46 protein-coding genes and 1 pseudogene (2 of these 47 running past the window's edge) are annotated in these 57,671 nt (G+C 45.3%); 39 read left to right on the top strand and 8 right to left on the bottom strand.

Annotated features, from left to right (window positions below; all coding sequences use genetic code 11):
• The 10 genes from R3289_RS03220 to R3289_RS03265 form a co-directional block, all read left to right on the top strand.
• Positions 1-388: the 3' portion of a PTS system mannose/fructose/N-acetylgalactosamine-transporter subunit IIB gene (locus tag R3289_RS03220; protein ID WP_318924052.1), read on the top strand. It extends 113 nt beyond the left edge of the window; only the last 388 of its 501 coding nucleotides appear in the window; its start codon lies off the left edge, out of view; it ends in the stop codon at positions 386-388.
• Between the two features lie 46 nt (positions 389-434).
• Entirely contained in the window at positions 435-1,202 is a 768-nt protein-coding gene (agaW, locus tag R3289_RS03225; protein ID WP_318924053.1) for a PTS N-acetylgalactosamine transporter subunit IIC, read from the top strand.
• Positions 1,192-2,085, top strand: coding sequence for a PTS system mannose/fructose/sorbose family transporter subunit IID (locus tag R3289_RS03230; RefSeq protein WP_318924054.1), 894 nt, complete (start codon positions 1,192-1,194; stop codon positions 2,083-2,085). The genes agaW and R3289_RS03230 overlap by 11 nt, the downstream gene beginning before the upstream one ends.
• A 60-nt stretch (positions 2,086-2,145) precedes the next feature.
• On the top strand, positions 2,146-2,592 hold the full coding sequence (gene agaF, locus R3289_RS03235) for a PTS galactosamine/N-acetylgalactosamine transporter subunit IIA (RefSeq protein ID WP_318924055.1): 447 nt from the start codon (positions 2,146-2,148) through the stop codon (positions 2,590-2,592).
• Positions 2,593-2,594: 2 nt separating this feature from the next.
• Positions 2,595-3,746: an N-acetylglucosamine-6-phosphate deacetylase gene (gene nagA, locus R3289_RS03240; RefSeq protein ID WP_318924056.1), complete on the top strand. Its 1,152-nt coding sequence runs from the start codon at positions 2,595-2,597 to the stop codon at positions 3,744-3,746.
• A 59-nt stretch (positions 3,747-3,805) separates the two neighbouring features.
• Positions 3,806-4,636: a 5-dehydro-4-deoxy-D-glucuronate isomerase gene (kduI, locus tag R3289_RS03245; RefSeq protein WP_318924057.1), complete on the top strand. Its 831-nt coding sequence runs from the start codon at positions 3,806-3,808 to the stop codon at positions 4,634-4,636.
• A gap of 103 nt (positions 4,637-4,739) precedes the next feature.
• Positions 4,740-5,504, top strand: coding sequence for a 2-dehydro-3-deoxy-D-gluconate 5-dehydrogenase KduD (kduD, locus tag R3289_RS03250; protein ID WP_318924058.1), 765 nt, complete (start codon positions 4,740-4,742; stop codon positions 5,502-5,504).
• 11 nt (positions 5,505-5,515) lie between these two features.
• On the top strand, positions 5,516-6,595 hold the full coding sequence (locus R3289_RS03255; protein ID WP_318924059.1) for a glycoside hydrolase family 105 protein: 1,080 nt from the start codon (positions 5,516-5,518) through the stop codon (positions 6,593-6,595).
• A 111-nt stretch (positions 6,596-6,706) separates the two neighbouring features.
• Positions 6,707-7,432: a CBM9 family sugar-binding protein gene (locus tag R3289_RS03260; protein ID WP_318924060.1), complete on the top strand. Its 726-nt coding sequence runs from the start codon at positions 6,707-6,709 to the stop codon at positions 7,430-7,432.
• A 99-nt stretch (positions 7,433-7,531) separates the two neighbouring features.
• Positions 7,532-8,050, top strand: a complete 519-nt coding sequence (locus R3289_RS03265; protein WP_318924061.1) for a YgjV family protein — start codon at positions 7,532-7,534, stop codon at positions 8,048-8,050.
• Between the two features lie 68 nt (positions 8,051-8,118).
• Here R3289_RS03265 and R3289_RS03270 read toward each other — a convergent pair whose 3' ends face one another.
• Positions 8,119-9,723 (bottom strand): sulfatase, encoded by a 1,605-nt coding sequence (locus tag R3289_RS03270; RefSeq protein ID WP_318924062.1) that lies wholly within the window; start codon positions 9,721-9,723, stop codon positions 8,119-8,121.
• A 399-nt stretch (positions 9,724-10,122) separates the two neighbouring features.
• The gene (locus R3289_RS03275; protein WP_318924063.1) at positions 10,123-10,281 is read right to left on the bottom strand and encodes a hypothetical protein; all 159 of its coding nucleotides are present in this window, start codon (positions 10,279-10,281) and stop codon (positions 10,123-10,125) included.
• Between the two features lie 832 nt (positions 10,282-11,113).
• On the opposite strand from R3289_RS03275, the gene R3289_RS03280 reads away from it, so the two are divergent.
• Positions 11,114-12,535, top strand: coding sequence for an OprD family outer membrane porin (locus R3289_RS03280; RefSeq protein ID WP_318924064.1), 1,422 nt, complete (start codon positions 11,114-11,116; stop codon positions 12,533-12,535).
• A 730-nt stretch (positions 12,536-13,265) separates the two neighbouring features.
• Here R3289_RS03280 and R3289_RS03285 read toward each other — a convergent pair.
• Positions 13,266-14,816 carry a sulfatase-like hydrolase/transferase gene (locus R3289_RS03285; protein WP_318924065.1) on the bottom strand — a complete coding sequence of 517 codons (1,551 nt, stop codon included), beginning with the start codon at positions 14,814-14,816 and terminating at the stop codon, positions 13,266-13,268.
• 933 nt (positions 14,817-15,749) lie between these two features.
• Between R3289_RS03285 and R3289_RS03290 the strand changes: the two genes are divergently transcribed.
• The 4 genes from R3289_RS03290 (at position 15,750) to R3289_RS03305 (ending at position 18,972) form a co-directional block, all read left to right on the top strand.
• On the top strand, positions 15,750-16,205 hold the full coding sequence (locus tag R3289_RS03290; protein ID WP_318924066.1) for a hypothetical protein: 456 nt from the start codon (positions 15,750-15,752) through the stop codon (positions 16,203-16,205).
• Positions 16,162-16,611 (top strand): hypothetical protein, encoded by a 450-nt coding sequence (locus R3289_RS03295; protein ID WP_318924067.1) that lies wholly within the window; start codon positions 16,162-16,164, stop codon positions 16,609-16,611. Before R3289_RS03290 ends, R3289_RS03295 begins: the two co-directional genes overlap by 44 nt.
• A 5-nt stretch (positions 16,612-16,616) precedes the next feature.
• Entirely contained in the window at positions 16,617-17,084 is a 468-nt protein-coding gene (locus R3289_RS03300) for a methyl-accepting chemotaxis protein (protein ID WP_318924068.1), read from the top strand.
• Between the two features lie 457 nt (positions 17,085-17,541).
• Entirely contained in the window at positions 17,542-18,972 is a 1,431-nt protein-coding gene (locus tag R3289_RS03305) for a hypothetical protein (protein ID WP_318924069.1), read from the top strand.
• Positions 18,973-19,198: 226 nt separating this feature from the next.
• On the opposite strand, the gene R3289_RS03310 is transcribed toward R3289_RS03305, so the two are convergent.
• Positions 19,199-22,324, bottom strand: coding sequence for a chondroitinase family polysaccharide lyase (locus R3289_RS03310; RefSeq protein ID WP_318924070.1), 3,126 nt, complete (start codon positions 22,322-22,324; stop codon positions 19,199-19,201).
• Between the two features lie 262 nt (positions 22,325-22,586).
• On the opposite strand from R3289_RS03310, the gene R3289_RS03315 reads away from it, so the two are divergent.
• The 8 genes from R3289_RS03315 (at position 22,587) to trpS (ending at position 32,311) form a co-directional block, all read left to right on the top strand.
• Positions 22,587-23,825: an anaerobic sulfatase maturase gene (locus tag R3289_RS03315; RefSeq protein ID WP_318924071.1), complete on the top strand. Its 1,239-nt coding sequence runs from the start codon at positions 22,587-22,589 to the stop codon at positions 23,823-23,825.
• A 27-nt stretch (positions 23,826-23,852) separates the two neighbouring features.
• Positions 23,853-25,460 carry a sulfatase gene (locus R3289_RS03320; RefSeq protein WP_318924072.1) on the top strand — a complete coding sequence of 536 codons (1,608 nt, stop codon included), beginning with the start codon at positions 23,853-23,855 and terminating at the stop codon, positions 25,458-25,460.
• A 60-nt stretch (positions 25,461-25,520) separates the two neighbouring features.
• Positions 25,521-27,014 carry a DUF2264 domain-containing protein gene (locus R3289_RS03325; protein ID WP_318924073.1) on the top strand — a complete coding sequence of 498 codons (1,494 nt, stop codon included), beginning with the start codon at positions 25,521-25,523 and terminating at the stop codon, positions 27,012-27,014.
• A 108-nt stretch (positions 27,015-27,122) separates the two neighbouring features.
• Positions 27,123-27,977, top strand: coding sequence for a tagatose bisphosphate family class II aldolase (locus R3289_RS03330; protein ID WP_318924074.1), 855 nt, complete (start codon positions 27,123-27,125; stop codon positions 27,975-27,977).
• A 139-nt stretch (positions 27,978-28,116) separates the two neighbouring features.
• Positions 28,117-29,082, top strand: a complete 966-nt coding sequence (locus tag R3289_RS03335) for a sugar kinase (protein ID WP_318924075.1) — start codon at positions 28,117-28,119, stop codon at positions 29,080-29,082.
• Between the two features lies 1 nt (position 29,083).
• On the top strand, positions 29,084-29,716 hold the full coding sequence (locus tag R3289_RS03340) for a bifunctional 4-hydroxy-2-oxoglutarate aldolase/2-dehydro-3-deoxy-phosphogluconate aldolase (protein ID WP_318924076.1): 633 nt from the start codon (positions 29,084-29,086) through the stop codon (positions 29,714-29,716).
• 10 nt (positions 29,717-29,726) lie between these two features.
• A complete protein-coding gene (locus R3289_RS03345; RefSeq protein ID WP_318924077.1) occupies positions 29,727-30,302 on the top strand; it encodes a DJ-1/PfpI family protein in 576 nt (191 codons plus the stop codon).
• Between the two features lie 986 nt (positions 30,303-31,288).
• The gene (gene trpS / locus R3289_RS03350) at positions 31,289-32,311 is read left to right on the top strand and encodes a tryptophan--tRNA ligase (RefSeq protein WP_318924078.1); all 1,023 of its coding nucleotides are present in this window, start codon (positions 31,289-31,291) and stop codon (positions 32,309-32,311) included.
• A gap of 226 nt (positions 32,312-32,537) precedes the next feature.
• Here trpS and R3289_RS03355 read toward each other — a convergent pair whose 3' ends face one another.
• Both R3289_RS03355 and R3289_RS03360 read right to left on the bottom strand, forming a co-directional pair.
• Complete coding sequence (locus R3289_RS03355) at positions 32,538-32,714, bottom strand: hypothetical protein (protein WP_318924079.1); 177 nt, start codon at positions 32,712-32,714, stop codon at positions 32,538-32,540.
• A 271-nt stretch (positions 32,715-32,985) separates the two neighbouring features.
• On the bottom strand, positions 32,986-33,300 hold the full coding sequence (locus R3289_RS03360; RefSeq protein WP_318924080.1) for a hypothetical protein: 315 nt from the start codon (positions 33,298-33,300) through the stop codon (positions 32,986-32,988).
• Positions 33,301-33,819: 519 nt separating this feature from the next.
• Here R3289_RS03360 and R3289_RS03365 point away from each other — a divergent pair.
• The 4 genes and pseudogenes from R3289_RS03365 to dbpA all read left to right on the top strand — a co-directional run bounded on the left by R3289_RS03365 (position 33,820) and on the right by dbpA (position 39,619).
• Positions 33,820-35,325, top strand: a complete 1,506-nt coding sequence (locus R3289_RS03365) for a Na+/H+ antiporter NhaC family protein (protein ID WP_318924081.1) — start codon at positions 33,820-33,822, stop codon at positions 35,323-35,325.
• A gap of 274 nt (positions 35,326-35,599) precedes the next feature.
• Positions 35,600-35,762 (top strand): annotated as a pseudogene (locus R3289_RS20525) (tryptophan--tRNA ligase); the annotation flags it as partial.
• A gap of 552 nt (positions 35,763-36,314) precedes the next feature.
• Entirely contained in the window at positions 36,315-38,117 is a 1,803-nt protein-coding gene (locus R3289_RS03370; protein WP_318924082.1) for a tetratricopeptide repeat-containing diguanylate cyclase, read from the top strand.
• A gap of 113 nt (positions 38,118-38,230) precedes the next feature.
• Positions 38,231-39,619 carry an ATP-dependent RNA helicase DbpA gene (dbpA, locus tag R3289_RS03375; protein ID WP_318924083.1) on the top strand — a complete coding sequence of 463 codons (1,389 nt, stop codon included), beginning with the start codon at positions 38,231-38,233 and terminating at the stop codon, positions 39,617-39,619.
• Between the two features lie 116 nt (positions 39,620-39,735).
• Here the strand turns inward: dbpA and R3289_RS03380 are convergent, their stop codons facing one another.
• The gene (locus tag R3289_RS03380; protein ID WP_318924084.1) at positions 39,736-40,158 is read right to left on the bottom strand and encodes an Hsp20/alpha crystallin family protein; all 423 of its coding nucleotides are present in this window, start codon (positions 40,156-40,158) and stop codon (positions 39,736-39,738) included.
• Positions 40,159-40,500: 342 nt separating this feature from the next.
• Here R3289_RS03380 and R3289_RS03385 point away from each other — a divergent pair, with 342 nt between their 5' ends.
• From R3289_RS03385 to R3289_RS03415, 7 genes are all read left to right on the top strand, one after another.
• Positions 40,501-41,184 (top strand): GntR family transcriptional regulator, encoded by a 684-nt coding sequence (locus tag R3289_RS03385; protein ID WP_318924085.1) that lies wholly within the window; start codon positions 40,501-40,503, stop codon positions 41,182-41,184.
• A gap of 49 nt (positions 41,185-41,233) precedes the next feature.
• Positions 41,234-42,103, top strand: coding sequence for a methylisocitrate lyase (prpB, locus tag R3289_RS03390; RefSeq protein WP_318924086.1), 870 nt, complete (start codon positions 41,234-41,236; stop codon positions 42,101-42,103).
• Positions 42,104-42,359: 256 nt separating this feature from the next.
• Positions 42,360-43,529 (top strand): 2-methylcitrate synthase, encoded by a 1,170-nt coding sequence (gene prpC, locus R3289_RS03395; protein WP_318924087.1) that lies wholly within the window; start codon positions 42,360-42,362, stop codon positions 43,527-43,529.
• 87 nt (positions 43,530-43,616) lie between these two features.
• A complete protein-coding gene (locus R3289_RS03400; RefSeq protein ID WP_318924088.1) occupies positions 43,617-45,068 on the top strand; it encodes a bifunctional 2-methylcitrate dehydratase/aconitate hydratase in 1,452 nt (483 codons plus the stop codon).
• A gap of 378 nt (positions 45,069-45,446) precedes the next feature.
• Positions 45,447-46,400 carry a phosphate/phosphite/phosphonate ABC transporter substrate-binding protein gene (locus R3289_RS03405; RefSeq protein ID WP_318924089.1) on the top strand — a complete coding sequence of 318 codons (954 nt, stop codon included), beginning with the start codon at positions 45,447-45,449 and terminating at the stop codon, positions 46,398-46,400.
• Positions 46,401-46,415: 15 nt separating this feature from the next.
• Positions 46,416-48,938: an EAL domain-containing protein gene (locus tag R3289_RS03410; RefSeq protein WP_318924090.1), complete on the top strand. Its 2,523-nt coding sequence runs from the start codon at positions 46,416-46,418 to the stop codon at positions 48,936-48,938.
• Between the two features lie 344 nt (positions 48,939-49,282).
• Positions 49,283-50,569: a serine dehydratase subunit alpha family protein gene (locus tag R3289_RS03415; RefSeq protein ID WP_318924091.1), complete on the top strand. Its 1,287-nt coding sequence runs from the start codon at positions 49,283-49,285 to the stop codon at positions 50,567-50,569.
• A gap of 97 nt (positions 50,570-50,666) precedes the next feature.
• Here the strand turns inward: R3289_RS03415 and R3289_RS03420 are convergent, their stop codons facing one another.
• Positions 50,667-52,499 carry an ABC transporter ATP-binding protein gene (locus tag R3289_RS03420; protein WP_318924092.1) on the bottom strand — a complete coding sequence of 611 codons (1,833 nt, stop codon included), beginning with the start codon at positions 52,497-52,499 and terminating at the stop codon, positions 50,667-50,669.
• A gap of 369 nt (positions 52,500-52,868) precedes the next feature.
• On the opposite strand from R3289_RS03420, the gene murQ reads away from it, so the two are divergent.
• The 5 genes from murQ to torR all read left to right on the top strand — a co-directional run.
• Positions 52,869-53,783: an N-acetylmuramic acid 6-phosphate etherase gene (murQ, locus tag R3289_RS03425; RefSeq protein WP_318924093.1), complete on the top strand. Its 915-nt coding sequence runs from the start codon at positions 52,869-52,871 to the stop codon at positions 53,781-53,783.
• 123 nt (positions 53,784-53,906) lie between these two features.
• Positions 53,907-55,064, top strand: coding sequence for a YcbX family protein (locus tag R3289_RS03430; protein WP_318924094.1), 1,158 nt, complete (start codon positions 53,907-53,909; stop codon positions 55,062-55,064).
• A gap of 93 nt (positions 55,065-55,157) precedes the next feature.
• Positions 55,158-56,072, top strand: coding sequence for a DUF808 domain-containing protein (locus tag R3289_RS03435; protein WP_318924095.1), 915 nt, complete (start codon positions 55,158-55,160; stop codon positions 56,070-56,072).
• Between the two features lie 196 nt (positions 56,073-56,268).
• Complete coding sequence (locus R3289_RS03440) at positions 56,269-57,192, top strand: aminoimidazole riboside kinase (RefSeq protein ID WP_318924096.1); 924 nt, start codon at positions 56,269-56,271, stop codon at positions 57,190-57,192.
• Positions 57,193-57,510: 318 nt separating this feature from the next.
• A protein-coding gene (gene torR / locus R3289_RS03445) for a two-component system response regulator TorR (protein ID WP_318924097.1) crosses the window boundary here: on the top strand, positions 57,511-57,671 show its beginning. The gene runs 571 nt beyond the window's last position; the window shows 161 of its 732 coding nt (coding positions 1-161); the start codon lies at positions 57,511-57,513; its stop codon lies beyond the right edge, outside the window.

Here is a 57,671-nt window from a genome sequence, read left to right on the forward strand (position 1 = left end):
TGATGCGGCTGAAGGCCCAAATGCAGCCTTTATGCAGGCAGGAATGAAAGCCTCTGCCGGTGGTGAATATGCGGTACGTTTCTTTTCAATCCAAAAGACGATTGATGTGATTGGTAAAGCATCGCCAAAGCAAAAAATCTTCATCCTGTGTAATAACCCGAATGACGTAGCCCGTTTAGTTGAAGGTGGTGTGCCAATTACCCACTGTAATGTTGGCAACATGCACTTCCATGACGGTAAACGCCAGATTGCTAAAACCGTTTCTGTTGATGAAATAGATATTAACGCATTTGAACGTATGGTCGAACGCGGTGTGATTTGCACAGTGCAAAACACACCGGATCAAAATCCAGTAAATGTACTTGAACTTGCCGCGGCGGTTGCGTAAGCACCGCCAAACAAACCATAAACAGAGATTTAAAAAGGAATGAATCATGTTTTTTGAAGCTACGCTTGTCGCAATATGGGCGTTCTTCTGTGGTATCGATAAATTCGATGTCGCGTTGAACATCCACCGCCCACTTATTACAGGCCCTGTCGTTGGTCTGATCATGGGTGATATGCAAATTGGCCTGATTGCCGGTGCAACACTGGAATTGGCCTGGTTAGGTCTGGTACCTAATGCCGGTGCTCAGCCGCCAGATGTCACCATGGGTACTATCGCCGCTGTTGCATTTGCAGTAATGACCGGTCAGTCAGCTGAAGTTGCAATGGGTGTGGGTATGCCTATCGCAGTGCTGATGCAAATGCTGGTTATTGGTTTCTTCGCAATGACATCTTTCACGATGGGCAAAGCGGATAAATTCGCAGAAACTGGTGATTCAGCGGGTATCGACCGACTTCTTATAACTACCATTGGTTTGCGAAGCCTGATGTACGCTCTTGTTGCATTTATTACCGTTTATTTTGGCGAGCATGCTGCAAGCTGGATTGATGAAAATGCTCCGAAAGTCCTGTTAGAAGGTCTGGGTATTGGTGCGAAGATGGTTCCGGCTATCGGTTTCGCTATGCTATTAAAAATCATGTGGTCGAAAGAAGTGTCTGGTGTGTTCTTCATTGGTTTCGTGATGACGACTTACCTGAAACTGCCCATTATGGCGGTAGCAATCTTAGGTGCATCAGCAGCAGCACTGTATTACTTCTTCAGCGGTAACAATGGAAATTCAAATAATCAAGTAGAGGAATTCGAAGATGGCATCTGATATCACTGCAGGCAAACTAGCCGATAGAAACTCCAAGGTTCATGAAAGTCTGGTTGATGATATTGATGCATACGAAGACACCACTCCGCGTAAAGTGATTAGCAAGAAAGATCTTTGGCTCTGTGCTTTTCGCGGACTGTTCATGGAAGGTAACTTTAACTTCGAACGTATGCAGGCGGGTGGCTTTGCATATTCGATTATTCCGGCACTGAAGAAAATTCACGGTAATAACAAGCGTGACTTTGCAAAATCATTAAAGAACCACCTGCAGTTTTTTAATGCGAGCCCGAAATTGTTCACTTTCTTGCTTGGCACATCGATTGCGATGGAAGAGAACAAAGAAAAACCTTCGACGGTGAACGTACTGAAGGTTGCGGGCATGGGTCCAACAGGTGGTATCGGTGATGCTATCGACCATATGACTCTAATGCCCCTGACATTGGCACTAGGTGCATCAATAGCGATGGAAGGCTCGATTGCAGGTCCTTTCGTATTCTTCTTCTTGTACCAGATTGTTCATTTTTTCGTGTATTTTGGCCTGATGTTTATGGGTTATAAGGCCGGTACGGCTGCCATGGTGAACCTGAGCGACGCCACTGAAAAGGTGGCAAAAGCCGCCAATATCATGGGTATCTTTGTGATTGGTGCGCTGTCAGCCACCTTTATACGGGTGCAGACGACAGCATCACTCGAGTTGGGGGGTAAGGTTGTTGAGCTGCAAAGTGCTCTGTTCGACAAAGTTATGCCGAATATACTGCCACTGGCGTTGGTGTTCTTCATGCTTAAGTTGGTGAAAGGCACCGGATTCTGGGCGAAACCTCCTGTTTTGATTTTCTCGACCTTAGCTGCGGGTGTCGTCGGTCACTATTTAGGCATTCTTTAAGTTATTAGAATTAAGAGCTCATAAGGGGGGAGTTATCCCCCCATTATCAAGGATTAACCCATGATTGGTATTGTTGTATCAGGTCATATCAACTTTGCTTCAGGTATGCAATCGGCAGTAAAAGCAATTGCTGGTGAACAAGAGCAAATGATGTTTATTGATTTTGTTGAATCTATGTCAACTGACGAATTAGAAGTGCAACTTCGTCAAGCAGCCAAAGAGGTTGATTCAGGGGAAGGTGTTCTGTTTTTAGCAGACATTCCAGGTGGTTCACCATCAAACCGTGCCTTAAGCATCATGATGGATACTGACAATGTTGAACTGATTGGTGGTGCGAACCTGCCAATGATTGCCAATGCAGCGTTTGAACGTGAAGACGTTAGCGTAAAAGAGTTGGTTGACATCCTGTTAGAGATTGGTGGTTCTTGCATACAAGACATGCGCAAGCAGCTGGAAGCTGTTATGGCTGAACCTGAACCAGATCTTGAATGTGAAGACGGACTATAAGCATGCGTTACGCCTTACTCGCAGATCGCGTATTTACCCCAGCTAGTATTGAAACCGATACTGTTGTGATCATTGCTGACGGTAAGATCGAAGCAGTGACAGCAACGATACCGACAGACTGTGATGTGATCCATCTTGAAGGTCAGTCATTGTTACCGGGTTTTGTTGATATCCATATTCATGGTCGTCAAGGGGCTGATGTGATGGATGCAACGGATGAAGCGTTGCAGAACATTGCTAATGCCTTGCCGCAAACCGGTGTGGTCGGCTGGGTAGGTACCACAGTAACAGCACCTTGGGACGATATTTTAAACGCGTTATCTGGTGTGCGTACTTTCATTGAGCAGAAACAAACCCATGGCGCAGAGCTGTTGGGCAGTTTTTTAGAGGGACCGTATTTTACTGAACCACATCGTGGCTCTCATCCCCCTGCTTATTTGAAATCTCCATCAATTGGAGAACTGGAACAGTTAAAAGAAGCGGCTTCGGCTTCATTACTTCGTGCTGCAGTTGCACCGGAAGCTGAAGGTGCGATGGAAGCCATTAGCTGGCTAACAGAACACGGTATTAAAACATCAGTAGCACATACTGATGCAACGTTTGACCAAGTGACTGAAGCGCATAACCGTGGTGCTGATTGTGGTGTGCATTTGTTTAATGGTATGCGTGGACTTCATCATCGTGAACCAGGTTGTTGTGGCGCTGTTTTATACCACGACATGCTAGCTGAACTGATTGCTGATGGCATTCATGTTAACCCTGTCATGATGCAATTAGCGTATCGGATGAAAGGTTATCAGGGCATTGCATTAATCACGGATTGCATGCGAGCTGGTGGGTTAAGTGATGGTGAGTATCAGCTTGGTGCTCAGACGATCACGGTTACTCAGGGTGAAGCGCGTAGTCCATGCGGTTCTTTAGCGGGCAGTACTTGTAGTTTAGATCAAGCATTACGAAACATGGTCTTTGAAAGCCATGTACCAGAGTGGGATGCGGTGCAAATGGCATCGTCAGTACCTGCGAAATATCTCGGGGTCGCGCATCGCCTAGGCAGCATTGCTGAAGGTATGGATGCGAGCCTCACAATAATGAATAACGATTTACAAGTGCAAGGCACTTTAATCAACGGTGAATGGGCATATAAAGCAGTGTAATGACATCTACGTCAGTCATTCTAGCCCTTTTACCAATCTGATAGTTACGAGGTTTTATAATGGAAATTCGCCAACCAATTCATAGCGAACATGCAAAGCAGTTAGATACTGCAGGTTTACGTGAGCAATTCCTGATTGAGGATATGTTTCAGGAAGGTCAAATTAATCTTACCTATAGCCACATTGACCGTATTATCGTTGGTGGTGCAGTACCAACGACAGAAGCACTAACACTTGAAGGCGGAAAAGAAATTGGTGTTGATTTCTTCCTTGAGCGCCGTGAATTAGGTGCTATTAACATCGGTGAACCTGGTTTGGTTATCGTTGATGGTGAAACATTTGAAATTGGCACGCGTGAAGCAATTTACGTGGGTAAGGGTACCAAAGAAGTTAAGTTTGAAAGTGTATCAGCAGAAAAGCCAGCACGTTTCTATGTAAACAGTGCACCTGCTCATATGACATACCCGACACGTAAAATTACACGTGAAGACGCTTCTCCTGAAACACTAGGTAGCCAGGAAAACTGCAACGTACGTACTATCAATAAGTACCTGCATCCAGCAGTATTGCCAACGTGTCAGCTGTTAATGGGCTTGACTGAACTGGCTCCTGGCAGCCTGTGGAACACAATGCCGTGTCATACGCATGAGCGCCGTATGGAAGTGTACCTGTACTTCAACATGAAAGATGACAATATTGTGTTCCACTACATGGGTGAACCACAAGAAACCCGCCACATTGTTCTTCGTAATGGACAAGCCGTGATTAGTCCAAGCTGGTCAATTCATTCTGGTGTCGGTACAGCGGCATATACCTTTATCTGGAGCATGGTTGGTGAAAATCAGACGTTCCACGATATGGACCATGTTGCGATGAGCGACCTGAAATAATCCCCACCTCTTATTTATTACTTAGCGGTATGGCATACCTTGCCTATTAATATTGCATTGTCGAACGTGCCGTACCGTATTTAAAAGTTATCAGGAATTCAAAATGAATATATTTGATCTATCAGGCAAAGTTGCCATTGTAACGGGTTGTGATACGGGCCTTGGTCAAGGCATGGCAGTTGGCTTGGCACAGGCTGGTGCTGACATTCTGGGTATCGGTTATGTCCCAGCTGAAGAAACGCGCGAGAAAGTTGAAGCGCTGGGCCGCAAGTTTCACTACATCACTGCCAACCTTATCGCCGACTCGAACAAAGAAGCTCTGACTGCACTGGTTGACCAGGCTGTGACTGAAATGGGTCGTGTTGATATTTTGGTAAACAATGCCGGTATTATTCGCCGTGAAGACCTGCTGGATTTTTCAGAAGAGAACTGGGACGATGTTATCGCCATTAATCAAAAAGCGGTTGTCTTCCTGTCTCAGGCTGTTGCTAAACACTTCATTGCGCAAGGCAATGGCGGCAAGATTATCAATATTGCTTCTATGTTGTCTTTCCAAGGCGGTATCCGTGTTATTTCCTACACAGCATCCAAGTCTGCGGTCATGGGTATTACCCGTGCACTGGCGACTGAACTGTCCCCACACAAAATCACTGTGAACGCTATCGCCCCGGGTTATATGGCAACCAATAACACTCAGGCGCTGCGTGAAGACCAAGAGCGCAACAAGGCCATCCTGGAGCGTATTCCTGCTAGTCGTTGGGGACTGCCATCTGATATGGCCGGTCCTGTTATCTTCCTGGCCTCTCCGGCGTCAGATTACGTAACGGGGTACACCCTTGCTGTTGACGGCGGCTGGTTGGCTCGCTAATAGGTGATGACATGACATTGATGAAAGAACATGTACTAAAGCAGCTAAAACATGTCTACCGCTACCAAGCCGCGAACCAGACTCGTTCTGTGATTCGCCGCAGTGGCGCGACTCGTTTTATCAAGGATACGGACTGGGAACGTGGAGTATTCTGGTCTTGTGTCTCTGCTGCATGGATGGCAACTGACGATCAGGAATACCTGAACGGTGTAATGAACTACACATTACACACAGGTTTTCGGACCGGTGTATTTCCGCGTTTTGCTGATGACCATGTTTGTGCCCAAGCTTATCTGGATGTCTACCCAATAATAAACATCCCTCAAGCGTTGGAACCGACCATTAAAGCGTTCGATATTATGCTTGATGAGCCGAAACCAGGCCATCGCGACTGGTGGTGGTTGGACTCACTGTTCATGGCACCTCCTGCCTTTGCGGCTTTGTCGAAAGTGACCGGCGAGCGCAAGTATGTTGATTACATGCATACGGCGTTCTGGGATTCGATTGATCACCTTTACGATCGTGAAACGGGCCTGTTTTACCGTGACTACCGTTACATGCCAACTGAGCTAGGCCAGAAGTACCGTGATGAATTCGGTCACGGTGGGGCAGAGCTACGCGAAGCTAACGGTGAGAAGGTGTTCTGGTCGCGCGGTATCGGCTGGATGTTGGCAGCATGCCCGCGAATTTTGGCGCGTCTGCCAGAGGATTTCGAGCAGCGCCAGCCTTATATCGACCTGTTTACAGCATTGGCAGCAGAAGTTATCAAGTATCAACAAGCAGATGGTTTCTGGCGGACAAGTTTGCTAGATCCTGAAAGCTTCCCTGCCCCAGAGAGTAGTGCAACAGCATTATTCTGTTACGGCTTAGCATGGGGAATTAATAACGGTATTTTAGACCGTGAAACATATTTACCTGTCGTTGAAACATCCTGGGCGGCACTACAAACGGCAATTCATGACAACGGTATGATGGGGTGGGTTCAGCTTCCGGCTTTCAATCCGCGTGATGTGAAGTTTGAACACAATATCGATTATGGTGCCGGTGCATTTATTCTGGCTGCAACAGAAGTTATGCATTTAGCTGAATAATCGAGAATCTGTCAAATTTGATCTTTAAAAATTCAAGCTGATTTTATGAAAATAAAATCAGTTTTTTTAATCAATGGAAAATAAGCAAGATAAAAATAACAGGAATTTATTATGAAAAAGAAACTTACTTTCTCTTCCCTATTATTAGCGAGTATTGTTGCAACACATGTAAACGCATCTGATGCGGAAAATACTTATGAAATTAACTTTACCCAAGAAGCACCGGTCATTGATGGAAAAGGAGTGGATAAAGCCTGGGAAAAAGCGGTTCCATTAACCCAATTTACCTTTCCGTGGCGTGGCGATGTTGCACCTGATACCGAGTTTCGCGCAGTATGGGATAAGCAGGCCGTTTACTTTCGCTATGTGGTAGAAGATCAGCACCTGGCCATTGGTACAGATCCTGAGCGTGCGATCCTTGACTCAGATCGGGTGGAAATCTTTCTGGCGAAAGATCCGCAGTTATCTGCTTATTATACAATGGAAGTGGATCCCAAAGCGCGAGTTTTCAGTGCTGAAGCATCTTACGATATGGTGAAGAAAAAGCGTGCCTCTCTGGATAGCAACTGGAACTGGCCTGGTCTTGAGACCAAGACTAGCATCATGAATAACGGTTATATTATTGAAGGTAAACTACCGCTAACGACAATTTCTGAGATGGGCCTTTGGCAGGATGACAAGCAATCACTACTGCTGTGTGCTTTGATGCGTGCTGAATTTACCCCACAGAAAGACGGTAGTATTGATATGGGCTGGATGACTTGGGTTGATCCTCAAACAGCAAAACCAAACTTTCATAATCCTGACACCTTCGGTTTTTGCAAGCTGGTTAAGTAACAATAAGCAACATCTGAGTTAATCTGCCTCTTTTTTTAATTCTGTCAAATTGAATGAGAGAGAGGCTTTTTATTTCGTGCACAAGAGAACACTATATTCATGTCAGATCAAAATACCTATCTGATTGCACAATTATTTGGTTTTTTTAGTTTTGCTATCGGATTATTTGCGTTTTATCAGAAAAAAGATGCAAAGCTGAAATTGTGGATGGCAGTATTATGTTTGATGAATGTGTTCCACTTTATTTTACTTAGTTCCTTTTCATCTGCATTCTGTGCTGCAGTTTCGATGGTTAGGAATTTAATTACGATAAAAATCCGTTCAAGGCTCGTGATGGTGGGGTTTCTTCTCTTTAGCTGTGTTGGATTTCTCACTATTCAGCGCCCGAGTGAAGTGCTTGGTGTGCTGGGAATCTGTGTAGGAACCTACTCACTTTTTATGCTGGATGGGATCAGGCTACGCTTAGGCTTGCTGACTGGTTCATTATTGTGGTTAGGCAATAATATAGCTTTGGGTTCTATTGGTGGATCCTTGCTAGAAGCCTGTAGCGCAACAATGAATATCGTGACTTTATATCGGTTATATTGTGATAGAAAAATGGCTTCATTCGGTATTTGATGTTGAGCAAAGGCAAATTCGTACCTGGACGCGAACACCTATCATGTTCGCGTCAATGACAACAGATATTATGCTTTACAATAAGATCCGCGAGCAGCAGTAACTACTGCTTGTTTTGCAGCCTCAATCGCTTTTATATCATTCTTTTTTTCTAGTGGACGAATTTCACGGAGATAAATATCTATTGATGAGTCACCTTCATGATTGTGATAACCAAGCTCATGACTACGCCAACGTTTATCAACCACTACCTCTTGGGTGAAGAACGGATCAACAGTATTAGCAACATAAATTTTAAATCGACTACGCATATCCTCAAGTACACTGGCGAACGCAGGATCTTTACTTAGATTCTTCATTTCTCCTTGATCATTAATCATGTCATAAAGTTCTTCATCACTATCTTCACGATAAACAATGTACTTGTATTTCTCAGTGCGCATCATGCGAGCTGGTTGAATTGTCATTTCACGGTTTGTGTGCCAGTGTGAAACAACCTCTTCATGCCAGTCATCTAGCTTGTTACCTTGCAACAATGGTAAGACAGACTTTCCATAAATATGTTCAGGTATTGGTAAGCCTACATAGTCACATAAAGTCGGAAGCAAATCACAAAGAGATACAAGCTGGTTTAACTGATTTCCTTGCTTAATATCTGGTCCAGAGAATACAAAAGGAACGTTAGTCGTTTCATCATAGAACCAGTTCATTTTAGTTACTAATCGGTGCGCGCCCATTGAATCACCATGATCAGCAAAAAATACAACGAGAGTATCTTTATCGTGACCAGTCTCTTTTAAGGTGTTCAAAACCTGCCCAATACAATCATCGGCTAGCTCAGTGTAATGGTAGTAAGCTTTTAGATACTGACGAAAGTTAAGTTCATTCCAGTGAGATGCCTGACGAGTACGGTTATGAGTACAACAAGCATATTGTACCGACTTAGAACGACTCATTAGATCATCATTGGCTTCAAAGTTTTCAGGTAGTTCAGGTAACTCACCAATTCCGTTAATATCACCGTGTTCTCCCTGAAATTTACCAACCCAACCACAAATGTTATGTGGGTTGTTGAATTCAACCGCCATTAGGAAAGGTTTTTTGTTTGTCTTGCCCTTCAGGAACTTAACACTTTCTTCTAAGCAATAAACATCCTCACGTGAATCATAGTTAACAGGAAAAGCAGAAGTTGTTGCAACATCTTTCTGTACTTGATCCGCTCGAATAAATCTTTTCAATGAACCGTAGTCATGCTGTTTGCCAAAATGGACACACTCATAACCCGCTTGGTAGAAAATATTACCCAACGTTTCCATGGAGTTTGGAATGTTTGGGCTACTGTTCGCAATAATACCCGTCTGGTGTGGCAAGCGGCCAGTCCAGAAACTTGCGCGTGATGGTGCACAAAGAGGGAATGAACAGTAAGCATTTTCAAAGCGTGTACCTTTGTTAATGATAGAGTCCATTGCAGGAGTCTTAACAAAATCATTGCCATAACCGGCGACCGCTTTTTTTGCTAATTGATCTGCGGTGATAATCAGAATGTTTTTAGGGTTAGTGGGTTTATTAATAACAACAGAGTTTGTTTTATTTGCGAAAGCTGTTGGTGAAAATGCACTGGCAGTACCAGCGATAGTCGCACCTTTTATAAAGTTTCGACGAGAGATTGACATAACATGACCTTAATACAATTGAGATATTTAATTTAGAACGGATAAATTAAACCAAGATTAGACTAGGTGAGATTAAAGCTCATCGCCTTATCTTTTCTTTTATCTAACGCAATTAATTGTACTCATCAAGCCTAAAACAAACATATCGAAACCCTGTAAGTGAGATCGAAATCAAAAACGAAAGGTTCGGAAGTGGTAAGTGAAAGGATTCCTTCATTTGAATAATGTGTTCTTTTATTGTCATCTCAAAACCACCACCTATAGTGGTGTGTATTATTGAAAAATTAACAGTATCATGCTCCCGCACAGCCATCGAAGAGCCCTATTAAAAACCGCCTTAAGAGGCGGTTTTTTATTTTTTACAAAGGCTACATTGGAGCCTTTATAATAATAACCTTCTTATTCGTTACGATTCTCGTCATCATGTAACAGGGCGTCATAACGCTCTTCCATATCATTTACATCATCATATGGTTGATATGATGATGTCGATAGATTTGGTGAAGTGGTACATCCCGCGAGGATTAACCCAAAAAATAAGATAGCAGTTATTTTCATTTTATTATCCTTTTTTGACTATTTACATTCTAATGCTAGTCAAAAGATGAAATTTTTCCACATTAAATCACACCCATAGGTATCTATACAAAATTATTAAAGTTTGACCTTGATCATTAATCAAAAAATAGTAAGCGATAAACCACGTATAGAAAACTGGATCAAATTTACTTAGGAGTTGAGCTATTACTTATTATTCTCACATCATCGGTTCGAAGATATTGCTTGTCATACCGAAATATGTTTTCGGAATCATTTATTGAAAATATGAAGGTTATTGTAAATATCACTCGTAAGTCATCTGAAAAAGACCTGAAACTAGCCAAAACAACGAAACAGCTTTCGATATGCAAGATGATATTAATTTTCACTTGAAAAAATCATGGTCCATTAGATTTAATCCCAGCTTGCGCTGGGATTTTTATAAAACGCTACTTTTGTTTGGTGATTCGAAAATCATCAAGCTTTCGTGATAATTAAATGATATCCCACGACCTTCATATCCTTCCGGCTGTATCTTTGTTTTCTTTTGATGGGCCCATTGTTTCTTTTGAATTCCTTTGTTTTGTTTTTGTTTGTTTTCGTTTTGTGATCTTGAACGTTTCTTTTGACCCTGTAGTTAGCGTATATTCTTTACGTCTTTTATTTTTTGTTTTGTCTTTATTAGTTACAGCCTCAGAGGTGAGCGATGGTTTGTTAAGGCGTTATGTCCATGATTACAGTTGTTCACAAGGGGCTGATGTTGTTGATTTTTCCTGAGGGAAGGATCGATATCAAATACTGATGGATTCAGCAAAAAGCTAAGTATCATTGAGTAATTTAAGGTCATTTAATGAAAATTAGAAATCAAAGTTTATCCTTGCTAACAATATCGGTAATAGCGGGATTAGCAGCATTTAATGCAAATGCTAACACTGAACTTGCTCAGAGCGATGTTCGTAATGCAAGCGCAGCAGCAGAAGATTTATCATATCTAGCGAAAAAAGCGTTCTATGAAGATTCTTCTGCGAAACTACACTCTTTCTTATACATTCGTGATCGCGAACAAAAAAATGCTGAGGGTGATTACAAACCACAAATTGAAAACCAAACGCTTCAACTAGCACTTGATTACCGTTCTGGTTATTTCAAAGATGTAATTGGTTTTGATCTTTGGGCAAGTACCAACTTAAAGCTTGGCGATACAGTCGGTCAATCAGAAATCCTTCTGTATGATTACGACTGTAACGATGATGGTGTCACCGATGACCCTTGTGAGAAAACGAACACTTCCCTTAACGTTGCAGCAGTTAAAGCTAAATTTGGTAACGAAGATATGGGCTTGGCAGTACGTGGTGGTTACACTCGTATTAACATCGGTACCATCCGTTCAAGCTGGGGTCTGAACCCACATGCTTACCGTGGTGCTGAAGCAAAAGCTTCATTCGGTAAATTCATCGTTGGTTATGCATGGGCTGATCAGTTTAAAAACGATTGGTCAAGCAAGTTTAAAGACTTGACGAATAAGTGGCATCAGGGCGAAGAAGGTATGTCAGCCGCTGAGAATATCGATTTTATTCATACGGTTGGTGCTATCTATAAGTTAGATAACGGTGTGATCGATTTGGGTTACGGCGAAGGCAAGGAATACCGTAAAAACTGGCAAGCACTGGTTAAGTATAACTTCGATCTAGGCTCAGATTTGAAACTGAATACTGCTGCCTTCTATCACGGTGGTAAATACATTGAAGGTGATGTATCTCAAGTTCAAGATGCGTCAAATGAAAGCTATATTGGTTTAGGCGCTGACCTTAAACATGGTGGCTTCAGCTGGCGTTTAGCATATAGCCAAACAGATGCGCCTGATACCAAAGCGTACAACTTCCGCTTAACGCCTTGGGCGAACTCAGATAATCGTAAATTCCTGCAAGCTAAAGCACAGCTTGATGATTACGCTGCCGATGGTACAAATGCGGTTAAGTTCGGGGTTGACTATAACTTTGCTGATTGGGGTATTCCAGAGCTAAGTGCTGGTGTAAGTGCGAACTACGGTTGGAACGTTGTTACTGATGTGAAAGCAAAAGCTGATGCTCGTACTTATGATGGTACAATGAAATCTCTTGATTACAACATTCGCTATAAGTTCATGGACGGTGGTCTAGAAGGTCTGAATGTTAAGTTCTATCCTGCGTATTTCCGTTCAGAGGATACGAACTATAAAGCTGATCGTAACGATATGAAACTACTGTTCTCTTATACTTATACAGCAAAATAATCAGCTTAGAACAGATATAAAACGTCAGTTTTCAACTTCTAAAGTTAAAGCTAATGATGTTAACACCATGCTATTCGTTTAAGCATTATTAGGCTTATATCGTAAAGGATAGCGGCTAGGCAAGTAGAGCACTGAACGTGAAAACGTTCGGTGCTTTCTTTTTCTGGTTATGAATTCAAATTGTTGATCAGCAACCTTGTGAAAATAGATGAAAATGATCAGCTTTAACAAGCGGCTTAAATATTTCCAGACGACAATTACCTTGAGAAAATATGTAGCAGAAATGTTCTTATATTAGTTTTACTTTGGTTAAGTCGAGGCATTATAGATATTTTCAAGTAATCTAAAAACCCTACAGGTAAATAATGAAACAAGCGACATAGCCAGGTACACTTAGTAAAAGGTCCGTTTTGAAATGACCATTATCTATATGGTAAGCCGTCTGAAGCTGATATTATTAAATCCATTGAAACGTAGAAGAGCCGCATTAAGCCACCAGCATCTGAGCTAGTTGTTTATGCTAAAGCAACTGATAAATTAAAAAAATTCTGATACCAAAAGATCTAGACAACTTAGTATCAATCAATGATTGATGTGAAATTGGAAGCGGCACGAGACATAAAAGAACATTATATTTATGGAAACGCTGAATATTAGTGGGCTGATATGAAGTGACACTGAACAACCTCACCCCAAATGAATTAGGATGAGGTCTGCGAGCTATGTGTGTTTAGGTAAACGCTTTTGTAACACTGACAGGAACTTCGGTAGGTCGCCAAGGATCACCGGTTTTTTCTAGCCAAGGAATTAATTCTTCAATAATGATTTTTTCAATTAGTACTTCGTTTCCATTAGCAATGTTTTCCATTTGGTAAGGATCATTCTTATTGTCATGAAGAACGTAAGTTAAAGGCTTACCAATTCTGCGAGTGATGGACAGAGTATAGCGATTAGTACGTATACCTCTACGGCCATAAGATTGACCACCATAAGGCATAAAGGTGTATAGCTGAGAGGTAGGTTTATCATCACCAGGAAGACCAGCAACTGTATTCGCAAAGTTACGACCTTCAACGGTATCTGGAATTAAATCAGATAGGCCCATAACACCAAACATAGTTGGGTAAATATCTGGTGCTGAAAATAGGATGTCATCATTGCGAGGGGAAAGTTTACCTGGCCAACGGAACATCATAGGAATACGCATTGATTCTTCATAATGATTATTCTTGGTTGGTTTACCATGAGACCCCATACAGCAGCCGTGGTCAGAGAAAAACACAACCAAAGTATCTTCAGCAAGATTTAAACGTTCCAATTCATTGATGATGCGGCCAAACTGCTCATCAACACCATTAATCATAGCCATGTATTCTTTAAAGAAGTCAGGACCATAGCCTTTAAGATACTCTTTATCCCACACTACGTTTGGTCGGCTATTCAATTCTTTAGAGGTCTTGCCTTCAAAACGATCTAGATATTTTTGAGGTACCTGATCATAAGGTGAGTGAGGCGGATTCATAGAAACCACTAAAGTAAATGGTTTTTCGCTGTCACGATATTTACCATCTTCATTACGAAGATATTTGATCGCAACATCCGCTTCATGTTCTGGACTCCACTGATTAATGCGCAATGGTTGATCGCGTGGGGTTTCATTAGTCCAATACATAGGCGTCATGTGCTTATCATAAGTGCCATAGCTGTACCAGAAGTCAAAGCCATGACGTTTTTCTGGTTCCGTCCAGTCGTTCCAGTAACGACCTTCCATTGGGTTGTTATAACTAGGAATAAATGGCGGCTTAGGTGTGTCAAGGTGCCATTTACCGATATAACCCATGCTATAACCTTCTCCTTTAAGAATGTCAGACCATGTACGTTGCTGTTGCTTTAGTTCGATACCAAAATCCTGACCACCGAATTTACCTGGCATAGGAGTATGGCTATTACCCTGGATACCATTGCGGTAAGGATACTGGCCTGTCATTAACATACCACGAAAAGGGGTACATAAAGGGAAGTTTGAAACCGCTTGCTTCAGTACAACACTTTCATTCGAAAATTTATTCAGGTTCGGTGTAAGTGAAGGATCTTGGTTCATAAACCCAAGTGATTGTGTACGCATTTCATCTGGAAAAATGATTAATAGATTTGGATTTTTAGTATTCAGTGGTACTTGAGTTGAGCGTTTTGATGGTGCACATCCAGTTGTAACAGCACCTGCTGCAACAACACTTGTAGCAGCCATGCTTTTAAGCAAACTGCGACGGGTTATAGACATAATCTACTCCTGATAAGTAAAGGTATTACAGTTTTTTAAGTATGAATTGAGTAATAAAGATTATTCTTTTCATTTAACAATACGTGATTCTATCGCTTTCGTACTGTTGTGAATCGTAAGGCATCAAAATGTTTTTCACTGTGTGATTGATCACATCAATGAAAGATTTCGAAAGCTATCGAAGGTTTATCCCGGTTGGTGAAGGCTAATGAAGGCATGTGAATGTGGTGGGTCACTCATCGCTATATGAAGGTTTATTTGGTTTGGATTTCACCCATCAGAGTACTGGGTGCATAGTTTTGATTATCAGAAGTAATAATGGCTTCTGGCACACCGTATTCAAAGAAGTACCTATATCCGGCAGGCTTGAGATTCTGCCTTTTTCTGAGATACTCCCGAACTTTCGGGGTCTTGAAGACTCTTTGGCTTTTGTAATTACAATCGGATAATACGATGAAAATACTAAAAGCCAGCAGTGATATGTTTTTTATTTCCATTTTCTTCTTTATTTGTGTAGTTAAGTAAGTCTCGGAAGGCCAGTGAAAATGGGTTGTCTTTTTCTTGATCGGTTTCAAGAAAGTCAACCATTAACTTGTTTACGTTTTTTGTTGTGCTTTGTATCTACGCATTACAATCACAACCCTTCGTTTTATTTCGTTTGTTTGTTTTTGTGTTTTTTGTCGTCTTGGTGTTTCGTTTTGTTGTGTATACTGTGGGCAGTTATTTGCGCTATTTCAGATATTGAAATGTCGATCCTGTAGAGGTGGGGTTGGTCTTTTTCAGTATTAAAGTCATAAGTTTTAGAACGCATCCTGCCTACGATGGATATAAAAATGATGATCATAGGTATATTGGGGAGAAGAAATGTTCAGATTAGATCAGTATAGTTTTGGTTAACGGTTAGGTGCTGGCTTTGCCATCATCATTTTTCTGTTGCTATTGGTATATGGCGAAGGGTTAAGAGCGCGCAGGCTCATTGATGATGGTATTGATCAGTTAAATGCTGCGAATGTCGGTGTCAGGGAAGTCTTTGGATTGCAGGTGCTGGAGAATAATTACCTTAATACCCGAGATCCATTGTACGCACAGCGATTTAAAAAATGGCATAAAGTCAATCTCGATAACTTCATGGCCAGTAAGCACCTTTTTAATTCGAGTCATGATCGCCCGTTGGCGGAGCGGTTTGAAACTGCCAGTATCAAATACGGTAAAGAATTTGAACAATTTTACCAGCAAGTGACAACAATCCAGAATATCACCTTGCAGATGGTCGAGGCAGAGAGGCGTTGGTCAGAGCAATATTTGGCTGATTCGGCCCAGCTAACACTGGCTCGGCTTGAACAAGGTGCGAACCCAAACCGAATTGTCACTAGATCCAGCATTGATTAGTCAGTGGGAAGCCAATATTAGTCAATGGGCAAGCTATGTAGAGCCATCGGAGATTGCGGTTTATCAAAACAAGCTCAATCAGATCGGTAGTTTGGTTCATGCTTCTGTCGAAATGCGTGAGCTCATGCTTCAAGCCGCTACAGATGTCCGTGACAGCGCTAAGTCGTTGGTCGCTAATGTCGAGCAGAAAATGGCGCAGGATAAGCAGTTGAGTACCTGGATGGGCGTCATCGTGTGCTTATCGGCAGTGATGGTCAGTTTTGTTAGTGGCCTAGTGATCACCCGTTCGGTGATTAATCCGATCAAGTCCACGATTGGCATTGTCGAGAAACTGGCTGATGGAGAGCTATATCACCAGCTCTCTTCTGATGCTCGGATGAGCTGGCAAGTTTGTCACAGGCAATAAATCATATGACAAATTCGCTTCGCCATATGGTCGGGGATATTAGCCAGAACCTGGATCTTCTAAATACGGTGACATCGGAAATGAGCACGATTGCCAAAGATAATAACAGTGGTGTGCAGAAGCAGTTGGCGGAATCCGAACTGGTGGCAACGGCCATGACCCAGCTGACAACCACAATGACTGAAATTAGCAGCAGTGTGGCCGAGGTGGCCGAGAGTGCCAGTCAGAGCCTGCAGCTGATTGAACACTGTAATCAGATTACAGATATTGCTATTGCCGATATTTGCCAGCTAGATGCCAGTATTACAGATGCTGCCGGAGTCGTCGGACATCTGGCACAGGGGACTGAGAATATAAGCTCGGTACTTGAGGTGATCAGCAGTATTTCCGAACAGACTAACCTGCTGGCGCTTAATGCGGCAATTGAGGCGGCACGGGCAGGTGATCGTCAGTATTACTCGGCAGTCGTCTGATACTGCCGGGCAATTGGATAAAACATATCGCCAGCTTTCACAGTGCAAGGACGAGATTAATTTTCATATGGCTAAATTCAATTTGTCTTAGCTGTAAGCACAACTCGTTGTGAATATGAGGCTTTTGTCCTTAGAACCTTAGTGAGATAACGAATGTTAAGTTAGCTCATCTTCTCTCCAGAAAAGTGATTGGCTGGTTAATTAATCGTCTTAATGAATGTTTCGATAAAAAAATCTTATTGATTCGATGATAGTTATCGTTTGAAGGCATTAAATGGACACTGTATTATTCGCCGAGGTATTACGTGTTTACTCTAAAACAGAACCTGGATAAGCGATAAAGCGCATTTTGACTAATGAGACCATAGCTTTTGTTTGCTACGGCAGATCCGTATACCCGAAATTTATTGCCTTCGTGGTTTTTTCTTTTCTTTTTATTATTGAATGCATGATGAAAATGAAACATTTTTTTGTTGTACTCACTTCGACCATGTTATTTGCGTGTGGTGGTGGGTCGGGTAGCGGCTCTTCGGATAATACGAAATCTCCTGTAACGGGGGGAGCTTCTCCAACTCAATCGGTTCCGCAACCTGAAACTAATGATGAGGTTCAAACTGCAGAAGGTCCCATTGCTCCTGCTGTTCAATCGGCTCCACAATCAGAACCGAAACCAAATGAGGCGGTGCAGTCAGTACAGGCTCCTGAGAACACACACTCTTCTGCAGTACAGTCAACTCCGCAGCAGACTAGGGAAGTACAGTTACCTGAGCCGACTTTTACCTTGAATGAGGCTGGCCCGGTCCCCCTGAGAGGGCAAATTGTCTCTGGCAACCTAGTCACCCAGCCTGATTATCAAGTCGGGTTAGAGTGGCAAATTGACCAGCGTGGTGTCAGTCAGTGCACGGTGACACCGACAGAGCCTACCTGTTCATATACGATTACTAGCCAGGATGAAGGGCATTTCCTACGTCTGTGTAGCGTTGCGGGAGAACAGAGCAATTGTACTGAGGAGCAGCAGTTGCCGCAGATTAGTTTCACCGGATTGCTCAATTACAAAGGCGAGGTAAGTGCGCAACTGCCCGGTTTTTCCGAGCAGTTGGAAATAGGCTGGTACCTGTCTGATACTGAAGTGTTTGATATCGATACCGATGGTCCGGGCCGCCTCGCGCCAGGGATGAATGAAGAACTCACTTATCAGTTACAGGTGGCGTCCCACAACGCCAGAGATTACGTCCATCATTTCTTGACCTTTTGTGTGAACGACCGTGCGCGTCTTTGGGAAACCACTTGTCGTGTTGTCGGCACGATAGATTCTATCTATCCATCAAGACAAGGGATAGACACGCTGTTCCCAATATTCGCTGATGAATATAAAAAACAGCAACTTGTGGGTGGGGAGCTATTGGAGCGAGGTGATACCCATCGTCGCATTGCGCCCGTTTTGGCAATTAAACATGAATTCCGTTCTTATACTTCTTATATCAATCGGCCAATCACATCGGCTGAGCTGGATTATTTCCAGTTCACTTTGGCTCCAATGTATTCAACAAAATATAGAAAAGAAAAACAGGGCGACTATCCATCCCTGATGTATAAGTATGAGGATGATGAAGATACAAGAGAAAACCCATACGATAACATCATCACAACTGCCGACGATTTGTGCAGCAGTATTGGCCGACGATTACCTGAAGCTATTCAGTTTGAGCGTAGTGACTTTACAGACTCAGGCTGGCCAATGAAAGGCTATCCGTTTGGTTTGTACTGGACGGCGTCCAGGGAAATTGGCGCGTATTACCCGAACCTGGCGACAGATATTGTGACAGGGGAAAGCTATACAGAGTCAGATAAGCTGCTTTTCAATGTCGCTTGCGGGCACAACGGCTGATTTATAATTACACAAGAGATGTATGTAGAATACGTGCTGTGGCTGTTCATGAACCTCGCTTTTTTAGCGGGGTTCTTTTTTTCGTCTGTTAGTAGCAGATTAAATGGAACCACATTGAGCCAATAAGCAACGCATGTTGGTCTGCATTTTCTTTATGATATTACTGAAAAATATAAAGGAGCCGTATTTTTGAACAGCCCCTTTATTTAGCTGGTTACAAGCTAGCTCACTGCTTAATCAGGTTAAATGCCTGCGGTATGGCATCTACAGTTATGACTGTCACCAAGGTGTTGCCGTTTTCAATTTTGGTTGTCACTTGCGCATTGTCGATCCCTACTTTCCATTCGCCCTTGACGGTGAATTGACTGACCACAGGCTTCGACAGGTCAAAGCGCCAAGGTCGGCTGTAGATACTGGCTTCTATCTGCTCGCCGTTGGTGTCGACTTGCTCCGGATCCTGGTCATCGTAGAGCGCCAGATCTGGATTGACTACGCTGAGCGAGAGCTGATCAGCAGTCGTGTTGGCCTTGAGCATGATCTGCGAGGCCGTTTCGGATGCCAGTACCCAGTTAGATGCGGCAAGGGTAGCTGGCTCAAAGAAGGCGTAGGCCTCGACACCGTCTTCGCTGCGAACTGCATGCACGTTACTGTTTTTCTGAAGTACGGTGTAGACAGGTTTGGCTTCATCCTGCGCTTCAATCTTGATGGAATATTCGTAGCAACCGTCGGTCGGCGCTTTGCCGTGATCAATCACCGCGGTGGCAAACTGGCCCGATGTTGGCGTACCATCATCCTCGTCGTTGGAATCTTGGATTTGGTAGCTGAAGCGAACCTGTTCTTTTTCGGTATCTGTTACAAAGTAACGGTTACCGGCCGGGTCGAGTAGTGTTGTTTCGCCCGGAAGAGTCATTTCAGTACTCAGAGTATCGACGGAATAGCCGTTAATCTCGACTGACTCAAGCTTTGGCACGCTGTATTGGAACAAGGTGGTCTCGGTTTCATGCTGTGTATCGTTATTCTGGATTCCCGAACCGAGGGCTACCACGCTATTGCCGAATATGAAATACGATTTATTGGCGCGCAGGCTTTGCTGTTCATATTTTTTGTGTCCGTGCAACTTCATGGCAAACATAGCGCTATCGCTTCCCAAGCTGTTGGCACCCGAGTAGCTACCTGTTGACAGCAGCATCTCTTCGATACCCGCACCTGGCAGTTGATTGAGTACCGTTCGCAGTTCGTTGTTTGGCAGGTGAATGGTCGTTGTGCCCGGGTAGCGGTTCCAGTCCCAACCATCATGGCTGAAAGCCTGCTTAGAAAAGTTCGAAGGGGTAATTTCAAGCTGACCATATTGCAGATAGCGGCCATACAGGTTATTGGCCTGATAGGTTTCATTTCCGACCAGATAACGGCTAAAGCCCCGGGCGATAGCCAGCCAGGAATGACTTGGTTCAGCCGGGCTTTGCCCTCTGGCTACTGCCATGGATGCATAGTTCATGGCCCATACACCGGTAGGTTCGGCTTCGGCTGCCACGTCTTTATATGATGGAAGATGACGCAGGTTTGCATAGGCGGCAGCCAGTTCGGTATCGATCGGCTCGGCGCCATCCGGCGAGCCAGCAAGCGCCAGCCACTGAAACGGTGTCGGTGAAATCTTCTGTTTGCCATCGGGGTGACGACCACTCAACACAATGGGTGTGTGGGTTTCCTTGGTGTAAATACGCATCTTGAGCAAGACGTCTTTGATTCGCTCATGGGCTGCCTGTGAAATTTGATAAGGGCTGTTACTTAAGCCGAATACGGCGCCGGAAAGTCCGTTAAAGGCATCTTTGCCATAGGCGGGATAATGTTGCGAGTGGTGGAAGACGCTGCCATCAGGTTTAAAACCACCGCTTAATCCGTCTGAAGCAAGCAGGGTTTTGCTGAGCCAAGATTGCAGCTGGCGCAGCATGGCGTCGCGTTCTGTTTGAGCCGGTAACAGCAGGAAGCTCTTGATCATCCATTGCAGCTGGGTATTTAAGATATCGACATTGGATGAGTTGATTTGATCGTCGGTTTCATAGACTCGGCCGGTGGCGTTGAACCACATCATAGATTGCTGTATCGGTTCGAGTAGTTGGTTGTCTGCAAGCAGTTGGCGGGCGATGAACATGGCATTGAAAAATTCACGGGTCTGATAGCCGACATGAGTGATGATCTGGAAACCTGACCCGCCTTCCCAACCTTGATCAAGGGCGTATCGGGTGGCATCGATAAAGGCTTTTTCCAGTGCTACGCGGTTGGCATCAGAAAGTGATTGGCTCCGCAGGAATTTGGCTGTTTCGAGCATGGCCTTGCCTAGCGTACGAATTGTCATGGTATCTGTCAGCACGGCAAGTGTCTCATCACTGACAATACCTGCTTTCAGGAAGTTATGACGCTTTGGGTGGTCAAGTGGACTCCCGGTTGGCGAGCCATCGGCATTATAAGAGATGCTAAACGGGGCGTATTTCGCCAGGTTGGCATCGATTTTTTCCTGTGTGATGGTTGTCTGCGTATTGACTGCAAGGTGCTGATCGAACTGACGGTACAGGGGGGCGGTATCTCCCTGGCTATCATCGAAGACAGTGTCGAAATTAAAGCTCGGATTGTCTTCTCGCAGCATCTGATCGTACATCAACAATGCCGTCCAGTTTTTGCTTGCCATATCGACGACACCCGGGTTGACGAAAGGTTGCTGGTAATCCGGTGTCGGCCAGCGGTTGTCAACAGGGACAGCCATCATAACCTGGTCGAAAAGCAGCGTGCCTGCCAAGTCAGGCGCAGTAACGGTCAGCCGATTCATGTCCGCTGTCGGGGTACCATCCATATCCCTGAAGGGGACAGAAATCCCCCGCCAGCCCTCGAAGTTCAGGGAATAGGTAAACTGGGTTTGAGGACTGTCATCTTTGCCAAACTGGAAGGTAAGGGTGTTATCCGATGCTTGCTCGTTATAGACCCAGGCCATAAAGGTATAAGGTGTTATCTCACTGTCATCATCGGCGTAATTGATTTGCTGGTGGAAGCTCAGCTGGCTGTTGGGGCTATAGGTCCATTTCAGGGAGTTCGAGCCATCTTTGAAATGTTCATCGCTGATTGTTAGCGGTGTGGTTGATGAGGAAGTGATAGCCTGTGGTAATCCTTTTTCGAAAAAGTACATATAACCACCGGGCTCAAGTTGTGCCCCTTTTCCTTCAATATCTTGGTTGCCTTCCGTGTTTGGTTGAGTTCCTGGATTGGTGAGGCCACCAGTGTTTTGAATACTTTCGTTTCCGCACCCACCAAGGGCGATAATAATACATAGGGTGAGGTATTTAGGTTTTTTCCATGCTTTCACTTTTTATTTCCTCTCATGTTGTGATTTTGTGCGAAAGGTTAGCGAAAGTTTCCTGGTTGATTTTTGATCGCCCTCACATTTTTTTACATACCAACGCTTTCGAATGCTTTTACTTTTGTTTGCTGAACATGTATCACAATAAATTTACTTACGAAGTCTTTCATGTGTTTTTGTTGGTGTGATCCTTATCGCTTTATTGTTTCGTTTGTTTGCGTATATTGCGTTTCAGTTGTTTTGAACTGCGGAACGAAAGGAAAGTCCCATGGCGATATCACACCAAAAGCAAGCTCGTTTTCACATGATGGCAAAACCAGCAAGCTATCGCTGTAACCTGAAATGTGATTATTGTTTCTATCTTGAAAAAGAAGAGATGATGGAACAGCCATCAATGAACAAAGATGTCGGACAGATGCCAGATGCGATGCTCAAGCGCTATGTGCGTGACTATATTCGCTCCCAGAACGCAGACGAGATTGATTTTGCTTGGCAGGGGGGGGAGCCGACGTTAGCTGGATTAGACTTTTACAAGAATGTCGTGAAATACCAAAAGTTATATGCAGATGATAAAACCATTACGAACAGTTTTCAGACTAATGCAGTTGCTATTAACCGCCAATGGGCGCAATTCTTCGCAGATAATAACTTTCTTATTGGTGTTTCGGTTGATGGTGCTGCCGAAGTGCATGATAAATATCGTATTTCAATCAATGGTAAGCCGACGTTTGAAAGGGTTAAACATGCAATTGAACTATTGAAAGAATATAAGGTGAACTTTAATACCTTAACGGTGATTAACGATCTAAATTGGAATAAAGGCAAAGAAACCTATCAGGTATTAAAAGCGCTGGGTTCAGAACACTTTCAATTTATTCCGATTGTGGAAGTTGAGCAAAACTGTCAGCAAACCAATACAGGTCATTATTCCCCAGCCGCTGATGCCACATTGACCCACTTCTCCGTGCCCGCCCACGGCTATGGCCAGTTTATGGCGGCGATCTTTGACGAGTGGATCAAAGAGGATGTCGGTCGCATTTTTGTCCGTATGTTTGACAGTATGCTGGCGACGTGGATGGGCTATCCCGCTTCTGTGTGCGTTCAGTCGCAAGAGTGTGGTCAGGCAATGGTGATTGAGGCCAATGGCGATCTTTATTCGTGCGATCACTACGTTTATCCGGCCAATCGCCTCGGTAATATTGCCCTCACTAATATCGGAAGACTCGCGACCAGCAAGCAGCAACAGCGGTTTGGCGGCGCCAAATCGACTAAGCTCACCAGTCAGTGTCAGCAGTGCGACCTCAGGGCGCTGTGCCATGGCGGCTGTCCCAAGCACCGTATCACCCCGATTGCAGGGGAAAAGCACAAACAAAATTACCTGTGTGCTTCCTATCAACAGATTTTCAGGCATACCGCTCCGGCAATGCACCTCATGGTGCAGGAAATACAGCGCGGGGGAGTGGCTGCTAATGTGATGCCGTTACTGGCAAATATGGATGCACATTAATACGTTTTAATTAAAAAGGAGTGAACAATGAAACTGTCCTCAAACAAGAAGACGGTACTGGCAGGCCTTGTGGCTGCTGCCTGTGCAATATCACCGGCAATGACGCTGGCAGCAGAGAAGGCTGAACAACCAAATGTCCTATTAATCGTGATGGATGATTTAGGCTCGGCACAATTAGACTTTGCGATGGATAATATCGACAAGGATACGCTAGCCAAGCGACCTGTACCTATGCGTTACGATGGTGATTTCGACAAGCTATATGACGCAGCCAAGCGTTCGATGCCGAATATTACCTTGCTGGCTAACGAAGGGGTCAGGATGACCAATGCCTATGTGGCAACCCCTGTTTGTGGTCCGTCTCGTGCCGGTATGATGACCGGACGTTTCCCGCATAGTTTCGGCACTTACAGTAATGATGATGCCAAGCTGGGGATCCCGCTGGATATCAAGTTGCTGCCAGCGCTGATGAATGAAAATGGCTATGCCACGGCAAACATTGGCAAATACCATAATGCCAAGGTGCGTAAGGAATTTAAGCCGAAAGATGAGCAGAGCCGAGATTATCACGACAACCAGATTTCGATTGCTGAGCCGGGTTATGGGCCGGAAGAGCGCGGCTTTGACTACTCCTATAGCTATTATGTGTCGGGAGCGGCGCTGTATAACTCTCCGACTGTGTTCAGAAACGGCGAGAATGTTGCGTCACCGGGTTACATGACCTATAACCTCACCAACGAAGCGATAAATTTTATCGAAAAAGCCAACGATAACGATCAGCCGTTCTTTATCAACCTGGCCTACAGTGTGCCTCATATTCCGCTAGAGCAGGCGGCTCCGGCTAAATTCATGGAGCGCTTTAATACCGGCAACGTCGAGGTGGATAAATACTACGCCCACGTCAATGCTTCCGATGAAGGGATCGGTAAGGTCATTGATAAGCTAAAAGAGATGGGTGAGTACGAAAATACCCTGATTTTCTTCCTGTCGGACAATGGTGCCGTGCATGAGTCTCCGATGCCGATGAACGGCATGAACCGTGCCTTCAAGGGCCAGCGCTACCGTGGTGGTGTCCATGTACCTTTCGTTGCACACTGGAAAGGCGTCCTTCCAGAAGGCAATGTTGATAACACCATGATTTCAGCAATGGATATTTTACCGACGGCACTTGCGGCGGCAGGTATTGATACCCCTGCAGAAATGAAGATAGACGGCAAAAACATCATGCCGCTTCTAAGCGGCGAACAGCAGACACCGCATCCATATCTATACTGGGCCGGCCCGAGAGCCCTTCACTATGATTCGAGTAATGTGGACTTCTGGAGTAACTACTGGAAGTGGATCACTTTCGAAACCAATGAGTTTATTCCGAGCAAGCACATTGAAAAGCGCTCGAAAGGGGAATGGGCAATCAAAGATCAGAGCTGGTCGCTGCATTATTACGATGATGGCAATAAGGGTTATGAACTTTATAACTATGCCGAAGATCCGGCGGAGTCGATTAACCTAGCGAAGAAATACCCTGAGAAGGTCAAGGAGCTTAAATCAGCATTCTATGACTGGATCAAAGACAAGCCAGCCCCAATCGCATGGGGACAGGACCGCTACGAAATCTTAACTGAGTCGGCCAAATAACCATGATGAAGGGCCTCGCAAGAGGCCCTTTTCTTGTGTGAGCTAATGAGAGAAATCATCATGCAAAAAAAAATTAGTGCCCAGCCACGCCCGATGATCCCCTACGAGCACCCTGATGCTGCCATGTATTATAAATTGTGCAAGGAGCACCTGATCCGGCTACGATATAAAAAGCCAGCCTACAATAAACATGACGAAACTATTCGGCAAGTGTTTGATTCGAGTTTAGGTAGTTTTCAGGTGAGCTTGAAAGAGGAGTGCGAGCAGTTGGTTCGCTACATCACCGAAGCCTTTGAGCATTATGCTGTTTGGGACTATACGCATGCCTATTACCCCGGTCGGCCGAGCCAGCAGACTGCCAGAACCGATGCAATGGAAGGGGTCAGTAGGGTGATACCGACCTTGGCCGTGTGGTTACATGCCAATGGCCAGTCAACAACGGTGATCTACGGGCTGAACAATAAAGTGATAGACGTGGCCCAGTTGCTGCGAACGGCATTTCTTGCCGGCACCAACCCTGAGCACAAAGGTTACTGGGGACAGTTACACGACTACGATCAGCGAATTTGCGAAAGTGCCGACCTAGCGCTTGCGCTTTGGCTGAGCAAAGCTTGGGTCTGGGAGCGCTTCAGTCAGGGTGAACAGCAGCAGGTGGAGGCTTGGTTCAAGCAGGTAAATACCTGCCAGACAGTTGATAATAACTGGCATCTCTTTCCGTTAACCGTGCAGTTGGTGATCAAGGCACTTACCGGGGAAGATACGATTTCCCATGAAAAATACCAGCGTGTGAAAGAGTTTTATGTCGGGGATGGCTGGTTCCGTGATGGCGCGCGAGGAAACTATGATTATTACAATGCCTGGGGGTTTTTCTACTCGCTCTATTGGATGGATCAAATCGATCCGGAATTTGATCCTGAATTTATCCATCGGTCTTTATCTGATTTTGTGACGAAGTACCGCTATTTCTTTACCCCAGAGGGGGTGCCGTTCTTTGGTCGCAGTGTCTGTTATCGGCTTGCTGCATCTGCACCACTTCTCGCTGCGGTCGATCAGGGGGCTACGACATTATCGTCAGGTGAAGCAAAGCGCGCGTTTCATACTAGTTTGAAATACTTCATCAGTCATGGAGCGTTGCAAAATGGTGCGCCAACCCAAGGTGTGTTTGCTGATGATACGCGCTTGGTGGATAACTACAGTGGACCAGCGAGCAGCTTCTGGTCGCTGCGTGCGTTAAATATTGCATTGTTTTGCGGAGAGAGAACAGGGTTATGGGATGCGGAAGAATCACCGCTTGAAATTGAAAAAGGGGATTTTTCCTTTGAGATCCCAGCCATAGAAGCCAAAGTCATTGGTACTTTCAAAACGAAAGAAGTTGTTGTCATCTTTCAAAATGAATATACCGACCAGCAAACTCCACTGACTCGCCGTTTAGCGCGACAATCATGGAGCGAAAAGCTCTCTGAAATGGTTGTAGGGCGTGCTGAACGACCGAAGAACAACCTCCTGCGTAAGGGCGTAACCTGTTACACATCGAAAATGTATCATTTCTTTTGATTTCACAGGTTTTCGCTTTGAAAGTGTTTATGTGATCAAGATCGATTTCTTTCCTTTTGTTTTCGATTATCATCGAACCGAAAGATAACGAAGGTTTTGAGGTTTTATATGTTTCTGGTTTCTTCTCGCGAAATGCTCCATAAAGCGCAGATTGGCGGTTATGCTGTTCCTGCGTTCAATATTCACAACCTAGAAACCGTTCAGGTTGTGGTTGAAACGGCAGCCGAAATGGCATCGCCAGTTATTCTGGCCGGTACTCCTGGTACCTTCTCGTATGCTGGTACGGACTATTTGGTGGGTATTTGCAAAGAGGCGGCTAAACGCTACCAGATGCCAATCGCCCTTCATCTCGATCACCATGAGTCGTTTGGTGATATCCGTAACAAGGTAGAGGCAGGGATCAAGTCTGCAATGATTGATGGTTCCCATCTTAATTTCGAGGGCAACATTGATCTAGTTCAACAGGTGGTTTCCTTCTGTCATCGTTGGGACTGCTCTGTTGAAGCTGAACTGGGTCGTCTTGGCGGGCAGGAAGATGATCTGATTGTCGATGCTAAGGATGCGTTGTATACCGATCCGGAAGCAGCGTTGGAGTTTGTCAACCGTACCGGAATCGACTCGCTGGCCATCGCGATTGGTACTGCACACGGTATGTACAAAGAAGAGCCACGACTGGACTTTGATCGCCTAGGAATTATTCGCAGCAAAACTGACGTTCCTCTTGTTCTGCACGGCGCTTCAGGGGTACCAGATGCAGATGTCCGCCGCTGTATCGAGCTGGGGATCACCAAGGTTAATGTAGCCACTGAGCTGAAAATTGCCTTCTCTGATGCAGTGAAGCAGTACTTCATTGAAAACCCTAATGCCAACGATCCTCGTCACTACATTGTTCCAGGCAAAGAAGCTATGAAGAAAGTGGTGATGGAGAAAATTACTGTGTGCGGTAGCGCTGGTAAGTTGTAATCGTTTTTCGGAAAAAGAAATTGCAAGCACGCCCCCTGTGTTATTGCTCCGGGCTACATTAACAGTGCTCCCTCAACATCTATGGTGTAGCCATTTTTCTTTTTCATCCTAGAAAATATAAGAAATGGATAGCAAACTGATGGCTTCATCTGTGAAGTTTAAGCAAAAGAAAATCGCCATCATTGGCGAGTGCATGATTGAGCTGAGTGGTCAGCCATTTTCTACTCAGGATCAGCGTTTTGGTGGCGATACGCTCAACACTGCGGTTTACCTGTCTCGTTTGGTGCCGGGGTTAGCTCCCAGTTACGTGACTGGGCTGGGTCAAGATAGCTATAGTCGCCAAATGGTATCGGCATGGCAAAGTGAAGGCATTGATACTTCAATGGTGCTAGAAGTTGCTGACAAGCTACCTGGTATGTATGCGATTGAAATTGATCCGCAGGGTGAGCGCAGTTTTCACTATTGGCGCAATGATTCTGCCGCCCGTCAGCTTTGCCAGCATCGCGATTTCCCTGCCATTGTCGAATCATTAAAAACGTTTGATCTTGTTTACCTTTCAGGTATTTCGTTGGCCATCTTATCCGATCAGGACAAGCGTACTTTGTTAGTAGCGCTGGAGCAGCTTAAGCAAAGCGGTGTACGCATTGCCGTTGACTCTAATTACCGGCCTCGGCTGTGGCACAGTGCGTCTGACGCCTGTGAATGGCTGGGTAAGCTCTATCAGTTAAGTGATATTGCCTTGGTTACTGCAGAAGATGAAGATTTACTGCTTGGTATGAAGGATTCTCCGGCCAGTATTATTGCTAAGCGATTGCATTCCATGGGTATCAAGCAGGTGGTCGTCAAGCTTGGTAGCGAGGGGGCAATGTGGTCTGAATATGGCCACAGTGGCATTGCAGCCGGTAACAAGGTAGATAACGTTGTCGATACGACGGCGGCTGGAGACTCGTTCAACGCGGGCTTCCTTGCAGCCTGGAGCATAGGCATGGAAATTGACGAGTGCAGCCATTGGGGCAATAAGTTAGCGGCTCGGGTCATCCAGCACAAGGGGGCCATTATCCCGCTGGATCAGACGCGGTATATTACAGAATTGATGAGTATTTGATATGAACAAAGAGTGGATTGAAACATTACGAGCATTACGAGTGATGCCAGTCATCCAGATTGAAGATGCCAAAGATGCCGTAAAACTGGCACAGGTACTGAGTGACAATGGCTTGCCAGCCGCAGAAATTACGTTTCGCAGTGAAGCGGCGGCAGAGTCTATACGCCTTATTCGCGAGGCGCTTCCTGATCTTATTCTGTGTGCTGGTACAGTACTGACTCCTGCACAGGTGGATTTGGCAGTTGAGGCGGGGGCGGACTTTATTGTTAGCCCTGGCTTTAACCCGACGACGGTTAAGTATTGCCTTGAAAGGGGGGTAAAAATCATCCCGGGCGTGAATAGTCCAAGCCAGGTTGAACAGGCTCTGGAGCTAGGGGTTACTGCCTTAAAGTTTTTCCCGGCAGAAGCATCCGGCGGGATCAATATGCTCAAGTCGCTGACAGGCCCATACGGCAATATCCAGTTGATGCCAACTGGGGGTGTGAAACCGACGAACCTGATGGAGTATCTTGCGATCCCTCAGGTTATCGCCTGTGGAGGTACCTGGATTGCACCAACAGCGGCCATTCGTGACAACGACTGGGAAACCATCGCTCACAATGCTCGTGAGACTTGTAAGTTAGTGAATGCCTAGGAGCTCTGTGATGACAGAAAAGCATGTCGCCGTGTTACTGGCAGATGGATTTGAAGAAGGTGAAGCAGTTGTCTTTATCGATATCATGCGCCGGTTGGATATTAAAGTTACAGTATTGTCGTGCATGCAAACGACAGCACTGAATACCTATTTCGAAACCCGCATAACTGCCGACGATGTCCTGAAAAACTGTTACGACAATAACTATGACGCAGTCATGATGCCTGGCGGCCCGAAAGGGACGGACAACCTGTCGGCCAACCCAATGGTGATTAATTTCCTCAAGCGGCATATCACTGAAGACAAATATATCTGTGCCTTGTGCTCATCCGGTGCCAAGGTACTGGCGGCAAATAACTTGTTAGAAGGCCGCAACTATACGACTGGTGGTGGTCTTGAGAAGAAATTCGAAGACGGTAACTTCCTTGATCAAAAAGTGGTGATAGACGGCAATTTCATTAGTGGTAAAGGGCTTGGCGTTAGTTTTGAGTTTGCGTTTACTGTGGCAAAAATGCTGCTTACTGACGATCAGGGAAAAGTGGACTGGCAAGCAAGCCATATCTATTTTGATCATTGGCCACTGTAAGCGAGTAAAGTCGCTGTGATCTATCGGTGATTGACTTAGAGCTGAAAGTTCAACGCGATTTTGTCCCAAGCTGTTCGGATACCGACTTTCGTAATGCTCGGTTTCAGGCAAATCGAGCGTCATCACCGTGATCGATTTGACCTCGAACAAAAATACCCACGCTCGTTAATTCCCGCATAGTGAGCGTTACAGATACAATTTAAGGTGAGGTGTCGCAGATAGTTTGCGATATTTCTCCTTATCCGAACACAGTCAATCTGAGTAAATACCCTAACGCGTTTATGTCCGTGCGACCTGAAGTCGTATGAAGCGTTGTTCTGTCAGAAGTTGCTTGAGTATGGGTAACTTTTGTGCACGGGTAACTTGAAAATTCCCCACAACGGCTTAGGGTGATCGTTCTAAGCCAGAATTACTTCAAATTGAGAGGTGAGGAATCTTGAGGGAAATTATCACTGCTTCTGGAATGAATTCTAAAAGTAGTAAATTTACAACAAAGCTATTTCCAGAATGAACATTTTTCTAACTATTACTGCATTTTTAGACATAAATTATTGATAGTTGAATTGAATTATGATGATGTTTTATTGCACATATCAAATGAAATTGTCGCTGAAAGCATAAAGCGCCCTAAACTGATTTTAGTTGTTTATTTACAACAATTAGTTAAACGGTATTAGGGCAGTATCGCTTTTATTGGGACATTCAACGTTAGACAACACTATTTGTTATCTAGGCGTTAACTAGAAAAGTTGAGGCACAGGCTTGTGTTTACCTTTGGAAAACATGTGTACCAATCGTTGATTTCCAAAATGAATGCTGATACTTTGCCTGCATGAAAATTTACACAATTCCCACATCATTCTTCTTTTGGTGGCGCTCTAATTAGAGCGGCACGGAATTATCACATTCTTAAGCTGCTGGAAGGTAGCTAAGACTGTGGTCTCTTTTTATCTCCAGTAGCGATCTTTTTACTAGGAGATAACCTTATGATAGATAAACAACCCGCGGATCAACCAGAAATTATTCTAACGGGTGATAGAGCTACTGGCCCCCTTCATTTAGGTCACTATGTTGGTTCTTTGAGACAACGAGTGGACTTACAAAATATTCATGATCAGACGATCCTCGTTGCGGATATGCAAGGTCTTACCGACAATGCTCATAATCCGACAAAGGTATCATCCAACATTCTAAATGTTGTCGCTGATTACCTGGCGGTTGGCATCGATCCCTCTAAAACGACAATTTGCCTTCAATCACAACTACCTGCTCTTGCAGAGTTGACTATGTATTACAGCAATCTTGTCACCATCGCTCGGTTAGAAAGAAATCCAACGGTCAAAAGCGAGATACAGAGCAAAGGTTTTGAGCGCTCTATTCCTGCCGGTTTTTTAACATATCCGATATCTCAAGCGGCTGATATCACGGGCTTCAATGCAACACTAGTTCCTGTTGGAGACGATCAATTGCCAATGCTAGAACAAACCAATGAAATTGTACGTAAAGTCAATTCATTAGCAGGCAAAATTATATTGAATGAATGCAGACCACTATTAAGCAATGCGTCACGATTGCCAAGTACAGATGGCAAAAACAAAATGTCGAAGACGATGGGTAATACCATAAATCTTGGTTCTTCTGAAAAGGAGATCAGCGCGGCGGTTAAATCCATGTATACCGATCCTACTCATTTACGGGTTGAAGACCCAGGGAATATCGAGGGAAATGTTGTATTTACTTATCTAGATGCATTTCATCCTGACACATCCTATGTAAATGAGCTTAAAGAGCACTACCAACGTGGCGGTCTTGGCGACGGAACAACTAAAAAGATATTGGAAGAGTGCTTACAAGAGATCCTAAGACCGATCAGGAAAAAGAGGGCTGAGTATCTAGGTGATAAGGCTCAACTCATCGAAATTTTGTCTGGGGGCAGCCAAGTTTCTCGAGAAAAAACACAACGAGTGCTCTTTGATGTTAAGGATACTTTTGGTCTGAACATTCTCTGATCAAACGATTTCAAGAGTTAGCCTCGGAAAGCCGTGTGCTCATCTATTAACGGCTTAGGGTTACTACTCTAAGCCGGGTTTACCTCATTCTTGCTTAGAGTAGATACGTATTCACAGGCTATTAATGCCAGTTGGTAATACATTTTTAAATCGTTTTTACGAAGCGACAGTCCTTCAGTCATTATCCATAGAATGGATGCTATGTTTAACTCTTATCTATAATTATTTATGTTTCTGATAAGCTCATAACGGTTTGTGATACATTTTCGGTCCCGTTATAAATCTCATCCATAACGGTTGACACCTCGATGATCTTGTTCATTCCATCATTTGCTATATTTGCCACTTCATCCATAGCTATCGTGACACTATCTGTCAGGTTTTTGTTATCTAAAACAGCCATTTTGGGGCTTCGGAGAAGATCTTTTAAGACATCTATAATTAATACTGCCAATAATGATCGAAGCGACCATTTCTCGTTATGCCTTTATCTCGTTCTTAGATATCTTACAAACCATCCTTGAAGGTTACCTGTTGTCCAAGTCTCTTGAACACTGAGATGTGATTAAGAGACAGGCCTTGGGCAACTTTTTAGGGGGCGGTTTACGGGCGTTATAATAAATCAAGTCGCTTAATGCGATGCCGAATCGTTACAACCACTTTGTGCCAATGACTCAAGCATTATCCAATGCTTGTTTACGTAACTCAGTGGCATGTTGTGTTGATAACGGCTCGTCACGATCTCGTGGCGTAAATGACGTAACATCATTACGTACAGGCTCATCCAATGCTAGCTTACGGAGCTCAGTGGCATGCAGTGTGGATACAGGCTCGTCACGGTCTACTAACAGCCGTGGATTAACTTTTACCTGATAACTCGTTTCGCCTTCAAAGGTTTTCAGGCGAAGTTCATTTGCATGTCGATCGTTGCCGTTGTCATCATGATGATTGTATTGAGCAGCTGAAGCACCAAAAGATATTAGTCCCAATAGAGTTACTATAAGTACAGGATTTTTCATGTTTATCTCCACTTTTATAATATTAAATGTTTTTGCAGTGTTGAAAACCTGTCATTCCATCTTAGGAGTAATCCCTTTACCTTTACGGTTCAGACTTCGTTTCGATTTACACAAATAGTAGAGTGTGACGGACTTCAAAAATAGTAAGGAAAATAGAACGAGTTAGTCAGAAAATTTGTTGATCTCAAAAATACCGCCGAATCGACCTTAATTTCACTCACACAAGCAGAGACGTTTCACGGATTTTATGGTCAATTCCAGTAACAGCGTTTCATTACGTTTCTTATAAACTCACCTACCCTTTCCATTCACGACGGTTAGAAAGCGCTGCCTTCTGCTTGGATGTAAACACCAGATTTCTTAGCCAAAGCAAAATTATTTACTGCCATAGGCTATACATTCATTCTATCTAAATATATATTCGTAAATAACGAATTAAAAATCACATCTCAATGCGGCAGGTTGGATCGTTTTGAAAAGGGAATATATATGGAACAGACAGATCTAAGCTCGTTAATACCCATCGTAATTACGTTGGCTTTGTCTCTTACTACTCGAAACGTGGTTATTGGGCTTTTTGCGGGTGTGCTTAGTGGGGTGTTTATGCTTAATGGCTGGCACCCTCTTGATACATTCGGAGTCATGGTGAAAGGGCATTTGGTGCCACAACTCACGGACAGTTATAATGCGGGCGTGATCGTTTTATTGGTGTTTATCGGTGGTTTTGTCGCGCTGATGGAGCAGTCTGGTGGTGGGCATGCTTTTGCAAAAAAGGTGACTCATTGGGTTGATTCAAAGTGTAGAGCCCAGGTATCCGCTTGGTTTGGTGGGATTTTCATTTTCTTCTCGGATCTTGGTACGCCATTAATTGTTGGGCCGGTGTTTAGGCCGTTGTTTGACAAACTGAAAGTCTCTCGTCAGAAATTAGCATTTATTATTGACTCCACGTCTTCTCCTGTCGCCATTTTGATTCCTTTCATTGGTTGGGGAGTTTACATTATGGGGTTATTGCAAAAAGAGTTTACTGCTCTTAACGCAAACGTCTCCGATTGGGATGCGTTTATTGGTGCGATTCCTTATCAATTTTATGCGATTTTAGCTATTGCTATCGTGCCTTTAGTGGCACTTAAGGCATTGGACTTCGGGCCAATGGCTCGAGCTGAAATGGATGCAAAGCAAGGGGAGGTAACCGGAAATGACGCGACATCGCTCAATGTATTTGTGCATAAAAATTCAAAAGCGTCGTTTGTGTGGGGGCCTTTGTTAGTGATGGCGGTGGTGTTGGTCACTATGTTAGCTCCTCTTGGTTTCCCTTTTCAGAAAGTATCTGGCTCGGTGTTCCGCGCAGCTTTATCTAGCGCTTATTTCTTTGCCGCCATTACGCTTATTAGTTTGATGGCTTATTACAGAGTTCGTTCACTAGGCGATGGCATTAACGTTTACCTCAAGGGTATGGGTAATATGATGCAAGTGGCGATCATTTTGATATTGGCCTGGACTCTCAGCAGCGTCGGTAAAGAACTGGGTACAGCGGCCTATATTGCCGAGCAAGCTCAGGCAGGTTTTCCTTCTTGGTTAGTCCCTGCGGTTGCATTTTTGTTCTCTGCAATTATCTCTTTTGCGACCGGATCCTCTTGGGGCACGTTCGCTATTATGATGCCATTAGTGATTCCTACCTCATTTGCGATAGATGCGCCTCTATTTGCCTGTATCGGTGCAGTATTATCTGGCGGGTTATTTGGTGATCATTGCTCACCAATATCAGAAACGACCATTCTTTCATCTACAGGTTCAGGCTGTGACCAATTTGAACACTTCCGCACTCAGCTCCCTTATGCCTTGCTTAATGGCGCTATTGCTTTGGGAAGTTTTGTCTTAGCTGGGATTTATGAATCACCAGTTATCTTTATTATTTCAATCGTCGCTCAAATCGTACTGGTGTTTACATTTGCTAAAGTGTATCAACGTAATTATTCGTTGGTATCCTCAAATTAGCCGTTATGTATGTTCTCCTCTAAGCCAATGTTTGGTTAAAGCCTGTAGAGGCAGAGTGTAATGTTGAATATGATCTTTCCCAGCAGCTTCAGACACTGAATTAAGTGAGTAAAATCCTTAATGAGGTGAATTATAGGGGGGCTGTTGCAACACTTGGATCATAGTGATTACAGTGATCAACCACAGAACGGTCGATATTTTGAACCAACGCATGATAAGGACCATCGATGAAAGAGCGAATACCGTATTTCACTGTTTCTGGGATAGACGCTTCTTACAAGAGATCCTAAGACCGATCTGGAAAAAGAGGGCTGAGTATCTAGGTGATAAGGCTTAACTCATCGAAATTTTGTCTGGGGGGCAGCCAAGTTTCTCGAGAAAAAACACAACGAGTGCTCTCTGATGTTAAGGATACTTTTGGTCTGAACATTCTCTGATCAAACGATTTCAAGAGTTAGACTCGGAAAGCTGTGTGCTGATGCTCCCGAGGCTAAGGTGTCCGTCGTTTCTTGATGGAGCACTTGATTTCGTATTGTGATGCTAAGGTGAATCTTACTCGATTAGAGCTAGATGTTCACTCTAACAATATGGCAGCACTAGGATTATGTAAGCCTTTTGGCTTAGAAACCGAGGGCGCAAGGCCGTGTTGGTTGAAGGAAAACGAATCGATGTACATACATCATATATTTCGCCTGCCTTACAGGCAGGCGATGGAAATAATAGTGTACACCGTCCAATTGTCTGTTCTTTAGGGGACAGTTGACTCTCTAGCGATGGATCATGAAGATAGCTTATTAATTATTTGCTTCCTTCACTCTATGCCTAAACCCCATACAATAAAAAAAACACTCTGGAGTGCTGCCCTTGTAGCAATTTCCCTATTCTATTTTTGCCCGGTGTTCGCTCAAACCACCTCGGCATCCTCTTCTGATTTTGAGTTTTTGACCAGTAAGGCCGCACCGCAGGATCGGGATCTACTGGACATTTACATGCAGGCTGACACTCAGCCGGATGAAGCCCAGAAAAAACTGAAATTACTGCCAATGAAACAAATTGAGCATGGTGAAGGTTTCCGCTTGGCACTTTACTACCTTATTTTGTTCAAGTTAGAGAATGCGCTGGGGACACATGAAGTTTCTGCCGAACAATATATCGATGATCTTAAAGTACTGGGTGAACGTCAGGGCCAGGACTGGATGGTTGGTGAAGCCTTGCTTGAGTCTGTTATTATTTTAATAAAACAAAGTAAGTTTGATGAAGGGCTGGAATTTATCGATCAGGTCATTGAAATTGCGGAGACGTCGGACTATTCGCATCTGTTGGCCCGCGCCCTCAAGTGGAGAGCCAACATTTACGTCGAACGGTCTCAATATATCATGGCGATGGATGATTATCGTTCAGCATTGAAAACCTTCAGCGAGCAATCTGATGATATTGAGTCTTCTAAGGTGCTTTCAAATATATCGACGGTCTATTTTCGCCTGCAAGAGTGGAACAGCGCTAAGAAATATAATCAAAGAGCGTTCCGCCTGATTGAGGGGGATGGATGTGATAACCCCAACCTCAAAGCTATGCTGCATGTTAACGCCGGTATTATTGCCCGGCACTTTGATCAACCGGAACAGGAAGCCGAGCATATTAGAGAAGCGGTGAGACTGTTTGAGCAGACGGGTGCCAAGTTTTTGCAACTGGCGGCTCTGAACAATCTCATCACAATGCAGCTTAAGGACAATGAGATTAAAGCGGCATTGGCTAACTCTTTTCGCTGCCTGGAACTGGCAACCGAAATATCGGACAGATCAGGGGTGGCCCATTGCAATGAGTCTCTGGCAAAAGCCTATCTAATGCGGGGAGAGTTACAAAAAGCCGCCGAGATTGCGTTGCAGGCGCTTGAGTTATTTAACCAGCTGCAAGATCAGAAGAACTATATGGAGGTCAGTGAGCTGATCGCTGATATTTATGAAGCGTCTGGCGATTACCAACGTGCTTTGCAGTATTACAGGCAGCATTCGACTGAAGGTAGGGAATATCTGTTTAATGAGCGACGCAAAGAGCTGTTTGCATTGCAAGTAAGCTATGAAGCAGAAGCGAGAGAGCGTGAGATAGCCTTGTTGAAATCAGATAATGAATTAAATACAGCTCGGTTAGCTGAGCAGCAAGCGCGCGAGAAGCTATGGATCCTTGCGGCTGCTTTTTCTGTTCTGTTGCTTTATATTTTTTATCGGCGCTATAGCAATATCAGCAAGGATAACACCCAGCTGCAGCAGTCGAATGCAACTTTAGCGACTCAGTCGCTACAGGATCCACTGACGGGCTTGCACAACCGCCGGTATCTGGAGCAGTGGCTGGAGTCTGCGGGCAATGATGGCCGATCATCGCCCTATCACTATTTGTTAGTGGCGTTGGACTTGGATCATTTTAAGCTTGTCAATGATCGCTGGGGCCATGATTCAGGTGATCAGGTACTTGTCGACGTTGCCCGTCGACTGAAGGCGAGTGCTCGCAGTAATGACCTCGTGATTCGCTGGGGCGGTGAGGAATTTGTCTTGGTGCTGGAACTCAAGCCTGATCTAGACGCTGAACTCATATTAAACCGCCTGCGTGAGTCCATTGCTACAGTGCCTGTTAAGACCAGCGGAGGAGATCTGGAGGTGACGGTTTCGATAGGGGCCGTCGCGATAACCATTGACGTCATGATCAATGAATGGGATGAGTTACTGAATATGGCTGATAAGGCACTCTATGCTGCCAAATCGTCAGGCCGAAATTGCGTGAAGCTAGTCAGCGCATAATCTCGTCGAGGTAAAAACATCACATCCATTGTCTAGCGCAGCATAAACTGGTAGTGTCGCAGCCCTTGTAAACCGTATTTTCGCGTTCAGCAAAGACTAATAGGACAATTACCTTGAGCCAAACTGCTTTTTCAACCCTTAACCTGCATTCTGATTTGCTAAAAAATATCTCTTCCCTTGGTTATGAGGCGATGACTCCGATCCAGGCACAGAGCCTGCCGCACATCCTTGCGGGCAAAGATGTTATCGCCCAGGGTAAAACGGGCTCTGGTAAAACAGCAGCCTTCGGTCTTGGCCTGTTAGAAAAGCTGAATGTTAAGCGTTTCCGTGTTCAGTCTCTGGTACTTTGTCCTACTCGTGAACTGGCTGATCAGGTCGCCAAAGAGATCCGAAAACTGGCACGAACCATCCATAACATTAAAGTACTGACTTTATGTGGCGGCATGCCATTCGGCCCGCAGATTGGTTCGCTTGAACACGGTGCACATATTATTGTCGGTACCCCTGGCCGTATTGAAGAGCACGTCCGTAAAGGAACGCTGAACTTAGACGATCTGGAAATGCTGATATTAGATGAAGCTGATCGCATGCTTGAAATGGGCTTTCAGGACGCATTGGATGCGATCATTGATGCAGCGCCAAAGCAGCGCCAGACTTTACTTTTCAGCGCGACATACCCGGATCAAATTAAGTCGATTGCTGATCGGATTATGTTTAAACCGGTAATGGCGAAAGTTGAAGCGACCCATGACGACAGCAGTATTCAGCAGCATTTCTACAAGGTTGAAGGTAACGAACAACGCTTGACCGCCCTGCGCCTGTTGCTGCTGCAACACCGTCCGGAATCAGCGGTAGTATTTTGTAATACCAAGCGTGAAGCTCAGGAAGTGTCTGATGATTTGGTCGACTACGGTTTTAGCTCCATCGCCTTACATGGTGATTTAGAGCAGCGTGAACGTGACCAGACGTTAGTTCGTTTTGCTAATAAAAGCGCATCAGTGCTTGTTGCCACCGATGTGGCCGCTCGTGGTCTGGATATCGACTCGCTTGACGCTGTTATCAACTACCACCTTGCTCGTGATACTGAAGTGCATGTCCACCGTATTGGCCGTACTGGCCGTGCAGGCAGCAAAGGCGTTGCATGCTCTCTGTTCAGTGAAAAAGAACACTATAAAGTCGCTTTGCTGGAAGATTATTTAGATAAGACCATCGAAGGTGAAGCTCTGCCTCCGATGAGTCTGCTTGAGCAGCCGACATTCCGTCCAGTGATGACGACCCTTCAGATTGACGGCGGTAAAAGACAGAAAGTTCGCCCGGGTGACATTTTAGGTGCGTTAACGGGTGATAATGGTATTGCCGGGGCACAAGTGGGTAAAATCCAGATCTTTGATAACTTCGCCTATGTTGCGGTTAAGAGCGAATCAGTACGCGATGCGCTTAAGAAGCTCGAAAATGGTAAATTGAAGGGACGTTCGTTCCGAGTTCGCCAGATCCGCGGTTAATTCCACTGCTATACCCAAGAAAAGCCCGCATAGTTTTAGCGGGCTTTGTGCTTTCAAAAAAAGGCTGATGGAAATATCAGCCATTGTCCCCATGTTTTTATTAACTCAATTTATACTTATTTCACTTCGATTTTGGTTGCTTGAGATTGGCTTGGTTGAACTTTGGGTACCAGAACTTTTAGTAAACCATTTTGAAATTCAGCATGAATATGATCTTGCTGAATATTCTGGCCAAGATAGAAACTGCGCATAAATTTACCGGTGCAGCGTTCTTGCCGGATAACTTTCCCATGTTTCTTCTCTTCACTTTCTTTTTGCGTGGTGGCTTCTATGATCAGAGAGCCTTCATTTACCTGCAAAGAGACATCTTTTTTATTCACCCCAGGTAGTTCTGCTGTTATTTCGTAGGCTTTTTCTTTCTCAACAATATCAACTCGTGGTGTCATCATCTCGGTATCAAATTTTGGCCTTAGCATTGGGAATGCATTGTCAAAAATCTGAGGGAAATCAAACCAGGAGTCACGAGGAACTAAGCTCATACTTGCCTCCAATCCGATGTAGTAGTTAACGCATCTAAAGTCTAGTATATGATTGTTAATCAAAGACGAAAAACAACCATAAATTGATTAAGGTCAAAATTCTTTAAGGAACAGATTTTAAACACAAAATATAATAAACGGATTGATTTACTTTTCTTTTTGACTCTCGCTAAAACCTCACGTCGCCAACAAAAAAACATCACCATAGATACAGATTGTTAACAATTAGCTTGAATAAGTTCAGTTTTAGCGCTATTTTTGTTCATTAATCGAGCAGTTGTTGACAGTCTGAATGAGTATACACGATGTAACCTTGATGGCTTTCGACACGTTGGGCGGCATATGACACCTAAAAATGTTAATGGGGTCACCAAAGAACTGACAAAATCAGAGGATCTGACCGATCGCCTGATTGAATCTATCGTTAGCGGTGAATATCCGGCGGGCAGTAAAATTTCCGAGCCCGAATTGGCGCGCTGTTTTGGTGTCAGCCGTGGGCCGTTGCGCGAAGCCATGATGCGGGTGGAATCACTGGGTCTGGTTGAGCGGGTTCCCCACGTTGGTGCCACAGTGGTCGAGTTGAGTCAGCACAAGTTAATTGAAATTTATGCGGTGCGCGAAGCGCTGGAAGGTATGGCTGCACGCTTAGCCTGTATCAATATCACTGAGGATGAAATTGATGCATTGCAGGAACTGTTAGAACAGCATCAGCGTCATATCGAACAAGTTGACGGTGCCTCTTATTTCTACCAGCAAGGTGATTTTGATTTCCATTACCGAATTATCAAAGCGAGTCGAAACACCAAACTGATTGGTCTGTTGTGTGACGAGCTCTATCACCTGCTTCGCATGTACCGGTTCCAGTCACCGCGACAGCATTCTCGTCCGGCAAAAGCGCTGGGCGAACATCGCCATATTCTTGCGGCAATACGCGAACGCGACGGCGAGCTGGCAGAAATGCTGATGCGCCGCCATATCATGCGCAGCCGCCAACTGATTGAGCGGCAATTAACACAGGCTGGTTAATTGACGATGACTGTAATCATGACAATTATGATGATAAGGAGAGAGTATCATGAGCCCAGGGAAACGCTTCCGGAATGCGGTTGCACAGAACCATCCATTACAAGTTGTAGGCACTGTTAACCCTTATTGCGCGATGATGGCTGAGCAGGTCGGGCACCAGGCAATTTACCTATCGGGCGGCGGTATTGCCAATGCCTCCTATGGCCTGCCTGATCTCGGTATCACGACCCTGAATGATGTACTAGAAGATGTCCGCCGTATCACTGCCGCGACCCACTTACCGCTCCTGGTGGATATCGACACCGGTTTTGGCGGCGCGTTTAATATCGCGCGTACCATCAAGGAAATGGAACGTGCCGGTGCTGCCGCAATCCACATCGAAGATCAGGTGGCGCAGAAGCGCTGTGGCCACCGTCCGAATAAAGCCATCGTCAGTCAGGAAGAAATGGTCGACCGTATCAAAGCCGCGGTTGATGCCCGCAGCAATGATGACTTCGTGATTATGGCGCGTACCGATGCGCTGGCAGTGGAAGGTATGGAGGCCGCGATTGAGCGTGCTATTGCCTGTGTCGAAGCGGGTGCCGACATGATTTTCCCGGAGGCAATTAATAGCCTCGAACAGTATCAGCAGTTTTCTGATGCGGTGAAGGTGCCGATTCTGGCGAATATTACCGAATTTGGTCAGACGCCGTTGTTCACTGGCGACGAACTGGCTGAATGTGGCGTTGACATGGTGTTGTATCCGTTATCGGCGTTCCGTGCTATGAATCAGGCGGCACTGAATGTGTACCAACATTTAATTAAAGATGGTCATCAACGTAATGTGGTTGATCAGATGCAAACCCGTGAACAACTTTATTATTATCTTGGTTATCACGATTATGAACAGAAGCTTGATAAGTTATTTAGCGGGAAATAATTAAATCCAACAATTTATTTAAATAGAGCTAGAGTCATAGAATAAGAGCTTATTTAACTCGAAATAACCTGAACAATAAAATAGTAAAAATATCTGCGAATGCGGAAAGACTAAAAATTTAATTTAATCCAATTAATTTGTAGCTATTCATTACGAAGCTATTACAGCTCTTTATACCTGCGATTTAGAGATAAACGAGATAGTAGCGAGATGAAGGCTGTGATCCAATAATGTGAAACTATGAAAGGAGCCTGCTATGCCTGCAATAGCCGTAGTTGATAGCCATAAGGACAAAGCAATCACCAATAGTGCCGGATTACGCGGTCAAAGCGCGGGGTCAACAGCGCTATGTACCGTCGGTAAAACGGGCTCGGGGTTAACCTACCGCGGTTATGATATTACGGATTTAGCGCACCATGCTGAATTCGAAGAAATCGCGTATTTACTGTTAAAAGGCAAACTGCCGACGCAAAGTGAATTAGATCATTATAAGCGGGCACTGAAAAGAATTCGTGGCTTGCCGTCGGCCTTGTGTCAGGTATTAGAGGTCATTCCGGCGGATGCTCATCCAATGGATGTCATGCGAACCGGTTGCTCTATGCTGGGTAATCTCGATCAGGAAATGGACTTCTCCGAGCAGGGCGAAAAGGCCGATACCCTGCTGGCAATGCTACCGGCAATCATCTGTTACTGGTACCGATATAGCCATCATGGGGTACGCATCGATACCGCAAGCAGTGTGCAGGACACCATTGGCGGGTATTTTCTCGAAATGCTGACGGACAAAGCACCCTCTGAGCTGCATAAGCAAGCCATGCACTGTTCACTCGTGCTATATGCCGAGCATGAGTTTAATGCCTCGACGTTTACAGCAAGGGTATGTGCCTCGACGTTATCGGACATACACTCCTGTATTACCGCTGCCATCGGGAGCTTACGTGGCCCGTTACATGGCGGTGCGAACGAAGCTGCGATGGCAATGATTGAACAGTGGCAAAGTGCAGACGAGGCTGAAGCAGGGATCATGCAGATGCTGGCCAACAAAGCCAAGATCATGGGCTTTGGCCATGCCATCTATCGTCAATCCGATCCGCGTAATGCGCTGATTAAAGAGTGGTCTCGCAAGTTGGCGCAAGATGTGGGTGATACGCATCTGTTCGCGGTCTCTGAACGTGTCGAACAGGTGATGAAGCGAGAGAAAGACTTGTTTGCGAATGCGGACTTTTTCCATGCCTCGGCTTATCACTTTATGGGGATCCCAACCAAATTATTTACCCCCATGTTTGTCATGAGTCGCGTAACCGGCTGGGCTGCCCATGTGTTTGAGCAACGAGCAAATAATCGCATTATTCGACCGAGTGCCGATTACCAAGGGCCAGATCACCAGGACTGGCTACCGATAGAGCAGCGAACCTCTGCCGAGTAATGCCTTTTCTGAACAATGATCATCGCCAGACTATATCCGGCCACCGATCAGATAAGCCAATGGGAATAATGAATAGGGAAGTAAACCATGAACATGAATGTCGAAATGAATGAACGTCCGGCACCTGATGAACTGTTAGTGCAAATTGCCGATTATGTTGCCAATACAGAAATCAATTCACCAGACGTATACGATACCGCCCGTAACTGCTTGATCGATACTTTAGGCTGCGGCTTGTTAGCGCTGCGTTTTCCTGAGTGTACCAAGCACCTCGGACCGATTGTGCCGGGAACGACGGTACGTCACGGGGCGCGCGTTCCGGGAACCTCCCATGAACTCGATCCGGTCATGGCGGCTTTCAACATCGGCTGCATTATTCGCTGGCTTGACTTCAACGATACCTGGCTGGCAGCTGAGTGGGGCCACCCCTCTGACAACCTCGGCGGTATTCTGGCAACCGCCGATTACCTGAGCCGGGTCGCCGTATCTCAAGGCAAAGCGGCGCTCACTATGCGTGATGTACTGACGGCAATGATCAAGGCTCATGAAATTCAGGGCGTGCTGGCACTGGAAAACAGCTATAACCGCGTAGGACTCGACCATGTGTTGCTGGTGCGCGTTGCCTCAACGGCAGTGGTGACGAAAATGCTGGGTGGCAGCAAAGAGCAGATCATCGACGCGGTGTCTCAGGCATGGGTCGATGGGTGCTCATTGCGGACCTATCGCCATGCTCCGAATGCCGGTTCCCGTAAATCGTGGGCGGCAGGCGATGCCACCTCCCGTGCCGTTCGCCTGGCAATGATCACCATGAAAGGGGAGATGGGGCTGCCATCAGTACTGACTGCACCTCAATGGGGGTATTACGATGTGCTGTTCAAAGGCGATCAGTTTAAAGTCAACCAGTCATTTGGCAGCTATGTTATGGACAATGTCTTGTTCAAGATTTCATTCCCGGCGGAGTTTCATGCGCAGACCGCGGTGGAGTGTGCGGTTCAGCTGCATGAACAAGTCAAAGATCGTATTGATGAGATCGACCGCATTGAAGTGACGACACATGAATCGGCCATTCGGATCATTTCAAAATCGGGGGATCTGGCCAACCCCGCCGATCGCGATCACTGCCTGCAGTACATGATTGCGGTTCCGCTGCTGCACGGCGATTTAATTGCTGAGCATTATGAAGATGATTTCCACCGTAGTGATGCCCGCATTGATGTGCTGCGCAACAAGATGGACATAAAAGAAGATCCCCGTTACAGCGCGGAATACCTGGAATCGGATAAGCGATCCATTGCCAATGCCATTCAGGTGTTTTTCAGTGATGGCACCGCTACTGAAAAAGTTGCGGTGGAGTATCCGATAGGTCACCGTCGCCGCCGTGAAGAAGGGATCCCGGTGCTGGAACGCAAATTCAAGCGTAACCTGCAGACCCGATTCCCGGCGCAAACCTGCCAGAAAATAGTCGATTTGTGTTGCGATCAGGCCAAGCTTGAAGCTACGTCGGTTAATGAGTTTATGGATCTGTTTGTCATCAACTAAGCAAGGCACGCTTGCCTGTGCCTAATGGGTATAACCTCGTTTGATCGGGGTTATTTGAAATACTTTTTATTGTTGCAACGTTGTATTTTAGGGTGTCAATATTGTTGGGCATAATGACAGAAGTCTCATTAATGGTTCTATTGATGAATATGAAGTTATAGTGATTATTTTCAATTTATATTGGTCAAAATCAAAATGTTGGAACTAGTATATAAATGAGGTTTGGTAATCTTAATCGTAAACAGCACACGATTAAACTGTCTAGTTATTTTATCTCTTGCCGTCGTATAACTTGTAACTCGGGGCTTTAATTGAAATGGGGCCACGAGCACTTAGACTTTTTCGATGATTGATCAACCTTAATAAAAGGAGACTGGAATGGAAATCGGTTCGCTTCGTTGTATCTTTCGTACTCTGCCTATTGTGATCACGATGTGCTTGATTGGCATGCCTGTACAGGCTGATACTGAGACTAACCAAGCAGGTTTTGTTGCCCCTGCAAAGGGCTATGTCCTGAAACTGGGGCGCATCTCGGTCAATCCGCGGAAAGACTACCCCAAATACAAGACCCTCGGAGACTTTTTAGTTAAACGTCTTAATCAGGCTGGCGTATCTGACTGGGAGGTGGTTTTTGCAACAAGTCAGCAGCAGATGAGTGAGTATGTGCGTGATGGCAAGGTCGATATTGTACCTGCCGCTGTGTACACCGCCCTTGTGCTTAAAGAGCAAGCGGGTGCCGAGTTGTTGTTTAAGGAGTGGCGTAATGGCATGAAAAATTACCAGACACTCTTTGTAACCAGTAAGTCGAGTGATATTAACGAGCTTTCTGATCTGCTTGGAAAAAGAATCGCTTTCGAAACTCTGCACTCAACCCCCTCGTATTTTATTCCCCGGATGGTACTCGAATCCCAGGGCTTGCCTTTGGTTGAGATAGACAGCAGAGAAGTCTCTCCGGAACAAACCCATATTGGCTACCTCTTTGCGAAAAAAGAAGTCAATATTGCTCAGTGGGTGTCCTCTGAATGGGTGCAGGCTGGAACCATCAGCAGTCGCGACTGGAATGATCCTAAATATATCCCTGAGGGACTCAAGCAAAAACTCCGTATATTCTACCGTACGGAACCATTCCCACGGGCGGTTTGGGCCGTCCGAAGTGATTTGTCAGAGCCGCTCAAACGTGCAATTAAAAATGTATTACTCGCGGTAGCCAATGATCCCGAAGACGTTAAAGAATTAAAACGCTACCGAGGTGTTACCGGGTATGAATTATTAGAAGAGGGCGAATTAGCATTATTTGATGAGCAACTGAAAAAGCATGACTTACCACTATAGTTAAAGAGAGCTATTATGCGTATTCGCTATCAGTACTTTATTGTTATTAGTCTGCTGCTCTTGTTTATGTTCAGTATGATATCAGTGATTCTTAGTCACCAGGTAGATAAGGGCATTGACAATATGAGGCTGGAAAGCGAGCGTGTATTACGTCTGGCTATTATCGATCAGTATGAACAACGTGGCCATCAGCTTGCAGCAATGAGTGCCAGTGCTCTTACCAACCCGCTAATATTGCAAGATGTCGACGCGATTGGTGAGTTCATCCATGCGCTCTCTGCCGAGTATGCTCTTGCGCAAATTTATGTTTATGATCAAACCGGTTCAGTTTTGCACGATGGTACGTCAGAGGTGAAACTGAGCAGCAGTAATATTCTGGCGTTGCATTCTGACCTAAAGGCCATACCTGATAAGCTTATTTCTCATTATGATGTTAATTCTATCCATTTTTTTGCCCCTGTGCGGATGTATGACGAGGCCGTTGGCGGTATTTATTTCTCATTGCCCCTCACATCACTGGCCACTCAGCTCGATAACCTTAAAGCGGTACTTCTTACTAACGGGCAATCGATTACGCGTGAAAGTCAGCAGTCACTGTTAATAATGGGTACTGTCTTTATCGTGTTGTCTTTGTTCGCTTCTCTGTTTTTATCCCGGCGCCTGAGTGCCCCGATTGTTAACTTGACTAAGCAGCTGCTTCGTGTCGGTCGTGGTGACTATGAAGCGAAGATTGACGTTAATCGTAATGACGAAATTGGCGATTTGGCGACGGCTTATCGCACCATGGTCGATGATCTGAAAAGGACGATTATTACCCGGGATCAGTTGGATCAAGTCCTGCAAAGTATGCAAGATGCCGTTATGGTGACGAACGCATCAGGAAAAGTCCGGATGGTTAATCCGGCGGTTACCGCTTTGCTGGATGTGACGGAATCGGAATTGTCGGAACTGAAGCCATTGGAATTTCTCGATTTAAATGAAAGTGAAAGAGATATTCTGACTCAGACGATAGAGCGCGATGGTGCAATTATGAGTCAATTAGGTTTGATTCTGAGGGGGAATAACGGCCATAAACAGGTCTTATTTTCGGTAACCCAATTAGGTTCTTTGAATGGATTTCGCGGTGAAACGCTCTATGTTTTTCATGATATTACAAAACTAAAGCAGGCTGAGGCTGAGATCCGCCGACTGGCAGAAACCGATGGCCTCACCGGGTTATCAAACCGCTACCACTTCAAGATCCTGGCAGAGCAAGCACTGCTAAAAGCCCAGAACGATCAGTCTTTAGCTGCGGTACTTTTTCTTGATCTGGATAACTTTAAGCGCATCAATGACACATTGGGGCACGCCGTCGGCGATATGTTGCTAAAAGCGGTAGGTCAGCGCCTGAGCGGGACTTTGCGCTTGTCCAATATCGGTGGCAGATCCTCTCTGGATGAAGATTTGATCACGGCTCGGCTGGGCGGAGATGAATTTACCATTCTTCTTCCCCATCTGTGTCACTCTGAAATTCCATCGCTTATTGCCAAGCGACTGCTAAAGGCGCTGGCAGAGCCTTTCCAGCTTACGGGTTACAGCATTTCTATTAGCTGTAGTATCGGTATTGCGCTTTTTCCCAATGATGGTACTGATATAGAAAACCTGTTTAAGTTTGCCGATACAGCTTTGCACAAAGCCAAACACAATGGTAAAGGGTGTTATCAATTTTATAATGCTGCAATGGGTATAGGTGATCTCAATCACCTGGCCATAGAGCAGTCATTACACAGTGCATTGGCTAATAATGAATTCCAGTTGGTTTATCAACCACAGGTTAGTCCGAGCACGAATACAATCGTCGGATCCGAAGCTCTGCTGCGTTGGAATCACCCCATTATGGGAAGCATACCGCCTGAGACTTTTATTCCCATCGCTGAGCAGGCCGGGTTGATTATTCCCATCGGTGAATGGGTGCTTAGAACGGCCTGCAAGCAGGCTAAAAAGTGGCAGCAATTGGGGTATCCAGCCATGCGCATAGCCGTCAACCTCTCAGCCCGGCAATTTGAGCAAGCTAATTTAGCCAGGATGATCGCGGATATTTTGCAGGAAACAGGCCTGGCTCCTCATTATCTGGAATTGGAAATCACCGAAAGTATGTTGTTTCGTAATGTTGAACATGCGATTGAATGTATGCGAAAAATCAAATATATGGGAGTCGATTTAGCCATTGATGATTTTGGTACGGGCTATTCCAATCTGAGTTATCTCAAACGTTTTCCTATCGATCGACTTAAAATTGACCGAGCATTCGTCAGTGATATTCCCCAGAATGGTGATGACTGTGCCATTGTCTTAGCCATTATTGCCATGGCTCACAGCTTAGGACTTAAGGTCATCGCAGAAGGTGTTGAGACTAAACTGCAGATGGCGTATTTAGTCGATAAATATTGCGATGAGTTACAAGGTTATTATTTTAGCCATCCTTTACTACCTGAAGAGTTTACTGAGCTGCTGAATAAGCAAAACCTTGTTTTGCCATCGATTGACCAGACAGACTAATACTTCATCAAAGTAGTTTTAAAGCGTTCAGTTATTTGGTTTTTTCAGTGGGGCGTTCTTTCCTTATTAGCGCTTGCCCTGTATCGATAGTGGGTAAAAAGTGAGCGAGGTGAAATGCATAAACTGTGATCCCTGTAACAATCCACCTATCAAGTATCTATATTGGAGAAAATTTTTCTATAACTCGCTTTATTTATAGCAAATAAAGCGAAAATCTTCCTCTGAAGACACCGTATATTAATGCCATAGAAAGCTAAGGGCTGCCCTTTGCAAAAATATAGGTTAAGCAACCGTTGAGGGCGGTCAGTGAATCACCTCAGCTTTGTGCGCATTAAGGTGAAAAAATGAAAACGCATCTTTGGAATAGTTTCATTAGTGTGGTTAAGCGAGAAGTTGTTCCGGCTTTGGGCTGTACCGAGCCTGTTTCGGTTGCATTAGCTGCGGCAATTGCGAGGGAAAGGCTCAATGGCAAGCCCGAAAAAATCACGGCGTTAGTTTCGCCAAACCTGATGAAAAACGGTATGGGTGTCGGCGTTCCCGGTACCGGAATGGTGGGATTGCCTATTGCTGCGGCGGTTGGTGCATTGGCTGGTGATGCAAAAGCGAATCTGGAAGTGCTTAAACATATTACGCCTCAAGATGTGTCTGAGGCGAAGGCACTGATTGATGCTGATTGTGTCTCGGTTGGCGTTGCTGGTGTCAGCAATATTTTGTATGCAAAAGTGACCGTCAAGAGCGGTGCTGAATTTGTCTCGGTCACTATTGCTGACAGCCATACCCGTGTTGTGGCTATTGAAGAAAATGGCATTACAACGTATATCGCGGAAGCTGTTACAACAGATGCAAACAATAAGTCTGTTAACCCGTTTACAGAAGCACTGGCGGAAGATATTTACGATTTTGCACTGCATGCGCCACTAGAGGATCTTCGTTTTATTGAGCAAGCTTATGAACTCAATGACGCATTATCTGTTGAGGGATTAGCGGGTAAATATGGCCTACAAATTGGTGCCACGTTCCAGCGCAATGTTGACCGGGGGTTATTATCTGGTGGCTTGCTTACCGATGTGCTTCGCCGTACGTCGGCCGCATCCGATGCTCGCATGGATGGTGCCATGAAACCGGCGATGAGCAATTCAGGTTCGGGTAACCAGGGCATTGCGGCAACAATGCCTGTGGTTGTGGTCGCTGATTTCCTGAACGCCGATCAAGAGAAAACGATCCGCGCATTAATGTTATCCCATTTAATGGCTATTTATATTAAAAGCCATCAAAACAAACTTTCAGCACTATGCGGTGCGACCACCGCATCGATGGGAGCGGTGGCTGGGATGACCTGGTTGCTTGGCGGTGATTTTGACAAAGTCAGTAATGCTATCTGCAGTATGATTGGTGATATTGCTGGTATTATCTGTGATGGAGCCAAAGCCAGTTGTGCCATGAAGGTCTCGTCATCGGCCGGTGCTGCTGTAAAAGCCGCATTGATGGCGCTCGATGGTATCCGGGTAACAGGGAATGAAGGGATAGTGGCAGACGATGTTGATACCTCGATTCGTAATCTTTCCGCGTTAGCCAACGGCTCAATGACTCAAACCGACGTACAGATCTTAGATATCATGGTACATAAATAAAAGTGTCTTTACCTTGTATCTGTGGCCAATTTAAAAGGCTCCGGTATGTCGGAGCCTTTTGATTCAGTTGATTGTTGTTGAGTTAATTAGTTACTAATCAGACATCACTACCAATGAAACCGCCTGTCTGATGCGCCCAGAGCTGAGCGTAGATGCCATTCTTGTTGATTAATTCCTGATGCGTTCCCTGTTCGACAATCTCTCCTTTATCGAGAACAATCAGGCGATCCATGGCGGCAATGGTTGATAACCGGTGAGCAATCGCAATAACCGTTTTTCCCACCATTAATTCGTACAGGCTCTCCTGAATAGCGGCTTCCACTTCTGAATCCAGTGCTGAGGTTGCCTCATCCAATAGCAAAATAGGGGCATTCTTCAGCAATACCCGCGAAATAGCGATACGCTGGCGCTGACCACCGGAGAGTTTGACGCCGCGCTCGCCAACCTGGGCATCGTAGCCAGTGTTGCCATAAGGGTCGGACAACGTAGTGATAAACTCATGAGCATGCGCTTGTCGGGTAGCGGCCAGTAATTGTTCTTCGCTGGCATCAGGATTGCCATACAAGATGTTTTCACGGATTGAACGGTGCAGCAGTGAGGTGTCTTGGGTCACCATTCCAATCTGCCCGCGCAGCGAATCCTGAGTCACATCAGCGATGTTTTGATCATCAATACTGATAGTCCCCGATTCCACATCGTGGAAACGCATTAACAGGTTAACCATTGTTGATTTACCTGCCCCCGATCGACCTACCAGTCCTACCTTTTCACCTGGCTTGATATTCAGGTTCAGCTTTTCGATAACGCCGCTCTTTTCGCCATAGTGGAAGCTGACGTTATCAAACTGTATTCCGCCAGATTGTACTGTCAGTGCCGGAGCATTGGGTTTGTCGACGATATCGACAGGTTTTGACAGGGTACGCATACCGTCAATGACCGTACCGATATTCTCAAACAGGCCGCCGATTTCCCACATGATCCATTTTGACATTCCGTTGATACGTAAGGCCAGGCTGACAGCGACCGCAATCGCACCGATGGTGATAGCGGAACCGGTCCATAGCCAGATAGAAAGGGCAGCAATAGCAAAGACCAATGCATAGTTGATAATTTCTACACTGATGTTAATCCCCGTTACCAGGCGCATTTGGCGGTGAACCGTATCAAGGAAGCCGTTCATCCCTTGCTCGGCATATTCAGTTTCCCGGTCAGTGTGAGAGAACAGCTTGACGGTCGCGATATTGGTATAACTGTCGACAATACGGCCCGTCATCAATGAACGGGCATCGGCCTGCTCGGTCGAAACGGCTTTCAGCTTGGGAACGAATAGCAACTGAATGCCAATATAAGCCGCTAACCAGATCAGCATTGGCAACATTAAGCGGTAATCAGCTTGCGCAATCATGACAAGCATCGAGGTGAAGTAGACTGTAATGTAGACCAGTACATCCAGCAGTTTCATTACCGTTTCGCGGACAGATAACGACGTCTGCATCACTTTGGTGGCAATGCGGCCGGCAAAGTCGTTCTGGTAAAAAGAGACACTCTGTTTAAGCAGGTAGCGGTGTGCCAGCCAGCGGATTGACATCGGATAGTTACCCAGCAAGGTCTGGTGCATCAGTAATGAATGCAGCAACACCAGTAATGGGACAACAATGAGGACGATAAGCCCCATGCCCATCAATTTGCCGCCTTCTTCGGCAAGGAATGTGTCGGGGTTATGGTTGCTCAGCCAGTCGACAAGTTGCCCCATGAAACCGAAAAGCGAGACTTCAATTATCGCTATCAGCGCACTGAGTAGTGACATCGCAAACAACGGCAGCTCAAATCCGCGGGTATAATGACGGCAGAAATCCAACAGGCCTTCGGGCGGCTGATCGGGCTCTTGAGGGGGGAAAGCTGATGTCAGTCTTTCAAAAAATTTCAACATAAATGGTGTTTCCGAGTAGAGGCGTATTTTTCCAAACTGATTCATTTAGTCGTTTTTGAGCGTCAGTCTGGTACAACAGATAGTGCTGTACTAATTATCTAATGCGCATAACTAAAGGTAAAGGCTTGTGATGAAAGGGGATATCTGACTTTATTATGATTGCTCTTTTTTATATATCCTAAGTAATGAAGCCGTTTATATCGTCTGAATATAGCAAGTAGGTTAATAGCATATGTTCATTCCGGTTTATGCTACCAAGCTCATCGCAATGATGAGAGGAGGGGGGAATGATCCCCTTTGTGGGAACAATTTGAAAACGTTATCTTATTTATGAGATATTGCTCAAAATATTTGTTAGTGGGGAAAGTGATGAAAATTGATTTATCCACGATGATCACAGAGAGCCGGAACGAAGCCAGCCAGCACATTGATACGTTATCGACGCTGGATATGCTGAAAGTGATCAACGATGAAGATAAAAAAGTTGCTCTTGCCGTTGAGCAGACATTGCCGCAAGTGGCTAAAGTTGTCGATGCCATTGCTGTTGCCTTTCAGCAAGGTGGCCGTCTAATCTATGCCGGGGCGGGCACTTCCGGCCGTCTTGGTATTCTGGATGCAAGTGAGTGCCCGCCAACGTATGGTACGAAACCTGATCAGGTCGTTGGTTTGATTGCGGGAGGGCACCAAGCGATCTTCAGTGCGGTCGAAAACGCAGAAGATAACCGCGAGTTGGGCGCCGAGGATCTGAAAGCGCTCAACGTTAACCGGAAAGATGTATTGGTGGGGATCGCGGCAAGCGGGCGTACCCCGTATGTGTTAGGTGCAATGGCCTATGCTAAATCGGTTGGTGCAACGGTTGCCTGTATCAGTTGCAACCCGCAAAGCCCGATGACTGAGGCGGCCGAGATCTGTATCACCCCGGTAGTCGGCCCTGAAGTGGTAACGGGATCTTCTCGTATGAAAGCCGGCACAGCACAGAAGTTGGTTCTGAATATGCTGACCACCGGGGCGATGATCCGTACTGGCAAGATCTACGGAAACTTGATGGTTGATGTGGAAGCGACCAATGCCAAATTGGTTGAACGTCAGAAGAATATTGTGGTGGCGGCAACAGAGTGTCCACGTGAAGACGCAGAAGCGGCGCTGCAATCATGTGGTGGTCACTGCAAAACAGCCATCGTGATGATCCTTGCCAGCCTTAATGCAAAAGAAGCACAGCAACTTCTGCAAAATAGCGACGGCTTTACACGTCTGGCTGTTGGTGCGGCAGATAAGCATAAATAAGGTATCACAGAAGCAACCCCGGCAGGTGATACCGGTACCTGTTTCCAATCTGTTTTCATGATTGCAATTTGTTCAGATCGATAGAGTACCTCTAGCTGATCATTGTCAATATAAGGATATAACATGCATGAGCCAGTCTTATCTCAACTCCCAATTCTCTCCAAGATCAGTGTGTTTCCGGTGAAATCCATCGGGGGATTGAGCCTGTCGCAAGCTTGGGTTGAAAAGCAGGGACTCTGCTTTGATCGCCGTTTTATGGTGTCCCGGAAAGACGGCAGTATGATCACTGCCCGCAAATATTCCCAAATGGTCAAGGTAACCGCCACGTTGCAGTCTCATGGTATTACACTCAGCTATCCGGGAATGTCTCCATTGGTGCTGAAGTATGCGAATTTCACCATGGCCGAAACCAATGCTCAGGTCTGGAACGATCAGTTCATCGCCTATACCACTTCATCGAGAGCAGATGCCTGGTTCTCTCATATTATCGGTGTTGATGTCCGGCTGCTTTATACCGGTGAACAGTCGAACCGGGTGCGAGCAAAAATCCAGCAGAATGTCAGTTTTGCCGACGGCTATCCGTTATTGGTGATCAGCGAAGCCTCATTAGAGGCTCTTAACGATCGCAGCAGCCAGCATCATACGATGGATCAGTTCCGTACCAATCTTGTCGTATCAGGTACAGAGGCCTTTGCCGAAGACAGCTGGAAGCGGATCCGTATCGGTGACGTGGAATTTTCCGCAGTCAAACCGTGTGCCCGCTGCATATTGACGACGGTCAATCCGAAAACCGCGGAGTTTGATGCCTTGAAAGAGCCGCTTGCGACCTTATCGAGATTCCGTGCGGATCATTCTGGTAATGTTTATTTCGGTCAGAATCTGGTTGCACTCAATGAAGGGATCATCCGCGAGGGTGATACTGTTGAAGTGCTGGAAACAAAACCGAAAGAGATCTATCCCGAGAATAGCGAACAGAATTTTCAGCTTGCCGCTGATGAATCAGGTGCTGTAAGTAACGAGACAAAAAACGTCACGATCAGTATTGATGGCAACCAGTTTCAGGGGAATAACCAGCAGCCATTATTGGAGCAAGCTGAAAATGTCGGCCTGATGTTAGCCAACAGTTGCCGTGCCGGTTTATGCGGCGCGTGTAAAATCACACTGGAATCCGGCAAAGTCGATCAACCCGATGTGCCCGCTTTACTGCCGGGAGATAAGGATAATGGCATGGTTCTGGCGTGTTGCTGCGTGCCCCAAACGGATGTGGAACTGAGAAGCTGATAATGTAAGCCTTATTCAATCGCTACAATATAAAGAAGACGGTATTTGCTATTTATTAGGAACCGAGTTCCTTCATCTTAAAGGGAGTATCTTGTGGCAGGTGCAAGTTTACTAACACTACTTGATGATATTGCAACAGTGTTAGATGACGTTGCTTTAATGACGAAGGTCGCCGCACGTAAAACCGCGGGTGTATTAGGGGATGATCTGGCTTTAAATGCCCAGCAAGTGTCGGGTGTGCGGGCAGATCGTGAGCTCCCGGTTGTCTGGGCGGTGGCTAAAGGCTCGTTTAAGAATAAGCTGATACTGGTGCCAGCGGCTCTGTTGATCAGTGTCGTTGTACCATGGTTAATAACTCCGATGTTGTTGTTGGGCGGATTGTTTCTCTGTTTTGAAGGATTCGAGAAGATTGCCCATAAATTCTTACACGGCAATGAAACTGAAGCAGAGCATAATCAGCGTGAGCAACTGGCACACGCTGAGATGAATATTGGAGAGTTTGAAAAAGAGAAGGTTAAAGGGGCGGTCCGCACTGACTTTATTCTTTCAGCCGAGATCATTGTAATCGCGTTGGGAACCGTACAAAACCAACCACTGGCGACTCAGGCTCTGGTCGTCAGTTTGATTGCCGTTGTCATGACGGCTGGGGTGTATGGCCTGGTGGCAGGTATCGTGAAACTTGACGATGCAGGTTTGTATCTGGTGCAGAAAAGTGAAGAAAATACCCTGAAACGCAGTGTTGGCAACGGTCTGGTCGGTGTTGCTCCTTATCTGATGAAGTCACTGGCAGTGATCGGCACGATTGCTATGTTCCTGGTCGGCGGGGGTATTGTGGTTCACAGTATTCCGAACTCTCACATTATAATTGATCTCCTGACTGAATCAGTGGCTAATATACCGGGATCCTCTTCCATTATTTCCGGAGTACTTAACGTGATTGTTGGCTTGGTCGCAGGTGCTTTAGTACTCGCCGGGGTGTCGCTGGCAAAGCACGCCCTCCGGTATTAATGCCAGTCAGCAATGCTAACTGGCATTTTTTAGCGACAAACATTCTTGCAAGCCATAATAAATAGCAAATCCTGATAACAGTCCTGCTGTTGTAGTCACACATTATCTCAGGCAATACTAATTTTTTATTGCCCAGCTAAACCGCTTTAGCAATAATGATCAATAATTAATTAAATGATTTTTCTGGAGACATAAAATGGTTCGTGTGTGGGTAACTGGTGATGCAGTGGTAGATCTTATTCCTGATGATGAAACACATTACCAAAAATGTCCTGGCGGGGCGCCAGCGAACGTGGCGGTTGCTATTTCTCGTCTTGGTGGCGACAGTGCTTTCTTTGGTCGTGTTGGTAACGATCCGTTGGGCCGCTTTATGAAGCAAGTGCTGGCTGATGAAGGTGTTGATACCCAATACATGCAGTTAGATGAAACTCAGCGTACATCGACCGTTATTGTGGACTTGGACGATCAGGGAGAACGCAGCTTTACTTTTATGGTGAAGCCGAGTGCGGACCAGTTCCTTCAGCCACAAGATGTACCGAGCTTCAGCAAAGGTGAATGGCTGCATGCGTGTTCAATTGCACTGGCGAATGAGCCATCCCGCTCCACGACGTTAGCTGCTATGGCTGCGATTAAAGCTGCGGGTGGTTTTGTTTCATTTGACCCTAACCTTCGTGAAGAAGTATGGGGGGCTCCTGCAGAGCTCAAGCCTGTTGTACTGGAAGCAGTTGCCATGGCTGATGTCGTGAAATTCTCTGATGATGAGTTGTTATTTTTGAGTGAACAAGACGACTTATCCACAGCTCTTATCTGGCTGAAAGATAATTACGTGTTGCCTTTGGTGATTGTGACTCAGGGTAAAAAAGGGGCGTTAGTTGTTCAGGGGCAGGAACAGCAATTGATCACTGGTAAAGCCGTCAGCCCAGTCGATACAACAGGGGCCGGAGATGCTTTTGTCGGCGGCTTGTTGGCGGGTTTAGTGATGAGTGATGACTGGCAATTACCTGAAAACGTACTGGCTGTGATTCAAAAAGCCAATGGGTGCGGTGCACTGGCAACCACCGCTAAAGGTGCGATGACGGCATTACCGACAGCGGAGCAGTTAGCTGGCTATTTGGCTTAGTTATTTGTAATTATATCGATTGGTATTACCCAGTATATAAAGGCAAGCGAAAAGCTTGCCTTTCTGGTTTGCCCGTGTATTACGAACCAGCCTCTGATAAACAATTATTTTACATGCAATATATTGAAGGTTAGGGATCCACCGAAAATCGTCATAAAATTGTCACAATCTCTCAATTCAGCGTGCAGAAATAGGAATAGTCTGCGAAAGGTTTATTATGTATTGGCATAATAATAAACAGACGCCGACGGCAAGCGAAAGACAACGCATTCTGGGAAGATTATCCAGCAACACAGCATGACTGAATACTGAGAACCTATGACTTACAAAATTTTGATTGTTGAAGACGATCCTATTATTAGGATGAAGATTAAGGGCCACTTCGCCCAAGCGGGTTATACCGTCTTCGAGGCTGATAGTGGGGTTGGGATGAAAGCGATCCTTAACTGCGAGAAAATTGACTTGATCCTGTTGGATAT

The organism is Photobacterium sp. (assembly GCF_033720175.1).
Classification (GTDB): domain Bacteria; phylum Pseudomonadota; class Gammaproteobacteria; order Enterobacterales; family Vibrionaceae; genus Photobacterium.

Bases quoted from the DNA above. Each gene is read 5' to 3' on its own strand.
- R3289_RS03365 (WP_318924081.1), top strand. From the start codon at position 33,820: ATGGAACAGACAGATCTAAGCTCGTTAATACCCATCGTAATTACGTTG.
- R3289_RS03340 (WP_318924076.1), top strand. From the start codon at position 29,084: ATGAACAAAGAGTGGATTGAAACATTACGAGCATTACGAGTGATGCCA.
- R3289_RS03355 (WP_318924079.1), bottom strand. From the start codon at position 32,714: ATGGCTGTTTTAGATAACAAAAACCTGACAGATAGTGTCACGATAGCT.
- R3289_RS03280 (WP_318924064.1), top strand. From the start codon at position 11,114: ATGAAAATTAGAAATCAAAGTTTATCCTTGCTAACAATATCGGTAATA.
- R3289_RS03230 (WP_318924054.1), top strand. From the start codon at position 1,192: ATGGCATCTGATATCACTGCAGGCAAACTAGCCGATAGAAACTCCAAG.
- R3289_RS03430 (WP_318924094.1), top strand. From the start codon at position 53,907: ATGCATGAGCCAGTCTTATCTCAACTCCCAATTCTCTCCAAGATCAGT.
- R3289_RS03370 (WP_318924082.1), top strand. From the start codon at position 36,315: ATGCAGGCTGACACTCAGCCGGATGAAGCCCAGAAAAAACTGAAATTA.
- kduD (WP_318924058.1), top strand. From the start codon at position 4,740: ATGAATATATTTGATCTATCAGGCAAAGTTGCCATTGTAACGGGTTGT.
- R3289_RS03320 (WP_318924072.1), top strand. From the start codon at position 23,853: ATGAAACTGTCCTCAAACAAGAAGACGGTACTGGCAGGCCTTGTGGCT.
- R3289_RS03270 (WP_318924062.1), bottom strand. From the start codon at position 9,723: ATGTCAATCTCTCGTCGAAACTTTATAAAAGGTGCGACTATCGCTGGT.
- R3289_RS03305 (WP_318924069.1), top strand. From the start codon at position 17,542: ATGAAACATTTTTTTGTTGTACTCACTTCGACCATGTTATTTGCGTGT.
- R3289_RS03410 (WP_318924090.1), top strand. From the start codon at position 46,416: ATGCGTATTCGCTATCAGTACTTTATTGTTATTAGTCTGCTGCTCTTG.
- kduI (WP_318924057.1), top strand. From the start codon at position 3,806: ATGGAAATTCGCCAACCAATTCATAGCGAACATGCAAAGCAGTTAGAT.
- R3289_RS03265 (WP_318924061.1), top strand. From the start codon at position 7,532: ATGTCAGATCAAAATACCTATCTGATTGCACAATTATTTGGTTTTTTT.
- R3289_RS03405 (WP_318924089.1), top strand. From the start codon at position 45,447: ATGGAAATCGGTTCGCTTCGTTGTATCTTTCGTACTCTGCCTATTGTG.
- prpC (WP_318924087.1), top strand. From the start codon at position 42,360: ATGCCTGCAATAGCCGTAGTTGATAGCCATAAGGACAAAGCAATCACC.
- R3289_RS03330 (WP_318924074.1), top strand. From the start codon at position 27,123: ATGTTTCTGGTTTCTTCTCGCGAAATGCTCCATAAAGCGCAGATTGGC.
- prpB (WP_318924086.1), top strand. From the start codon at position 41,234: ATGAGCCCAGGGAAACGCTTCCGGAATGCGGTTGCACAGAACCATCCA.
- trpS (WP_318924078.1), top strand. From the start codon at position 31,289: ATGATAGATAAACAACCCGCGGATCAACCAGAAATTATTCTAACGGGT.
- R3289_RS03345 (WP_318924077.1), top strand. From the start codon at position 29,727: ATGACAGAAAAGCATGTCGCCGTGTTACTGGCAGATGGATTTGAAGAA.
- R3289_RS03385 (WP_318924085.1), top strand. From the start codon at position 40,501: ATGACACCTAAAAATGTTAATGGGGTCACCAAAGAACTGACAAAATCA.
- agaF (WP_318924055.1), top strand. From the start codon at position 2,146: ATGATTGGTATTGTTGTATCAGGTCATATCAACTTTGCTTCAGGTATG.
- R3289_RS03415 (WP_318924091.1), top strand. From the start codon at position 49,283: ATGAAAACGCATCTTTGGAATAGTTTCATTAGTGTGGTTAAGCGAGAA.
- R3289_RS03255 (WP_318924059.1), top strand. From the start codon at position 5,516: ATGACATTGATGAAAGAACATGTACTAAAGCAGCTAAAACATGTCTAC.
- R3289_RS03440 (WP_318924096.1), top strand. From the start codon at position 56,269: ATGGTTCGTGTGTGGGTAACTGGTGATGCAGTGGTAGATCTTATTCCT.
- nagA (WP_318924056.1), top strand. From the start codon at position 2,595: ATGCGTTACGCCTTACTCGCAGATCGCGTATTTACCCCAGCTAGTATT.
- R3289_RS03300 (WP_318924068.1), top strand. From the start codon at position 16,617: ATGACAAATTCGCTTCGCCATATGGTCGGGGATATTAGCCAGAACCTG.
- R3289_RS03285 (WP_318924065.1), bottom strand. From the start codon at position 14,816: ATGTCTATAACCCGTCGCAGTTTGCTTAAAAGCATGGCTGCTACAAGT.
- R3289_RS03400 (WP_318924088.1), top strand. From the start codon at position 43,617: ATGAACATGAATGTCGAAATGAATGAACGTCCGGCACCTGATGAACTG.
- R3289_RS03275 (WP_318924063.1), bottom strand. From the start codon at position 10,281: ATGAAAATAACTGCTATCTTATTTTTTGGGTTAATCCTCGCGGGATGT.
- R3289_RS03260 (WP_318924060.1), top strand. From the start codon at position 6,707: ATGAAAAAGAAACTTACTTTCTCTTCCCTATTATTAGCGAGTATTGTT.
- R3289_RS03325 (WP_318924073.1), top strand. From the start codon at position 25,521: ATGCAAAAAAAAATTAGTGCCCAGCCACGCCCGATGATCCCCTACGAG.
- agaW (WP_318924053.1), top strand. From the start codon at position 435: ATGTTTTTTGAAGCTACGCTTGTCGCAATATGGGCGTTCTTCTGTGGT.
- R3289_RS03315 (WP_318924071.1), top strand. From the start codon at position 22,587: ATGGCGATATCACACCAAAAGCAAGCTCGTTTTCACATGATGGCAAAA.
- murQ (WP_318924093.1), top strand. From the start codon at position 52,869: ATGAAAATTGATTTATCCACGATGATCACAGAGAGCCGGAACGAAGCC.
- R3289_RS03335 (WP_318924075.1), top strand. From the start codon at position 28,117: ATGGCTTCATCTGTGAAGTTTAAGCAAAAGAAAATCGCCATCATTGGC.
- R3289_RS03380 (WP_318924084.1), bottom strand. From the start codon at position 40,158: ATGAGCTTAGTTCCTCGTGACTCCTGGTTTGATTTCCCTCAGATTTTT.
- R3289_RS03420 (WP_318924092.1), bottom strand. From the start codon at position 52,499: ATGTTGAAATTTTTTGAAAGACTGACATCAGCTTTCCCCCCTCAAGAG.